Annotated in this window: 49 protein-coding genes, 4 tRNA genes and 1 riboswitch (2 of these 54 running past the window's edge); of the genes, 30 read left to right on the top strand and 23 right to left on the bottom strand. The window is 61.6% G+C overall.

The window, feature by feature from the left end; genetic code table 11:
• The 6 genes from ftsZ to mutT form a co-directional block, all read left to right on the top strand.
• Nucleotides 1-783, top strand: partial view of a cell division protein FtsZ gene (ftsZ, locus tag AACQ43_RS13830; RefSeq protein WP_005305686.1) — the 3' portion only. The gene continues 369 nt to the left of window position 1, outside the view; 783 of the gene's 1,152 nt are visible here — the last part of the coding sequence; its start codon lies off the left edge, out of view; the stop codon is at nt 781-783.
• A gap of 101 nt (nt 784-884) precedes the next feature.
• Nucleotides 885-1,808: a UDP-3-O-acyl-N-acetylglucosamine deacetylase gene (lpxC, locus tag AACQ43_RS13835; protein WP_011707578.1), complete on the top strand. Its 924-nt coding sequence runs from the start codon at nt 885-887 to the stop codon at nt 1,806-1,808.
• Nucleotides 1,809-1,948: 140 nt separating this feature from the next.
• Nucleotides 1,949-2,854, top strand: coding sequence for a M23 family metallopeptidase (locus tag AACQ43_RS13840; RefSeq protein ID WP_016352175.1), 906 nt, complete (start codon nt 1,949-1,951; stop codon nt 2,852-2,854).
• Between the two features lie 59 nt (nt 2,855-2,913).
• Nucleotides 2,914-5,634 (top strand): preprotein translocase subunit SecA, encoded by a 2,721-nt coding sequence (secA, locus tag AACQ43_RS13845; RefSeq protein WP_168967634.1) that lies wholly within the window; start codon nt 2,914-2,916, stop codon nt 5,632-5,634.
• A gap of 74 nt (nt 5,635-5,708) precedes the next feature.
• Nucleotides 5,709-6,893 carry a tetratricopeptide repeat protein gene (locus AACQ43_RS13850; protein ID WP_168967635.1) on the top strand — a complete coding sequence of 395 codons (1,185 nt, stop codon included), beginning with the start codon at nt 5,709-5,711 and terminating at the stop codon, nt 6,891-6,893.
• A gap of 8 nt (nt 6,894-6,901) precedes the next feature.
• Nucleotides 6,902-7,315 (top strand): 8-oxo-dGTP diphosphatase MutT, encoded by a 414-nt coding sequence (gene mutT, locus AACQ43_RS13855; RefSeq protein WP_016352173.1) that lies wholly within the window; start codon nt 6,902-6,904, stop codon nt 7,313-7,315.
• A 59-nt stretch (nt 7,316-7,374) separates the two neighbouring features.
• Here the strand turns inward: mutT and yacG are convergent, their stop codons facing one another.
• The 9 genes from yacG to AACQ43_RS13900 all read right to left on the bottom strand — a co-directional run bounded on the left by yacG (nt 7,375) and on the right by AACQ43_RS13900 (nt 15,018).
• Nucleotides 7,375-7,569, bottom strand: a complete 195-nt coding sequence (gene yacG / locus AACQ43_RS13860; RefSeq protein ID WP_005305661.1) for a DNA gyrase inhibitor YacG — start codon at nt 7,567-7,569, stop codon at nt 7,375-7,377.
• Nucleotides 7,570-7,578: 9 nt separating this feature from the next.
• A complete protein-coding gene (zapD, locus tag AACQ43_RS13865; RefSeq protein ID WP_168967636.1) occupies nt 7,579-8,301 on the bottom strand; it encodes a cell division protein ZapD in 723 nt (240 codons plus the stop codon).
• A 37-nt stretch (nt 8,302-8,338) separates the two neighbouring features.
• Nucleotides 8,339-8,953 (bottom strand): dephospho-CoA kinase, encoded by a 615-nt coding sequence (gene coaE, locus AACQ43_RS13870; RefSeq protein ID WP_168967637.1) that lies wholly within the window; start codon nt 8,951-8,953, stop codon nt 8,339-8,341.
• Nucleotides 8,954-8,971: 18 nt separating this feature from the next.
• Entirely contained in the window at nt 8,972-9,844 is an 873-nt protein-coding gene (locus tag AACQ43_RS13875; protein WP_168967638.1) for a prepilin peptidase, read from the bottom strand.
• Between the two features lie 22 nt (nt 9,845-9,866).
• A complete protein-coding gene (locus AACQ43_RS13880; RefSeq protein WP_168967639.1) occupies nt 9,867-11,108 on the bottom strand; it encodes a type II secretion system F family protein in 1,242 nt (413 codons plus the stop codon).
• Between the two features lie 115 nt (nt 11,109-11,223).
• The gene (tapB, locus tag AACQ43_RS13885; RefSeq protein WP_168967640.1) at nt 11,224-12,930 is read right to left on the bottom strand and encodes a PilB family type IVa pilus assembly ATPase TapB; all 1,707 of its coding nucleotides are present in this window, start codon (nt 12,928-12,930) and stop codon (nt 11,224-11,226) included.
• Nucleotides 12,931-12,933: 3 nt separating this feature from the next.
• Nucleotides 12,934-13,362: a type IVa pilus major pilin TapA gene (tapA, locus tag AACQ43_RS13890; protein ID WP_076361967.1), complete on the bottom strand. Its 429-nt coding sequence runs from the start codon at nt 13,360-13,362 to the stop codon at nt 12,934-12,936.
• A gap of 322 nt (nt 13,363-13,684) precedes the next feature.
• A complete protein-coding gene (nadC, locus tag AACQ43_RS13895; RefSeq protein WP_168967641.1) occupies nt 13,685-14,542 on the bottom strand; it encodes a carboxylating nicotinate-nucleotide diphosphorylase in 858 nt (285 codons plus the stop codon).
• A 5-nt stretch (nt 14,543-14,547) separates the two neighbouring features.
• On the bottom strand, nt 14,548-15,018 hold the full coding sequence (locus AACQ43_RS13900; protein WP_168967642.1) for a retropepsin-like aspartic protease family protein: 471 nt from the start codon (nt 15,016-15,018) through the stop codon (nt 14,548-14,550).
• 146 nt (nt 15,019-15,164) lie between these two features.
• Between AACQ43_RS13900 and ampD the strand changes: the two genes are divergently transcribed.
• From ampD to lpdA, 5 genes are all read left to right on the top strand, one after another.
• Entirely contained in the window at nt 15,165-15,737 is a 573-nt protein-coding gene (gene ampD, locus AACQ43_RS13905) for a 1,6-anhydro-N-acetylmuramyl-L-alanine amidase AmpD (RefSeq protein ID WP_168967643.1), read from the top strand.
• A gap of 275 nt (nt 15,738-16,012) precedes the next feature.
• Nucleotides 16,013-16,777, top strand: a complete 765-nt coding sequence (pdhR, locus tag AACQ43_RS13910) for a pyruvate dehydrogenase complex transcriptional repressor PdhR (protein ID WP_011707564.1) — start codon at nt 16,013-16,015, stop codon at nt 16,775-16,777.
• A gap of 79 nt (nt 16,778-16,856) precedes the next feature.
• Nucleotides 16,857-19,517: a pyruvate dehydrogenase (acetyl-transferring), homodimeric type gene (gene aceE / locus AACQ43_RS13915; protein WP_011707563.1), complete on the top strand. Its 2,661-nt coding sequence runs from the start codon at nt 16,857-16,859 to the stop codon at nt 19,515-19,517.
• A 113-nt stretch (nt 19,518-19,630) separates the two neighbouring features.
• Complete coding sequence (gene aceF, locus AACQ43_RS13920; RefSeq protein WP_168967644.1) at nt 19,631-21,520, top strand: pyruvate dehydrogenase complex dihydrolipoyllysine-residue acetyltransferase; 1,890 nt, start codon at nt 19,631-19,633, stop codon at nt 21,518-21,520.
• Nucleotides 21,521-21,669: 149 nt separating this feature from the next.
• The gene (lpdA, locus tag AACQ43_RS13925; RefSeq protein ID WP_017409445.1) at nt 21,670-23,097 is read left to right on the top strand and encodes a dihydrolipoyl dehydrogenase; all 1,428 of its coding nucleotides are present in this window, start codon (nt 21,670-21,672) and stop codon (nt 23,095-23,097) included.
• Nucleotides 23,098-23,164: 67 nt separating this feature from the next.
• Here lpdA and AACQ43_RS13930 read toward each other — a convergent pair whose 3' ends face one another.
• The 3 genes from AACQ43_RS13930 to AACQ43_RS13940 all read right to left on the bottom strand — a co-directional run bounded on the left by AACQ43_RS13930 (nt 23,165) and on the right by AACQ43_RS13940 (nt 27,178).
• Nucleotides 23,165-23,347, bottom strand: a complete 183-nt coding sequence (locus AACQ43_RS13930; protein WP_076361960.1) for a hypothetical protein — start codon at nt 23,345-23,347, stop codon at nt 23,165-23,167.
• 143 nt (nt 23,348-23,490) lie between these two features.
• Complete coding sequence (locus AACQ43_RS13935) at nt 23,491-25,137, bottom strand: methyl-accepting chemotaxis protein (protein ID WP_168967645.1); 1,647 nt, start codon at nt 25,135-25,137, stop codon at nt 23,491-23,493.
• A gap of 133 nt (nt 25,138-25,270) precedes the next feature.
• On the bottom strand, nt 25,271-27,178 hold the full coding sequence (locus tag AACQ43_RS13940) for a methyl-accepting chemotaxis protein (protein WP_168967646.1): 1,908 nt from the start codon (nt 27,176-27,178) through the stop codon (nt 25,271-25,273).
• Nucleotides 27,179-27,415: 237 nt separating this feature from the next.
• Here AACQ43_RS13940 and AACQ43_RS13945 point away from each other — a divergent pair, with 237 nt between their 5' ends.
• Entirely contained in the window at nt 27,416-29,674 is a 2,259-nt protein-coding gene (locus AACQ43_RS13945; RefSeq protein ID WP_168967647.1) for a patatin-like phospholipase family protein, read from the top strand.
• A 228-nt stretch (nt 29,675-29,902) separates the two neighbouring features.
• Nucleotides 29,903-32,500: a bifunctional aconitate hydratase 2/2-methylisocitrate dehydratase gene (gene acnB / locus AACQ43_RS13950; protein WP_168967648.1), complete on the top strand. Its 2,598-nt coding sequence runs from the start codon at nt 29,903-29,905 to the stop codon at nt 32,498-32,500.
• A gap of 153 nt (nt 32,501-32,653) precedes the next feature.
• Here the strand turns inward: acnB and AACQ43_RS13955 are convergent, their stop codons facing one another.
• Nucleotides 32,654-33,562, bottom strand: a complete 909-nt coding sequence (locus AACQ43_RS13955; protein WP_168967649.1) for a LysR family transcriptional regulator — start codon at nt 33,560-33,562, stop codon at nt 32,654-32,656.
• Between the two features lie 76 nt (nt 33,563-33,638).
• Here AACQ43_RS13955 and AACQ43_RS13960 point away from each other — a divergent pair, with 76 nt between their 5' ends.
• From AACQ43_RS13960 to mdtD, 4 genes are all read left to right on the top strand, one after another.
• Nucleotides 33,639-34,256 carry a LysE family translocator gene (locus tag AACQ43_RS13960; protein WP_017409453.1) on the top strand — a complete coding sequence of 206 codons (618 nt, stop codon included), beginning with the start codon at nt 33,639-33,641 and terminating at the stop codon, nt 34,254-34,256.
• A gap of 123 nt (nt 34,257-34,379) precedes the next feature.
• Nucleotides 34,380-35,774 (top strand): D-arabinono-1,4-lactone oxidase, encoded by a 1,395-nt coding sequence (locus AACQ43_RS13965; protein ID WP_168967650.1) that lies wholly within the window; start codon nt 34,380-34,382, stop codon nt 35,772-35,774.
• 71 nt (nt 35,775-35,845) lie between these two features.
• Nucleotides 35,846-36,973 carry a CobW family GTP-binding protein gene (locus AACQ43_RS13970; protein WP_168967651.1) on the top strand — a complete coding sequence of 376 codons (1,128 nt, stop codon included), beginning with the start codon at nt 35,846-35,848 and terminating at the stop codon, nt 36,971-36,973.
• Nucleotides 36,974-37,034: 61 nt separating this feature from the next.
• The gene (gene mdtD, locus AACQ43_RS13975) at nt 37,035-38,423 is read left to right on the top strand and encodes a multidrug transporter subunit MdtD (protein WP_011707550.1); all 1,389 of its coding nucleotides are present in this window, start codon (nt 37,035-37,037) and stop codon (nt 38,421-38,423) included.
• A gap of 9 nt (nt 38,424-38,432) precedes the next feature.
• Here mdtD and AACQ43_RS13980 read toward each other — a convergent pair whose 3' ends face one another.
• The 3 genes from AACQ43_RS13980 to folB form a co-directional block, all read right to left on the bottom strand.
• Nucleotides 38,433-38,915, bottom strand: coding sequence for a YbaK/EbsC family protein (locus tag AACQ43_RS13980; RefSeq protein ID WP_168967652.1), 483 nt, complete (start codon nt 38,913-38,915; stop codon nt 38,433-38,435).
• Nucleotides 38,916-39,036: 121 nt separating this feature from the next.
• Nucleotides 39,037-39,546 (bottom strand): 2-amino-4-hydroxy-6-hydroxymethyldihydropteridine diphosphokinase, encoded by a 510-nt coding sequence (folK, locus tag AACQ43_RS13985; RefSeq protein WP_168967653.1) that lies wholly within the window; start codon nt 39,544-39,546, stop codon nt 39,037-39,039.
• The gene (folB, locus tag AACQ43_RS13990) at nt 39,546-39,917 is read right to left on the bottom strand and encodes a dihydroneopterin aldolase (RefSeq protein WP_011707547.1); all 372 of its coding nucleotides are present in this window, start codon (nt 39,915-39,917) and stop codon (nt 39,546-39,548) included. The genes folK and folB overlap by 1 nt, the downstream gene beginning before the upstream one ends.
• 176 nt (nt 39,918-40,093) lie before the next feature.
• Between folB and plsY the strand changes: the two genes are divergently transcribed.
• From plsY to AACQ43_RS14020, 6 genes are all read left to right on the top strand, one after another.
• The gene (plsY, locus tag AACQ43_RS13995) at nt 40,094-40,756 is read left to right on the top strand and encodes a glycerol-3-phosphate 1-O-acyltransferase PlsY (RefSeq protein WP_016352149.1); all 663 of its coding nucleotides are present in this window, start codon (nt 40,094-40,096) and stop codon (nt 40,754-40,756) included.
• 47 nt (nt 40,757-40,803) lie between these two features.
• Nucleotides 40,804-40,879: transfer RNA gene (locus AACQ43_RS14000), tRNA-Phe, on the top strand.
• Between the two features lie 52 nt (nt 40,880-40,931).
• Nucleotides 40,932-41,007: transfer RNA gene (locus tag AACQ43_RS14005), tRNA-Thr, on the top strand.
• A 3-nt stretch (nt 41,008-41,010) separates the two neighbouring features.
• A tRNA-Phe gene (locus AACQ43_RS14010) sits at nt 41,011-41,086 on the top strand.
• Nucleotides 41,087-41,131: 45 nt separating this feature from the next.
• A tRNA-Asn gene (locus tag AACQ43_RS14015) sits at nt 41,132-41,207 on the top strand.
• Between the two features lie 259 nt (nt 41,208-41,466).
• Nucleotides 41,467-42,810, top strand: a complete 1,344-nt coding sequence (locus tag AACQ43_RS14020; protein ID WP_168967654.1) for a potassium channel family protein — start codon at nt 41,467-41,469, stop codon at nt 42,808-42,810.
• Between the two features lie 27 nt (nt 42,811-42,837).
• Here AACQ43_RS14020 and AACQ43_RS14025 read toward each other — a convergent pair whose 3' ends face one another.
• Nucleotides 42,838-43,170 carry a hypothetical protein gene (locus AACQ43_RS14025; protein WP_168967655.1) on the bottom strand — a complete coding sequence of 111 codons (333 nt, stop codon included), beginning with the start codon at nt 43,168-43,170 and terminating at the stop codon, nt 42,838-42,840.
• Nucleotides 43,171-43,552: 382 nt separating this feature from the next.
• Between AACQ43_RS14025 and AACQ43_RS14030 the strand changes: the two genes are divergently transcribed.
• Nucleotides 43,553-44,725 (top strand): CD0519/CD1768 family membrane protein, encoded by a 1,173-nt coding sequence (locus AACQ43_RS14030; RefSeq protein ID WP_041216947.1) that lies wholly within the window; start codon nt 43,553-43,555, stop codon nt 44,723-44,725.
• Nucleotides 44,726-44,785: 60 nt separating this feature from the next.
• Here the strand turns inward: AACQ43_RS14030 and AACQ43_RS14035 are convergent, their stop codons facing one another.
• On the bottom strand, nt 44,786-45,799 hold the full coding sequence (locus AACQ43_RS14035) for a chemotaxis protein (protein WP_076361939.1): 1,014 nt from the start codon (nt 45,797-45,799) through the stop codon (nt 44,786-44,788).
• Nucleotides 45,800-46,005: 206 nt separating this feature from the next.
• Here AACQ43_RS14035 and AACQ43_RS14040 point away from each other — a divergent pair, with 206 nt between their 5' ends.
• The gene (locus AACQ43_RS14040; protein WP_168967656.1) at nt 46,006-46,725 is read left to right on the top strand and encodes an SDR family NAD(P)-dependent oxidoreductase; all 720 of its coding nucleotides are present in this window, start codon (nt 46,006-46,008) and stop codon (nt 46,723-46,725) included.
• Here the strand turns inward: AACQ43_RS14040 and AACQ43_RS14045 are convergent.
• Complete coding sequence (locus AACQ43_RS14045) at nt 46,712-48,778, bottom strand: tRNA(Met) cytidine acetyltransferase TmcA (protein ID WP_168967657.1); 2,067 nt, start codon at nt 48,776-48,778, stop codon at nt 46,712-46,714. The genes AACQ43_RS14040 and AACQ43_RS14045 overlap by 14 nt on opposite strands.
• Entirely contained in the window at nt 48,775-49,086 is a 312-nt protein-coding gene (locus tag AACQ43_RS14050) for an HlyU family transcriptional regulator (protein WP_168967658.1), read from the bottom strand. Before AACQ43_RS14050 ends, AACQ43_RS14045 begins: the two co-directional genes overlap by 4 nt.
• 137 nt (nt 49,087-49,223) lie before the next feature.
• Here AACQ43_RS14050 and AACQ43_RS14055 point away from each other — a divergent pair, with 137 nt between their 5' ends.
• The 4 genes from AACQ43_RS14055 to AACQ43_RS14070 all read left to right on the top strand — a co-directional run bounded on the left by AACQ43_RS14055 (nt 49,224) and on the right by AACQ43_RS14070 (nt 52,907).
• Nucleotides 49,224-49,430 (top strand): bacterioferritin-associated ferredoxin, encoded by a 207-nt coding sequence (locus AACQ43_RS14055; protein WP_016352142.1) that lies wholly within the window; start codon nt 49,224-49,226, stop codon nt 49,428-49,430.
• 142 nt (nt 49,431-49,572) lie between these two features.
• Nucleotides 49,573-50,052 carry a bacterioferritin gene (gene bfr / locus AACQ43_RS14060; RefSeq protein WP_011707537.1) on the top strand — a complete coding sequence of 160 codons (480 nt, stop codon included), beginning with the start codon at nt 49,573-49,575 and terminating at the stop codon, nt 50,050-50,052.
• Between the two features lie 202 nt (nt 50,053-50,254).
• The gene (locus AACQ43_RS14065) at nt 50,255-52,360 is read left to right on the top strand and encodes a DUF885 domain-containing protein (RefSeq protein ID WP_168967659.1); all 2,106 of its coding nucleotides are present in this window, start codon (nt 50,255-50,257) and stop codon (nt 52,358-52,360) included.
• An 88-nt stretch (nt 52,361-52,448) separates the two neighbouring features.
• Entirely contained in the window at nt 52,449-52,907 is a 459-nt protein-coding gene (locus AACQ43_RS14070; RefSeq protein ID WP_168967660.1) for a methylglyoxal synthase, read from the top strand.
• Between the two features lie 60 nt (nt 52,908-52,967).
• Here the strand turns inward: AACQ43_RS14070 and AACQ43_RS14075 are convergent, their stop codons facing one another.
• Complete coding sequence (locus AACQ43_RS14075) at nt 52,968-53,555, bottom strand: superinfection exclusion B family protein (RefSeq protein WP_010635988.1); 588 nt, start codon at nt 53,553-53,555, stop codon at nt 52,968-52,970.
• Between the two features lie 195 nt (nt 53,556-53,750).
• Nucleotides 53,751-53,858, top strand: a riboswitch (yybP-ykoY riboswitch).
• 88 nt (nt 53,859-53,946) lie between these two features.
• Between AACQ43_RS14075 and AACQ43_RS14080 the strand changes: the two genes are divergently transcribed.
• A complete protein-coding gene (locus tag AACQ43_RS14080; RefSeq protein WP_168967661.1) occupies nt 53,947-54,933 on the top strand; it encodes a sodium:calcium antiporter in 987 nt (328 codons plus the stop codon).
• A gap of 90 nt (nt 54,934-55,023) precedes the next feature.
• On the opposite strand, the gene ansB is transcribed toward AACQ43_RS14080, so the two are convergent.
• Nucleotides 55,024-56,082 (bottom strand): L-asparaginase 2, encoded by a 1,059-nt coding sequence (gene ansB, locus AACQ43_RS14085; protein ID WP_168967662.1) that lies wholly within the window; start codon nt 56,080-56,082, stop codon nt 55,024-55,026.
• Between the two features lie 132 nt (nt 56,083-56,214).
• A protein-coding gene (locus AACQ43_RS14090; protein ID WP_043160591.1) for a heavy-metal-associated domain-containing protein crosses the window boundary here: on the bottom strand, nt 56,215-56,312 show its 3' portion. It continues 97 nt past the right edge of the window; the window shows 98 of its 195 coding nt (coding positions 98-195); its start codon lies beyond the right edge, outside the window; it ends in the stop codon at nt 56,215-56,217.

Here is a 56,312-nt window from a genome sequence, read left to right on the forward strand (position 1 = left end):
ATGGGTATCCTGACAGTTGCTGTCGTAACCAAGCCGTTCTCCTTCGAAGGGAAGAAGCGGATGGGCTTCGCGGCTCACGGCATCGAAGAGCTGTCCAAGAACGTCGACTCCCTGATCACCATCCCCAACGACAAGTTGCTGAAGGTGCTGGGCCGCGGCATCTCCCTGCTGGACGCCTTCAAGGCTGCCAACGACGTACTGCTTGGCGCGGTACAGGGCATTGCCGAGCTGATCACCCGTCCGGGCTTGATCAACGTCGACTTCGCGGACGTGCGTACCGTGATGCGTGAAATGGGTACCGCCATGATGGGTACCGGTTCCGCCTCCGGTGATGATCGCGCCGAAGAAGCGGCCGAGAAAGCCATCTCCAGCCCACTGCTGGAAGACGTGGATCTGGCCGGTGCCCGTGGCATCCTGGTCAACATCACCGCCGGTATGGACATGACCATCGAAGAGTTCGAAACCGTGGGTAACGCGGTCAAGGCCTTCGCCTCCGAGAACGCCACCGTGGTGGTGGGTACCGTAATCGACCCGGAAATGCACGACGAACTGCGCGTGACCGTGGTTGCCACCGGTATCGGTGCTGAGCGCAAACCCGACATCACCCTGGTGAAGAACAACATGGTACAAGAGCGTCCGGCCCGTCAGCCCCTGATCAGCGAAGCCCTGCAGTCTCGCGTGATGGAAGAGGCCCCGGCCAAGGTGGTCAACGCCGAGCCGCAAGCTCGTCGCGAACCGGATTATCTCGATATTCCTGCGTTCCTGCGCAAGCAAGCTGACTAAGCCTCTAATGACGCTGGTTTGTTTGTTGCTTAAGGAATGTGCTAAGATGGCCCGGCAACGACCATCTGGTCAGGAATTTGAGCTGTTAAGCGGATACGCCCATGATTAGACAAAGAACCTTGAAAACGAGTGTCCAGGCCACCGGTGTCGGCCTGCATTCGGGCCGGAAAGTCACAATGACGTTCCGTCCGGCGCCTGTTAACACAGGGATCGTTTACTTGCGTACCGATCTGAATCCTGTGGTTGAGCTGCCAGCCAATGCCGATCAGGTGCGTGATACCGTGCTTTGTACCGCTCTGGTCAATGAAGCCGGTGTCCGAGTCTCTACCATTGAGCACCTCTCTGCCGCGCTGGCCGGGATGGGTATCGACAACCTCTATGTCGAGGTTGATGCGCCCGAGATCCCGGTGATGGACGGCAGTGCGCACCCCTTTATCTACCTGCTGCAAGAAGTCGGTATCCGTGAACAGAATGCGCCCAAGCAGTTTGTGCGGATCAAGCAGAGCATCCGGGTTGAAGACGGCGACAAGTGGGCGGAATTCCACCCCTATCGCAACGGCTTCAAAATGGATCTCGAGATCGACTTCCAGCATCCGGTATTTGAAGGACGCAATCAGCGTTGCGTGCTGGATTTCTCCGGTGCCTCTTTCGTGAAAGAGATCAGCCGTGCTCGTACGTTTGGTTTCATGCGTGACATCGAGTACCTGCGTTCCCAGAACCTGGCGCTGGGCGGTAGCCTGGAAAACGCCGTGGTGCTGGATGACTACCGGGTACTGAACGAAGATGGTCTGCGCTATGAAGATGAATTCGTCAAACACAAGATGTTGGATGCGATCGGTGACCTTTACATGTGTAACCGCAGCATCATCGGCGAATTCCGTGCCTACAAGACCGGCCATGCCCTGAACAACAAGCTGCTGCGTGCCTTGCTGGCCAAGCAGGAGGCCTGGGAACTGGTGACCTTCGAGGGTGAGGGCGACAAAGCGCCCATCGCTTACTACGATAACGGTCTGGTTCTGGCCTGATAGCTGTGCAACGGAACGTCGGTCCTCTCTCCGCACCGACGTTCCGTCATTTGTTTACTCCATTCTGTAATACCGATTATCTCCCGGTTTTATTTCCCGTGCGGGCCAATGGCCACACCTGACCGAGCAGACTGATTTCTATGAGCATTACCCTGATCCTCAATGGCAAGCAGCGACGCAAGTTGCACTTACCGAAACAACGTCTGGCCTGGGTCGGCGGTATCTTCTTCACTGTATTGGCCCTGAGTGGTGGCTGGCTCTGGCAGAGCTGGCATCAAAAAATGGAGGCGCTGGAAGTCGCGCTGGCCATGGCCGAACAGCAAAAATCCACGCAAGGGGCTGATGAAGCCCGCGAACAGCTTGCCATGCTGGCTGCCCAGGTGGGCACCATGCAGGGGCAGCTGGGTCGTCTCAACGCGCTCGGCGAGCGGCTGACCGAAAAGGCCGACCTCGATCCCGAAGAGTTCAATTTCAAGGAGCTGCCTCCCATGGGCGGCCCCTCCTATGATGCGGATCTGGAAGTCAGCCTCAACGAGCTGCAGGACTCCATGAAGCATCTCAGCCAGCAGCTCAGCAGTCGTGAAGAGCAGCTGTCGGTACTTGAATCTTTCATCATGAATCACCATATAACCGATGCCGGCTTTATTTCCGGAACACCGGTCAAGCAGGAGCGGGTTTGGGTCTCCTCTGGCTTCGGTGGTCGGGTCGATCCGTTCAACGGTCGCGCCAAGATGCACAAAGGGGTGGATTTCCGTGGCAAGCCCGGCACCCCCATTCTGGCGACGGGCCCAGGGGTTGTGAGCTGGGCGGGCCGTCATCCGGAATTTGGCAACATGGTGGAGATCAACCACGGCAATGGTTTGGTGACCCGCTATGCCCACAACTCCAAGTTGCTGGTCGAAGTGGGCACCCTGGTCGATGAGGGCCAGAAAATTGCCTTGATGGGACGCACCGGTCGCGCGACCGGGGTCCATTTGCATTACGAAGTGTTGAAAGATGGTCGTCAGGTGGACCCCGCGCGTTTTCTCAATGCCAGACGGGGTTAGGTTTTTTTCTCCAGGTTCCAGTGACGGAACACTTATATAACCAGAAATAGTTGGTACCCATGATTAGCACACTGCTTACCAAGATTATCGGCAGCCGGAACGACAGAACGCTCAAGGCTCTGCGCAAAATTGTAAAACAGATCAATGCGATGGAGCCTCAGTTCGAAGCTCTGTCCGATGCACAGCTGCAGGCCAAGACGGCCGAGTATCGTCAGCGTCTGGAGCAGGGTGAGACACTGGAGCAGTTGCTGCCGGAGGCCTTTGCCACCGTGCGTGAAGCCTCTCGCCGGGTGTTCGGCATGCGTCACTTCGACGTCCAGCTGATCGGTGGCATGGTGCTGAACTCCAACCGCATCGCCGAGATGAAGACAGGTGAAGGCAAGACCCTCACCGCGACCCTGCCGGCCTACCTGAACGCTCTGAGCGGTCGCGGCGTGCACGTGGTAACCGTGAACGACTATCTGGCCAAGCGTGACGCCGAGGCGAACCGCCCGCTGTTCGCCTTCCTCGGCATGACAGTCGACTGCAACGTGCCTGGCATGGATGCGTCCCAGAAGCGTGACGCCTACGCCGCCGACATCACCTACGGTACCAACAACGAATTCGGTTTCGACTACCTGCGCGACAACATGGCGTTCTCGCCCGAGCAGCGCGTGCAGCGTCCGCTCAACTACGCGCTGGTGGATGAGGTGGACTCGGTGCTCATCGATGAAGCCCGTACCCCGCTCATCATCTCCGGCCCGGCCGAAGACAGCTCCGAGCTCTATATCCGCGTCAACAAGCTGATCCCGCTGCTGGTCAAGCAGGACAAGGAAGACTCTGAAGAGTACACCGGCGACGGCCACTACACGGTGGACGAGAAGAACCGTCAGGCATTGCTGACCGAGAACGGCCAGATCTTCGTGGAAGAGCTGCTCAAGAAAGAGGGGCTGCTGGCCGAGGATGACTCCCTGTTCTCCGCCACCAACATCAGCCTGTTACACCACGTCAACGCCGGCCTGCGCGCTCACACCCTGTTTGAGCGCAACGTCGACTACATCGTCCAGAAGGACGAGATCGTCATCGTCGACGAGCATACCGGCCGTACCATGCCGGGCCGTCGCTGGTCCGATGGTCTGCACCAGGCGGTTGAAGCGAAGGAAGGGGTCAAGATCCAGAACGAGAACCAGACCTTGGCCTCTATCACCTTCCAGAACTACTTCCGTCTGTACGACAAGCTGGCGGGCATGACGGGGACTGCTGATACCGAAGCTTTTGAATTCCAGCAGATTTATGGCCTGGATACCGTGGTTATCCCAACCAACAAGCCAATGGTGCGCAAGGACATGGGCGATCTGGTCTACCTGACCGCCAACGAGAAATATGCCGCCATCATCGAAGACATTCGCGGTTGCGTCGAGCGCGGCCAGCCGGTGCTGGTCGGTACCGTCTCCATCGAGAACTCCGAGCTGCTCTCCGGCATCCTGACCAAGGAAAACATCCCGCACAAGGTGCTGAACGCCAAGTTCCACGCCATGGAAGCGGAGATCGTCGCCCAGGCCGGTCAGACCGGCGCCGTCACCATCGCCACCAACATGGCCGGTCGTGGTACCGACATCGTGCTGGGTGGCAACTGGCAAGCGGAAATCGCCCAGCTGGAGAACCCGACCGAGGCACAAATCGCCGAGCTGAAAGCGGCCTGGCAGGTGCGTCACGATGCGGTATTGGCCGCCGGTGGTCTGCACATTATCGGTACCGAGCGCCACGAATCTCGTCGTATCGACAACCAGCTGCGCGGCCGTTCCGGTCGTCAGGGCGACCCGGGTTCCTCCCGTTTCTACCTCTCCATGGAAGATACCCTGATGCGGATCTTCGCCTCCGATCGCGTCACCGGCATGATGAAGAAGCTGGGGATGGAAGAGGGCGAGGCCATCGAGCATCCGTGGGTGACCAAGGCGATCGAAAACGCCCAGCGCAAGGTGGAAGGTCGTAACTTCGACATCCGCAAGAGCCTGCTGGAATTTGATGACGTGGCCAACGACCAGCGCAAGGTGGTCTATGAGCAGCGCAACGAGCTGCTGGACACCAGCGACATCTCCGAGACCATCCATGTCATCCGTGACGATGTCTATGGCGCCATCATCGACGAGTACATCCCGCCGCAGTCCCTGGAAGAGATGTGGGATGTGCCGGGTCTGGAAGCCCGCCTGAAGTCCGATTTCGCGCTGGATCTGCCGTTGCAGCAGTGGCTGGCGGAAGACGACAAGCTCTATGAAGAGAAGCTGCGCGAGCGCATCCTGGATGAAGCCACCAAGCTCTACGCCCACAAGGAAGAGCTGGTCGGCAAGGAGGTGCTGCGCAACTTCGAGAAGGCGGTGATGCTGCAAACCCTGGACGGCCTGTGGAAAGAGCACCTGGCGGCCATGGATCACCTGCGTCAGGGCATCCATCTGCGTGGTTACGCCCAGAAGAACCCCAAGCAGGAGTACAAGCGCGAATCCTTCGATCTGTTCACCCAGATGCTGGAAACCCTCAAGCGCGACGTGGTCAGCATCCTGAGCCGGGTACAGGTTCAGGAGCGCGATGTGGAGGCGATGGAAGAGCAGCAGCGCCAGCAGGCCGAAGCCGCTCCCCGCACCTACACCCATGCCGCGGCCGACAACCAACTGGCTGACGACGAGTCCCAGGCCGAAGCGGCGCCGGTTACCTTCGTGCGGGACGAGCAGAAGGTGGGACGCAATGACCCCTGCCCATGCGGTTCAGGCAAAAAATACAAGCACTGCCACGGTCAGTTGACCTGATAGCGCAATGACGATGATGCACCGCCTCCGGGCGGTGCATTCATTTCCGGCAGGCAAAGAAGGAGAGCCGTGCGATGAGCAAGATGCCGACAGGATGGGATACTATTGCCCACAACAGCTGGCTGGCGGGCCAGCGCCAGGTTGCCATCCAGCAACTGCTGGCCCGGCTTAACGGCAGCACGGCCAAGCCGGTAGCCTTGCAGCTGCAGTTTGCCTATTACCTCTTTCTGTGCGACGACCCGGCTTCCGCGGCGCAGGTGCTGGAGATGGCTCACAAGGCCGAACCCGGCAATGACGAGGTGCTGCGCAACCTCTGCGCTTGTCTGTCGCGGGCTGGTCAGTACGAGCTGGCAGTGGCACGCTTGCAGACCTTGCTACAGCGCGCCCCCGACGATTTCCACGCGCTGGATGCCCTCTGCGCCTCGCTGGCCAAGCTGGCTCGCTACGATGAGGCTGCCCTAGCGGGAACCCGCTCATTAACCCTCAAGGCCTGGTCGGCGGGCAAGGCGCCACCATCCTGGTCATTGCCTGCGGCAGAACCGGCCGTCTGGCTGGCCGATGGCAGTCGCAAACCGGATGTCATCGCTTTTTCCCTGTGGGGTAGTGCTCCCCGTTATCTGCGGGGGGCCATCGACAATGTGCTGGCGGCGGCCTATCTCTACCCGGGCTGGCGAGTACGTTTCTACGTGGATGAGAGCGTGCCGGCCGAGTTGCTCGCTGCGCTGCGCGAACTGGGGGTCGAGCTCTTGTTGCAACCTGCCGGTCAGCCTTTGCGACAGCGTCTGTGCTGGCGTTTCCAGGTGGCCAATGATCCACTGGTGGGGCGCTTCCTGGTGCGGGATGTGGATTCGGTGCCGGGCGTGCGCGAGCGACTGGCAGTGCAGGAGTGGCTTGCATCGACCCGCTGGTTTCATATCATGCGCGACTGGTGGAGCCATACCGATCTGGTGCTGGCAGGGATGTGGGGCGGGGTGGCTGGCGTATTGCCGCCGTTGTCCCCCCTGCTCGAAGGCTATCAGCCCGACGTGATGGAGACGCCGAACATCGATCAATGGTTTTTGCGCGACCGGCTCTGGGGTTATCTCTCGCAGAGCTGTCTGGTGCACGATCGCTGCTTCACGCCGTCAGGCGCCATACCCTGGCCGCAGCCCGCCCCTGGCGGGAGCGAGCATGTGGGACAGGATATCTTTACGGCACAAAGGGAGCCGCAGGCCCGTCGGCTGGCGCCCTGGATTGCCCGTTTGCCGTGTTTACGTTGAGGACAATGATGGAACAGAAGAAACGGATCTGGGTGGCGGTCGGCGTCATCGAGAACGAACGGGGCGATATCTTTATCGCCAAGCGCTCCGCCGATCGCCATCAGGGGGATCGCTGGGAGTTTCCCGGCGGCAAGGTGGAAGCCGGGGAAGATCTGCTTACCGCGCTGGATCGCGAACTGTGGGAAGAGATCGGGATCCGGGTACAGGATTGCGCCCCCTTCATGGAACTGCATCACGACTACCCGGACAAGCAGGTGCTGCTGGATATCTGGAAGGTGACCCGCTTCAGCGGCGAGCCGTTTGGCAAGGAGGGGCAGGAGTGTCGCTGGGTGCCGTTGGCTTCGCTGCACGAGTACCACTTCCCCGACGCCAATGGCCCGATTGTGACGCGCCTGCAGGCATCGCTGGCCGCACAGGGCTGATGTGAGCCGCAGTGCATACCAAAACAAAAGGGCCGTATCGGCCCTTTTTGTTTGCTGGCTTACTGCCACTGCTCCCCTTCTTCGGGGTAGGGCAGCAGCTCCGGGTCTATTTCCCCCGGGATCCGCTTCTCCTCGTCGGCCCACTCGCCGAGATCGATCAGCTGGCAGCGCTTGCTGCAGAACGGCCGAAACGGGCTTTGCGGGCCCCATTCCAGCTCGGTTTGGCAGGTCGGGCACTTTACTTTGGTCACCATGAATACTCCTTAGCAGCAGGCAAGCTGGAAGGGGACATCACCGATCTGCTGCTCAGTGGTGGGCAGGAAACGCAGGGCGAACCGGTTCTTGTGGCCGCTCAGGGTGGGGTAGCACTGCTGGGTGCCAGTCAGACGAATACGGATCAGCTCGGCGCTCTCGGCGGTATCCTGGAAGAAACCGTTGACGGCAACCTGCTTGCTGAAGTTGCCGGACTCACGCCACAACCGCAGCAGCAGGGAGATGGCGTTCATCAACAGATTGATGTCGCTCAGCCACAGCTGCATCTGCTGATGACGGGCGATGGCAGGGGTAGCGAGCCAGTGGTGCAGTTGCGGCACGTCGAAGGCGCATAACCCGCCCGGAATGGAGAAGCGCTGGCGAATGGAGCCGAGCAGCCGATCCTCTTTCAGGCGGGCACCGGGACGCGGGGCACTCAGCAGGTTGCGGGAGAGCTGGGCGCTCTCCTGCTGCATCTGGCTGATCTGCTCCAGGTCGACATCGGGCAAGCTGGCCCAGTGGCTCAGGCGCTGGCCGAGGCGCTCCAGATCCTTGATCAGATCGGCGCGCAGGTCGCCGCGTTCCAGCAACTCCTGCAGGTCGAACAGCCCCTTGAAAAAGGCGATATGTGCCCAGGACTGGTCGCTCTCCAGATTGTCGCGGATCTGGGAAAACAGGGACTCCAGACGAAGATAGGTCCGGCTTTTTTCATTGAGGGGAAAATCGTAAATCATGCCTAATCCTGGCCAGCCATAAACCGGCCTAGTGTACTCACAGTTGGCTGGCTTGTTGAGAGGCAAATGCCAGATATGTCTCGTGCAGTGCTAAAATTCGGCTCTTTATCGCCTCGGGCGTGCCATTCTGGTTGTCCAGCACATCGTCGGCTGCCGCCAGTCGCTCGGCCCGGCTTGCCTGGGCGGCCAGGATGGCTTGGGCCTGTTCATGGCTCACGCCGTCCCGGCGGCAGGTACGCTCAATCTGGGTCGCTTCGTCCACGTCGATCACCAGTACCCGATTGGCCAGTGCCGTGAGCCGGTTTTCCACCAGCAAGGGCACTACCAGCAAGCAATAGGGGGAGCGAGCGGCGGCACACTGGCGCTGCATTTCGGTGCGAATGAGGGGGTGGAGCAGGGCGTTGAGCCAGCCCTTGGCCTGCGGGTCAGTGAAGACCCGCTCACGCAGCCGACGGCGATCGAGCTGGCCATCGGGGGTGATGAATTCTGGGCCAAAATGGGTAGCGATGGCGGCCAGAGCCGGGGTACCGGGCTCTACGACCTCGCGGGCGATGATGTCCGCATCCACTACTTCGATGCCGAGCTCGGCAAACTGATTGGCAACCGTGGTCTTGCCGCTGCCAATTCCGCCGGTGATTGCGACTACATACATGGGTCAGTGCTGCCTTGGTCAGAGAAACGTCGTGAGGTACCAGCGGGTGATGGTATCGCCCCACAGCAGCGCGATCCAGCCGGCGATGGCCAGATAGGGGCCGAAGGGGATGGGTTTGTTCTGATGATGGTTGCGCAGCAGAATGAGACCAATCCCGATGAAAGCGCCAACCAGCGAAGAGAGCAGCAACACGATGGGCAGTGCCTGCCAGCCGAGCCAGGCGCCCAGCGCCGCCAGCAGCTTGAAGTCGCCATAGCCCATCCCTTCCTTGCCGGTCAGCAGCTTGAAGGCCCAGTAGAGGCTCCAGAGCACCAGATAGCCAGCCATGGCACCGATCACCGCATCGGCCAGCGGTACAAATCCCCCAGTCAGATTGAACAGCAGACCGCCCCACAGCAGTGGCAGGGTCAGCTGGTCCGGCAGCAGCATCTTGTCCAGATCGATGAAAGTGAGTGCCACCAGTACCCAGGTGAGCAGCAGGGCGGCCAGTAAGCCCCAGCCCGGTGGGTATGTTGCGGCGACGACCAGCGAGAGCAGGGCCGTCAGCAGCTCTACCAGGGGATAACGGGCCGAGATGGGGGCCTGGCATTCACGGCAGCGCCCCTTGAGCCAGAGCCAGCTGAGCAGGGGGATGTTCTCCATGGCCGTGATGGCGTGGCCGCAATGGGGACAGGCAGAGCGCGGCACCATCAGGTTGTAGCGTTCTTCCTGCTGCGGCTGTGTTTCCGGATTGAAATAGCCGAGATATTCGGCCTGCCACTCCCGCTCCAGCATGATGGGCAGGCGATGGATCATCACGTTGAGAAAACTGCCGATCATCAGGGAAAAGAGAAATACCAGCGAGAAATAGAGCCAGGGCAGGCTGTGAAAAACGTCAGTGATAATCAACATTGAGTCTCGGATTGATGGGGGATCAGTGGATCACCGATCCCAGTTTGAAGATGGGCAGATACATGGCGACCACCATGCCGCCGACCAGAACCCCCAGCACCACCATGATGAGAGGCTCCAGCAGGCTGGTGAGGCCGTCGACCAAGTCGTCTACCTCCTGTTCGAAGATGGTGGCGACCTTGGAGAGCATATCATCGATGGCGCCAGACTCCTCGCCGATCATCACCATCTGGATCACCATGTCCGGGAACAGATCGACGGTGCGCATAGCCACGTTGATCTGCATGCCGGCCACCACCTCGTTACGAATGGCCATGACGGCAGTGCGGTAGACATAGTTACCAGAGGCGCCTGCCGCAGAGATCAGTGCATCCACCAGTGGGATACCGGCGGAGAAGGTAGTGGAGAGGGTGCGGGCGAAGCGCGCCATGGCGGCCTTGTGCAATATCATGCCGACCACGGGGATGGTCAGTATGAACTTGTCGGTGTTGTCCTTGACCTTCTGGGAGGTGCGCCAGGCGCGCACGTAGAGAAAGATGGCAAGCGCTATGCCGCCAAAGATCACATACCACCAGTTCTGCATGAAACGGGAGATGCTGATGACGAACTGGGTGAAGATGGGCAGCTCGGCGCCGAAACTCTTGAAGATATCCTCGAACTGGGGAATGACAAATAGAAGCAGGATGGAGGTGACGACAATGGCCACCAGGATGACCATGGTGGGGTAGAACATGGCTTTCTTGATCTTGGACTTGAGGGCTTCCGATTTCTCGCGATAGGTGGCGATACGATCGTAGATGGTCTCCAGAGCGCCGGATTGTTCGCCAGCCTCCACCAGATCGCAGTAGAGATCGTCAAAGTGACGGGGATGGCGGCGCAGCGCTTCGGACATGGGGGTGCCGGTCTCCACATCGGCGGCAATCTGGCCCATGAGCTCACGCATGGCCGCCTTCTCGTGGCTGCGAGCGATGATCTGCAGGCTCTGGACCAGAGGTACGCCGGCTGACAGCATGGTGGTGATCTGGCGGGAGACGACGGCGATGTCCATCGGTTTGATCTTGGCGCCGCCCTTGGAGAAGAGCCCCTGGCTCTTCTTGCTCACCTTGGTGACGTTGACACCCTGTTTGCGCAGCTCTGCCTTGACCGTGTTGATGCTGTCGGCCTGCAATTCGCCGGAGACCTTCTGGCCCTTGCGGTTCACCCCGCTCCAGCGAAAGGCGAAGACTTTCTTGGGGGCATTTTGTTTCTGGGTTAGCGTTGCCATCACTGCGTCCTGCAATGGGGCTCGGGTTGCTCGTCATGAGGAGAAGCAGCCTCGGCCTGATGGAAATCGCCAGGGCCGGCGGCACCTGGATGAATCGGCTGAGCGAAAGGTTCTGTCAGTTGGTTGTTACCCGGTTTATCTCCGCCAGACTGGTTACCCCCAGGCGGGCCTTCTCAAGGCCAGAGGTGCGCAAGGTGCGCATGCCCTCCTTCTGGGCGATGGCGGCAATCTGCAGAGAGTTGGCCCCTTGCATGATCAATTTTGCGATGTTTTCAGACATCAGCATGATTTCGTAGATGCCGACCCGGCCCTTGTACCCACCCGAGCACTCTTTGCAGCCAACCGGTTTGAACAGTCGCAAGCCTGCGGCCAGCTGCTGCTGGGTAAAACCCAGCTCAAGCAGTTCAGCCTCTGGCACCACTTCGGGGGCTTTGCAGTGATCGCACAGTTTGCGCGCCAGCCGCTGAGCCATGATCAGGGTGACCGAGGAGGCGATATTGAAGGCGGGCACCCCCATGTTCATCATCCGGGTCAGCGTTTCCGCCGCCGAGTTGGTGTGCAGGGTGGAGAGCACCAGGTGGCCGGTCTGGGCGGCCTTGATGGCAATTTCGGCGGTCTCCAGATCCCGGATTTCACCCACCATGACCACATCGGGATCCTGGCGCAGAAAGGAGCGCAGGGCACTGGCGAAGGTGAGCCCCGCCTTGGGATTGACCTGTACCTGATTGACCCCTGGCAGGTTGATCTCCACCGGGTCTTCGGCGGTCGAAATATTTACTTCTGTGGTGTTGAGAATGTTCAGGCCGGTGTAGAGCGACACCGTCTTGCCAGAACCAGTCGGGCCGGTCACCAGGAGCATGCCCTGAGGCTTCGAGAGAGCACGCAGATATTGCGCCTTTTGCCGATCGTCAAAACCGAGCTGCTCGATATTGAGGCGCGCAGCGGAGGAGTCGAGCAGACGGATAACGATCTTTTCGCCCCACATGGTGGGCAGGGTGTTGACCCGCATATCCATCGATTTGTTGCGCGACAGCTTGAGCTTGATGCGACCATCCTGGGGCAGTCGTCGCTCGGCGATATCGAGCCGTGCCATCACCTTGAGGCGTGCCGAGAAGCGGTTGGCCAGATTGACCGGTGGGGTTGCTATCTCATGCAAGATCCCGTCTATCCGAAAGCGGATGCGGTATTTGGTCTCATAGGGCTCGAAGTGAAGGTCGGAGGCTCCACGCTTGATGGCATCCATCATGATTTTGTTGATGTATTTGACGATGGGGGCGTCATCGTCAGCTGTATTGACGCTCTCGTCGAGCCGCGAGCCCTCATCCGAGACTTCCAGTTCGGAGATCTCGGATTCGTCGATGTCCTCCATGCCGAGGGCATCCTGATCGCTCTCCATCAGCTTGCCGATGGCGGCAGTGAGCTTATTTTCCTCTACCAGCAGTGCCTCGGTATGCAACCCGAAGCTGAAGCCGAAATCCTCCAGTGCAGACACATTGGTGGGATCCGACATGGCGATATAGAGGGTGTGGCCCTGGGTGTAGATGGGCAGGACGTGATGTTTTTCAATCAGCTTCTGATTGAGGTATTTCTGCGGGATCTCGGCCAGGTCGAAGGCGGCAAGATCCAGCAGAGGTACCCCATACTCCAGCTCGCAGAAGTCGGCCAGAGCCTTGCTATCGAGGATTTCGTTTTCGATGAGAAAGGTCACAAAGGGCTTGCGCTGGGCCTTGGCTTGGCTCAGATAGCGTTGTGAGTCGGACTCACTGAGCAGGGAAGAGGCGGCCAGGCTTAATGCCAGGCCGCTATTGGGGCTAGAGGTCATGTATCAGCAGATACCTGCGCCCACACATGTGCCGACGGTTCCGGAAGGGTTAGCAGCCCAAGTGACTTTTCCTGAAGTGAGAGTTGGAACCAATATATACGTATATGCTGTGCCACCGAACGACGCAGCTACGCCTTCTGCTGTTATTGCATTTGTTGTCGTATCCACTTTAACAGATTGGACATTACCATTGGCCCCGGAAACTTCGGCAGGCACGCCATTAGAGCCTGCATCACATCCGCCAAGAGAGCCGACGGTTTGTGCGCATATCTCTATAGCTGTTTTGAATGGACCGGTGGCTGAAATGACCTCGGTAAAACGAGCTTTTTGGGTATAGGTCTGATACGCCGGCAGCGCGATGGCGGCCAGGATGGCGACGATCGCGACCACGATCATCAATTCGATAAGGGTAAAGCCTGATTGTTTCTTCATTTCAAATATCCTTTTTGTCCTTGGTTCCTGGGAAGTGCCGGTGGAAAACTATCCACACGTCAGTATCTTATCCGAGCTGTTTGGCTTGGCAACAGAGGTCGGGGCCTTTGTTAACGATCTTTCTGTCATTTGAGAAAAATTTGATATAAATCATGGGTAAAGAGTCCCTATCGACTCTTTGTTACTGGCGGGGATGGGTCCATCTCACACTCCTTTGCCGAGGGATCCTGCTTTAAAGAAAAGGCGCCCGTGGCGCCTTTTGCAAGTCCTTCATCTTGTTATATGTCCGCGACAAGATGGGGGCATGATGATGCCTCTTCGGCTAGATGAATCGCATCGAGAGATCCAGGGCCCGGACATGCTTGGTCAGGGCACCGACCGAGATAAAATCGACCCCGGTTGCGGCATAGTCAGCCAGGGTATCCAGTGTGACGTTACCTGAAACCTCCAGCTTGGCCCGGCCCTGATTGAGGGCAACCGCCTCGCGCATCATGGGAATGTCGAAGTTATCCAGCATCACTATGTCGGCGCTTGCAGCCAATGCCTGCTCCAGCTCGACCAGGGATTCGACTTCTACCTCTACCGGTTTGCCCGGGTTGAGACGGCGGGCTTCGTTGATTGCTTCAGAGATGCCGCCACAGGCGAGAATGTGGTTCTCCTTGATGAGGTAAGCGTCGAATAGGCCGATCCTGTGATTCTTGCCGCCGCCGCAGGTGACTGCGTACTTCTGGGCGCTGCGCAGTCCTGGCAGGGTCTTGCGGGTATCGAGCAGCCGACAATCGGTATCTGCCAGCTCGGCCACGTAGCGAGCGGTAAGAGAGGCCACTCCGGAGAGGGTCTGCACGAAGTTCAGCGCATTGCGCTCACCGGTCAGCAACACGCGGGCCGGGCCGTGCAGGCGAAACAGCTCCTGATTGGGGGAGAGCACTTCGCCATCTTGTACCAGCCATTCAACTCTGACTTCGCCACCAAGCTGGACAAACACCTCATCGACCCAGGACTGGCCGCAAAATACGCCAGCCTCGCGGGTGATGACCCTGGCGCTGGCGAGGCGATCCGCCGGGATCAGCTGAGCCGTGATGTCGGCGCTGGCATCCGGTTGATCCAACGGGGTGAGGGAATCGCCCAAGTCTTCGAGTAGTGCGGCGCGCACGGCGCGGCGGATGTCCTGTTGTAGCATGCCTTTTATTCCTGCAAAGGTCTGAGCAGCAACTGCCGCTCCTTTTGAACCAGCTCCAGCCGGCCGAGGGCGTTCATGCCTACCAGCACCTCGTCGCCAGCCGCTGCCGGATTGATGAAGATGGCCAGATCGTACAAGGTCAGTGGTCCCATCGCCAGCGTTTCGATGGTGCCGTTGCCGACCCGGATAAAGCCGGCTGCCGTATTCACCCGGCTGCTACCGCGGGCGGTCAGGCCAAGCCGCTCAGCGACCTGTTGCGGTACGGTAATGCGGGTTGCTCCGGTATCGAGCAGCAGTTGCACCGGCTGACCGTTGATGGCACCCTCCAGACGATAGTGGCCGCTGGCATCGGCCTTGAGCAGCAGGTCGCCGCTGGCGGTGACTGATGGTTGTTCGCGGGCATGAAAATAGAGGGTCAGCAATCCCATCAGGGAGAGCCAGGCCAGCAACCAGAAGCGGCGTGCCATCGGGTGCATATTCTTTCCTGAGTCAGCGGAAGATGGCTCAGCCTACCACAGTTGCCCGTTGTCATGAGGCGACTGCGATGAGCCTGAGAGGTGGATCGCCTTGTTGCCCGTCCAGTGTTGCCAGATGCGCTATCCCATTGCAGAGCGAGTAGACAATGACTCAGCCTAAAATAGTTTTTTCCATTGATTCAGACGGTTGGTGTGAGCAAGCCCGCAAGGTGTCGTCACCGCACCACAACGAGCGGACCACCCCGAGCGATATCTCCCTGCTGGTGGTGCATGGCATCAGCCTGCCACCTGGCGAGTTTGGCGGTCCCTTCATCGATGACCTTTTCCTTGGGCGGCTCGATCCCGATGCCCACCCCTATTTTGCCGGTATCCATCAACTGCGGGTCTCGGCGCACTGCCTGATCCGGCGCGACGGTGAGCTGGTGCAATATGTGCCGTTTGGTGCCAGAGCCTGGCATGCGGGGGTATCGAGCTGGCAGGGACGAGAGGGATGCAACGACTTTTCCATCGGGATCGAGCTGGAAGGGACCGATGAGCAGCCCTACACGGATGCACAATATGAGGCATTGATAGGGCTCAGTCGAACCTTGCTCAGCCATTACCCCGCCATTACGGCTGATCGCATCGTCGGCCATTGCGATATAGCGCCGGGGCGCAAGACAGATCCGGGTGACAGTTTCGAATGGCCGCGTTACCGTCAGGCACTCAACTTTAAGTAATTATTCTAAAAATAAGTTTGTGTTTTTAAAACAATGGCTTGCCTTTATGGCAGGCCATTTTTGCTGGCTGTTGATCAAATGTTGCCTGTGAGCGATGTCAAAAATATTGGTCTGACCAATTTCTATGAGCTAAATCATAAATCCCTCTCTTTACCCCTTAAGTGGCAAGGTTGATTCTTGATTCAGATCATCTTTTGGGTGGACTTTTCCCATGCCCTCTGCTAATTTTCGCCCCATTCATGAAATTGGTAATACCAATTTAACAAAGCAGCCTCATGCCCTATCTCAAGATTACTCAACCCAAGTTGGCCGACGCCATTGTCGCCGAGCTGGAACAGATGATTCTGGAAGGCAGTTTGCAGCCGGGCCAGAAGTTGCCGCCCGAGCGGGAACTGGCCATCCAGTTTCAGGTGTCGCGCCCCTCGCTGCGCGAAGCCATCCAGCGCCTCGAGGCAAGAGGACTCTTGTATCGTCGTCAGGGCGGCGGCACTTACGTACAAAACGCCTTGAGCAAAGGGATCGCCGATCCCCTGTTCGAGCTGCTCAGCACCCACCCGGAAGCCCAGTATGACCTGCTGGAGTTTCGCCACGCACTGGAAGGCATCTGCGCCTACTATGCTGCGTTACGGGGTACGGACGCCGATTTCGAGCGCATCCGTCAGGTGCAGTCCGCCATCGAGGAGGCCGGCCAGCAAGGCTCGCTGGTCAGCGAATCCGCTGCCGTCACCCAGTTCTATCTGGCGGTGGCCGAGGCGTCCCACAACGTGGTGCTGCTGCATCTGCTGCGGGCCATGGGCCCCATGCTTGAGCAGAACATTTTACGCAATAACGAAATTCTGAATCGCCGTCCGGGAGTGGTCGCCAAGATCCGTCGCCATCGCGCGCATCTGATCGAGGCTATCCTGTCGGGGGCTCCGGAGCGGGCCAGGGCAGCTTGTCATGAGCACCTGGCCTTTATCGAGGACACCTTGTTGGATATGCAGAGGGAAGACAGCCGGATCCAGCGATCCATGCGTCGGATCCGTCAGCAGGAAAACTAATCCCACAAGGCTTTATTGTCGAATGCTTGCGCCCTTCGCCGTGCAATGCCGTGCAATCACAACAAAATAGGAACCAGCCATGTCTGATATCCTGAAGAACGATGTGGACCCGATAGAAACGCTGGAGTGGCTTGCCTCTCTGGAATCCCTGCTGCGTGAAGAGGGTCCCCAACGCGCTCAGTTCATCCTTGAACAGTTGGCCGAGAAAGCCCGCGCAAGCGGTGTGGACGTGGCTGCCAAGGCAAACCGCGATTACATCAACACCATCCCGTCCAGCGAAGAGCCGGACTACCCGGGCGACCTGGAGATGGAGCGCCGCATTCGCGCCATCATCCGCTGGAACGCCATGATGATCGTGCTGCGCGCTTCCAAGAAAGACCTGGACCTGGGTGGTCACATGTCTTCCTTCGCTTCTTCCGCGACCATCTACGAAGTCTGCTACAACCACTTCTTCCGCGCTCGCAGCGAGAAGGACGGTGGCGACCTGGTCTACTTCCAGGGTCACATCTCCCCGGGCATCTATGCTCGTGCCTTCGCCGAAGGTCGTCTGACCGAAGAGCAGCTGGACAACTTCCGTCAGGAAGTTGATGGCAAGGGTATCCCTTCCTACCCGCACCCGAAACTGATGCCGGACTTCTGGCAGTTCCCGACCGTTTCCATGGGTCTGGGCCCCATCGCCGCCATCTATCAGGCTCGCTTCCTGAAGTACCTGACCGACCGTGGCATCAAGGATTGCTCCGAGCAGACCGTTTATGCCTTCCTGGGTGACGGCGAGATGGACGAGCCGGAAGCCAAGGGCGCCCTGACCGTTGCCGTGCGTGAAAAGCTCGACAACCTGGTGTTCGTGGTCAACTGCAACCTGCAGCGTCTGGATGGTCCGGTTGTCGGCAACGGCAAGGTCATCAACGAGCTGGAAGGCCTGTTCTCCGGCGCCGGCTGGGATGTCACCAAGGTGATCTGGGGTCGCAAGTGGGATGAGCTGCTGAAGAAAGACACTTCCGGCAAGCTGATCCAGCTGATGAACGAGACCGTGGACGGTGACTACCAGACCATGAAGTCCCGCGATGGCGGCTACGTGCGCGAGCACTTCTTCAACCGTTACCCGGAAACCGCCGCGCTGGTCAAAGACATGACCGACGAGGAGATCTTCGCCCTGAACCGCGGTGGTCACGATCCTCGCAAACTGTTCGCCGCCTTCTCCAAGGCTGCAGCGACCAAGGGCAAGCCGACCGTGATCCTGGCCAAGACCATCAAGGGTTACGGCATGGGTGAAGCGGCCGAAGGCAAGAACATCGCTCACCAGGTCAAGAAAATGGATCTGGGCTCCGTGCGTCACCTGCGCGATCGTTTCAACCTGCCGGTCACCGACGAGCAGCTGGAAACCCTGCCGTACCTGAAGATCGAAGAGGGTACCGAAGAGCACAAATACCTGCACGCCCGCCGTGCTGCGCTGAAGGGCTATGTACCGACCCGTCTGCGCGAGAGCACCACCAAGCTGGAAATCCCGGCGCTGGATGCTTTCGGTCCGCTGCTGGGTGAACAGGCGCGCGAAATCTCCACCACCATGGCGTTCGTGCGTTCCCTGAACGTGATGCTGAAAGACAAGTCCATCGGCAAGCGCATCGTCCCGATCCTGGCTGACGAAGCCCGTACCTTCGGTATGGAAGGTCTGTTCCGCCAGATCGGTATCTACAGCCCGCACGGTCAGCAGTACACCCCGCAAGACCGCGACATCGTCTCCTACTACAAGGAAGACAAGCAGGGTCAGGTTCTGCAAGACGGTATCAACGAGCTGGGTGCCATGTCCTCCTGGCTGGCTGCTGCGACCTCTTACAGCACCAACGATTGCCCGATGATCCCGTTCTACATCTACTACTCCATGTTCGGCTTCCAGCGGATCGGCGACATGGCGTGGGCAGCCGGTGACCAGCAAGCCCGTGGCTTCCTGCTGGGTGCAACCTCCGGTCGTACTACCCTGAACGGCGAAGGTCTGCAGCACGAAGATGGTCACAGCCACATCCTGGCCAACACCATCCCGAACTGCGTCTCCTACGACCCGTCCTACGCCTATGAAGTAGCGGTGATCGTACAGGACGGTCTGCGTCGCATGTACGGTGAGAAGCCGGAGAACGTCTTCTACTACATCACCACCCTGAACGAGAACTACGCCATGCCGGCCATGCCGGAAGGCGCCGAGGAAGGTATCCGCAAGGGTATCTACAAGCTGGAAACCGTGGCCGGCACCAAGGCCAAGGTACAGCTGCTGGGTTGTGGTTCCATCCTGGGTCACGTGCGCACCGCCGCCCAGATCCTAGCCAGCGAGTACGGCATCGGCTCCGATGTGTTCAGCGTCACCTCCTTCAACGAGCTGGCTCGTGACGGTCAGGACGCGGATCGCTGGAACATGCTGCACCCGAACGCCGATGCTCGCGTACCGTACATCGCTCAGGTACTGGGTTCTGAAGCCACCATCGCCGCGACCGACTACATGAAGTCCTTCGCCGATCAGGTTCGCGCTTTCGTACCGACCGAGAACTACCGCGTGCTGGGTACCGACGGTTACGGCCGTTCCGACAGCCGTGCCAACCTGCGTCGTCACTTCGAAGTGAACGAATTCTACGTGGTGGTTGCTGCCCTGACCGAACTGGCCAAGCGCGGCGAGGTAGACAAGCAGGTTGTGGCTGATGCCATCGCCAAGTACGGCATCGATGCCGACAAGGTCAACCCGCTGTACGCGTAAGAGGATCAAGTGTCGTGCCGGGACTCGCTGCCCGGCACGGCCTTGCAAAGGTTAACGCGAGAGACGCGTGACAGCAGTCGGTCACGCGGATGCACGCAAGAGGATAAAGCACAATGTCCAAACAGATTATGGTGCCGGATATCGGCGCCGATGAAGTTGAAGTCACCGAGATCATGGTGGCCGTGGGTGACAAGGTCGAGCTCGATCAGTCCATCATCGCGGTAGAAGGCGACAAGGCCTCCATGGAAGTACCGGCCCCGTCCGCCGGTATCGTCAAAGAGATCCTGATCAAGGTGGGTGACAAGGTTGCCACCGGTTCCCAGATCATGATCTTCGAAGCCGAAGGTGCTGCCGTACCTGCGCCGGTTCAGGCCGCTGCACCGGTTGCCGCCGCCCCTGCTGCTGCCGCTCGCAAAGACGTGCACGTGCCGGACATCGGTGACGACGAAGTGGACGTGACCGAGATCATGGTTGCCGTGGGCGACATGGTTGAAGCCGACCAGTCCATCATCGCCGTGGAAGGTGACAAGGCCTCCATGGAAGTGCCGGCACCGTTCGCGGGCCGCGTGGTCGAGATCAAGGTTGCCGCTGGCGCCAAGGTCTCTACCGGTTCCCTGGTGATGGTCTTTGAAGTGGCTGGCGCCGCTCCTGCCGTTGCTGCTGCACCGGCCCAGGCTGCCGCTCCGGTGGCTGCTGCCCCGGTTGCCGCCGCTGCCAAAGAGGTCAATGTACCGGATATCGGTGGCGACGAAGTCGAAGTCACCGAGATCATGGTCGCCGTGGGTGACAAGGTTGAAGCTGATCAGTCTCTGATCGCCGTGGAAGGTGACAAGGCCTCCATGGAAGTGCCTGCACCGTTCGCCGGTGTGGTCAAAGAGATCAAGGTGAAGGCGGGTGACAAGGTCTCCACCGGTTCCCTGATCATGGTATTCGAAGTGGCTGGTGCTGCTCCGGCCGCCGCAGCTGCCCCGGTTGCTCAGGCTGCCGCCCCGGTCGCTGCAGCCCCTGTTGCCGCTGCTCCGGCTCCGGTTGCCCAGGCTGCTGCCGCCTCCGACTTCGTTGCCAACGATGCCTATGTACACGCCTCTCCGGCCGTACGCCGTCTGGCGCGCGAGTTCGGTGTCAATCTGGCCAAGGTGAAAGCCTCCGGTCGCAAGGGCCGCATCGTCAAAGAAGACGTGCAGGCCTACGTGAAGGATGCGGTCAAGCGCGCCGAGTCCGCTCCGGCTGCAGGTCAAGGCACTGGCAACGGTAGCGGCATGAGTGTGCTGGCGTGGCCGAAGGTCGATTTCAGCAAGTTCGGTGATGTGGAAGAGGTCGATCTGACCCGCATCCAGAAGATCTCCGGTCCGAACCTGCACCGCAACTGGGTCATGATCCCCCATGTCACCCAGTTCGACGAAGCCGATACCACCGAGCTGGAAGCGTTCCGCAAAGAGCAGAACGCGATGCTCGAGAAGCAGAAGGCAGATGTGAAGATCACCCCGCTGGTGTTCATCCTGAAAGCCGCCGCCAAGGCGCTGGAAGCCCATCCGCGCTTCTGCAGCTCCCTGTCCGAAGATGGCAGCAAGCTGATCATGAAGAAGTACATCCACATCGGTGTGGCGGTGGATACCCCCAACGGTCTGGTTGTGCCCGTGGTGCGCGACGTCAACAAGAAGGGCATCATGGAGCTGTCTCGCGATCTGGCCGAGATCTCCAAGAAAGCTCGTGCCGGCAAGCTGACCGCTGCCGACATGCAGGGCGGTTGCTTCACCATCTCCAGCCTGGGTGGCATCGGCGGTACCAGCTTTACCCCGATCGTCAACGCGCCGGAAGTGGCCATCCTGGGCGTCTCCAAGTCCGAGATGAAGCCGAAGTGGAACGGCAAAGAGTTCGCGCCGCGCCTGATGCTGCCGCTGGCCCTGAGCTACGACCACCGCGTCATCGATGGTGCCGATGGAGCACGCTTCATCACCACCATGAACGGCGTACTGTCCGACATCCGTCGACTGGTCCTGTAAGTGAGAGGGCGGGCCCAGAGCCTGCCCTTTTTACTTCTCATTTCGTTAACAGGATTGTAAACTTGCCCCGTTTTTTTCACGGCTGCAGCCGCCTCGTTCTGGTTTAAGACTGCGCTGTCCGGGGATATAAGAACGACAAAGAGGTCATGATGAGTAAAGAAATCAAAACCCAGGTCGTAGTACTGGGTGCTGGCCCTGCCGGTTATTCCGCTGCCTTCCGTGCGGCTGACTTGGGTCTGGATACCATTATCGTCGAGCGTTACTCCACCCTGGGTGGCGTCTGCCTGAACGTGGGTTGCATCCCGTCCAAGGCGCTGCTGCACGTCGCCAAAGTCATTGAAGAAGCCAAGGCGCTGGCCGAGCACGGCATCGTCTTTGGTGCCCCGCAGACCGACATCGACAAGATCCGTCTGTGGAAAGAGAAAGTCATCAACCAGCTGACCGGCGGTCTGGCTGGCATGGCCAAGATGCGCAAAGTACAGGTTGTTAACGGCTTCGGTAAATTTACCGGCCCGAACACCCTGGAAGTGGAAGGTGCCGACGGCAAAACCACCGTTACCTTCGACAACGCCATCATCGCTGCCGGTTCCCGTCCGGTGAAGCTGCCGTTCATTCCGCATGACGACCCGCGCGTATGGGACTCTACCGATGCGCTGGAGCTGACGACCGTTCCTGGCAAGCTGCTGGTTATCGGTGGCGGCATCATCGGCCTGGAGATGGGTACCGTATACTCCTCCCTGGGTTCCGAGATCGACGTGGTGGAATTTGCCGACCAGCTGGTACCGGCTGCCGACAAAGACATCGTCAAGATCTACACCAAGCGCGTCGCCAAGAAATTCAACATCATGCTGGAGACCAAGGTCACCGCAGTTGAAGCCCGTGAAGACGGCCTGTACGTCTCCTACGAAGGCAAGCACGCTCCGGCCGAGCCGGTCCGTTACGACAACGTTCTGGTTGCCGTAGGTCGTGTGCCGAACGGCAAGATGCTGGATGCCGAGAAGGCCGGCGTTGCCGTGACCGAGCGCGGTTTCATCGAAGTGGACAAGCAGCTGCGTACCAACGTGGCGCACATCCACGCCATCGGTGACATCGTGGGTCAGCCGATGCTGGCGCACAAAGGTGTTCACGAAGGTCACGTGGCTGCCGAAGTGATCGCTGGCAAGAAGCACTACTTCGACCCGAAAGTGATCCCGTCCATCGCCTACACCGAGCCGGAGATGGCCTGGGTTGGTCTGACCGAGAAAGAGGCCAAGCAACAGGGCCTGAACTTCGAAGTCGCCACCTTCCCGTGGGCGGCTTCCGGTCGTGCAATCGCTTCTGATTGCTCCGACGGCATGACCAAGCTGATCTTCGACAAGGAGAGCGGCCGCGTCATCGGTGGTGCCATCGTGGGTACCAACGGTGGTGAACTGCTGGGTGAAATCGGTCTGGCCATCGAGATGGGTGCCGACGCCGAAGACATCGCGCTGACCATCCACGCTCACCCGACTCTGCACGAGTCCGTGGGTCTGGCTGCCGAAGTGTTCGAAGGCTCCATCACCGACCTGCCGAACGCCAAGGCCAAGAAGAAGAAGTAATTCGCTTCTGCCTGTAAAAAAGCCGCTCAATGGAGCGGCTTTTTGTTTTTCAGCGTCTGCTGGCGGTTTAGCAGCGCCCTTTCTTGGCTTGTCCTGGCGGACAGAAGGTACCGTAGCCCCCCCGATCCCCGTCGCTGACCCGGATCCGGGTATCGTCCACGCTCACGTCGGCGCCGTGCACTCGCACCGGCCCGCTGCTGCAGGCGCTGAGCAGACCGCTCAGCAAGATCATCACCACCCGCTTGCCCATAACTCCTCCTCTCATTTTCTTGATTATGGGGTCTTTTCAGAGGCGGGTGGAGGCGGTGAAAAGCCCCTGCGTCACGGCCTGCCGTGGTGGCGACAGAGGGCGCCGCAGCGCCCTCTGGTCAGTCGTGCCGAGGCAGCCAAAAGCTACAGACGGAAGTGGCCGACCAGCTTGTCCAGCTCTCCGGAGAGCTGCTGCAGGCCGCGACTGGCATCGGTCAGCTGGTGGGCAATGTCGGCGGTCTCCATGGTGAGCTGGTTGATGTCCTCCACGTTGCGGTTGAGTTCGCCCACCACGCTCGATTGCTCTTCGGTGGCGGTGGCGACCTGGATGTTCATGTCGTTGATCTGGGTGATATGGGCGGTGATCTGGCCGAGTGCACCGTTGGCCTCGTCAGCCTGGGTCACGACGGCCAGGCTCTGGCTGCGGCCTTGGGTCATGGCACTGACGGCGCGGGCGCTCTGTTCCTGTAGCCGGTTGATCATGCCCTGGATCTCGGCGGTGGAGGCGGCGGAGCGGTTGGCGAGGTTGCGCACCTCGTCGGCCACCACGGCGAAACCACGACCCTGCTCACCGGCGCGGGCCGCCTCGATGGCGGCGTTGAGTGCCAGCAGGTTGGTCTGCTCCGAGATGCTGCGGATGGTTTCCAGAATGCTGCCGATGGAGTCGGTCTGGGTCGCCAGCGATTCAATCACCCCGGCGACCTGTGCAATCTCGTCAGAGAGGCCGACGATGCCGTGGCGTGCCTGGGCCACCACGCCGGCACCCGCATCCGCCTGCTCGTTGGCCTGTCTCGCCACTTCTGCGGCGAGGGAGGCGTTGCCGGCGATCTCAGTGACGGTAGCGCCCATCTGGTGGATGGCGGTGGCCACCTGCACGGTGCGATCGCGCTGGGCGGTACAGTTCTGCTGGGTCAGCTGGGCCTTGGCGGCCACCTCGTCGGCCGTGGCGGCCAGTTGGTGGGAGTTGCGGGCCACCTGCTCGATGGCGCTGTGGATCTTGCCGACGAAGTGGTTGAAGCTCACGGTGATCTCCGCCAGCTCGTCATTGCCGTTCAGCTGGGCACGGGAATCCAGCGCCAGGTGTTCGGCGGCATAGCCGATGTACTGCTGCAGGAAGCTGACGCGATTGCGCAGGCCGCGCAGCACCAGGAAAGAGACCAGCAGGCAGATGACGAGTGCGCCGCCTATGATGGCGAGCATCTGGCTTTCGCCCCGTGCAAAACTCTGCTGACTGAGGGCGTGACGTTGTTGGGCCAGCTTCATCAGCTCGTCTAGCTGGGTGTTGGCACTCTTGCGCATTGTGCCGTAGGTCACCGCGTAGCGTTCCTTGTAGATGCGCCGAGCACTCTCCATGTCACCCTGCTCCATGGCGGCCAGCATGGGCTGCAACTCACTCTTTTCCATCGCCTCGAATTGTTCGAACAGCTGCTGGGCATTTTGCCGCGCGGCGGGATCAACCTGGGCGCTGACCGCCAGCTGCATGGCCTGGCGCATCTCTGGGATGTCCTCTTCCCGTGTCTCCTTGACCCGGGTCAACACCCCTTTTTCATCCTTGAGCGAGGTTTCTTGCAGCAGCATCATGTCGAGCCCCACCCGCATGCGGGGGATGCGCGACACTACCTCTGCCATGGCCCGCATGGGGGTGGCGGTGTTCTCGTAGAGCTCGGTGGCCTGTCGTTCGATAGCGCCCATGCTGCGAAGGCTGGCGGCGCCCACCAGCAGCAGCGCCAGGCAGGGCACGGCGACAGCCAGTATCAACTGGCTCTTGATTGTCAGTTTACCCTCTAGCATGGGTTCTCCTTGGTGATCATGACGATGTGAATTATCACAGTATAAATCGACGGATTTGGCGCCAACTTGAGTTTTTGTTAACAAACGACCAACAAAAAGGGGCGCCATAGCGCCCCTTATGATGTCAGAAGTCTTAGAGCCGGAAGTTGCCGACCAGTTTGTCCAGCTCGCCGGAGAGGTGCTGCAGGCTGCGGCTCGACTCGGTCAGCTGGTGGGCGATGTCGGCGGTCTCCATGGTGAGCTGGTTGATGTCTTCCACGTTGCGGTTGATCTCGCCCACCACGCTGGACTGCTCCTCGGTGGCGGTGGCGACCTGGATGTTCATGTCGCTGATCTGGGTGATGTGGGCGGTGATCTGGCCGAGGGCGCCGTTGGCCTCGTCAGCCTGGGTCACCACTTCCAGACTCTGGTTGCGGCCCTGGGCCATGGCGCTGACGGCGCGGGCGCTCTGCTCCTGCAGCCGGTTGATCATGCCCTGGATCTCGGCGGTAGAGGCGGCAGAGCGGCTGGCGAGGTTGCGCACCTCGTCGGCCACCACCGCGAAGCCACGGCCCTGTTCACCGGCGCGGGCTGCCTCGATGGCGGCGTTGAGCGCCAGCAGGTTAGTCTGCTCCGAGATGCTGCGGATGGTGTCGAGGATGCTGCCGATGGAGTCGGTCTGGCTGGCCAGCGACTCGATGACCCCGGCCACCTGCTCAATCTCGCCGGAGAGGCCGACGATGCCGTGACGGGCCTGGGCTACCACCAGGGCGCCGGCGTCGGCCTGTTCGTTGGCCTGCTTGGCCACATCGGCCGCCAGCGAGGCATTGCCGGCGATTTCGCTCACGGTGGCGCCCATCTCGTGGATGGCGGTGGCCACCTGCACGGTGCGATCCCGCTGGGCGGTACAGTTGTGCTGGGTCAGCTGGGCCTTGGCGGCCACCTCGTTGGCAGTGGCGGCGAGCTGGCGAGAGTTGCTCGCCACCTGCTCGATGGAGCCGTGGATCTTGGCGACGAAGTTGTTGAAGCCGGTGGCAACCTGGGCCAGTTCATCCCGCCCCTCCACCTTGAGGCGCTGGGTCAGATCGCCGTCGCCGCTGCCGAGTTCGCGGAACAGGCTGGCCAGCTGGTTGAGCGGACGGCTCACCGAGCCGGCCAGCAGCATGCCAAGCAGCCCCATGCCGGCGGCGATGGCCAGGCTCACCAGCAGGATGTGCAGGCGGGCGCGGTCCAGCTCGGCATAGATCTCCGCTTCCGGCACCTGGGCCACCAGATACCAGTCGAGCAGCGGAATGTAGCTGCTGGCCAGCACCACCGGCTGACCGTCGATCTCGGCGTGGGTGGCGGCAAAGGGTTGCTTGTTCAGCAGGTTGCCGCTGCCGCTTGCCAGCTGGGCCAGGCTGTCACGGTCGATGCGGCTGGCGTCGGGGTGCAGTTTGACCTTGCCGCTGCCGTCGGTCATGAACACGAAGCCGCTGTCGCCGATGCGGAAGTTGGCGAGCATGCTGACCATGCTGTCGAGGGACTTGGCGAGGCCGGCGAGGCCGCGGCCATTGAGCTGCTGGAAGTTGACGAACAGCTTCACCTCGCCGTTGCTCTCGCGAAAGATGCTGAGCATCAGGTCTTGCTGGCTCTTGGTGTAGCCGTAGAACCAGGCATCCTGCTCCGGGGTGAGGTTGCGCAGGAAGCCATCCTGGTTGTAGTAGGCGGCGCTCTGGCGATCGGCGAAAGAGGCGGTGACCAGCCCGTACTGGGCTGCCATGTCCTTGAGCTGGTCGATCAGGATCGTCTCCTGCTCCTTGGGCATGCCGCGGGCCACCCAGTCCAGCACGAAGCGATCGTTGGCCAGCTGTCTGGCGGCACCGGCGACCGAGGTGAGATCCTTCTCGATCTCCTTGCCGATGCGCTGGGTCAGGTTGGGCAGCTCCTGCTCGAACATGCGGTTTTCGATCAGCTGCTGCGCCGAGCGCTGGCTGAAGTAGCCAACCAGCAGGCAGGAGAGCACCACGGCCAGGGTGACCGTGGCCAGGATTTTCTGTTTGAGTGTCAGGCTTGCAAGCATAGGAGTGACTCGGGTGTGTGAACACGGAATTGAGGACATATTAGCGGCAGCCCGGCGTCACCCTTGATAGGCCGACCCACTTTATTGACGGATTACGTTTGCGCTCACATCGCCGCATGGGCGGCCAGCGTCGCAATGCGTGCCGATATCCCCTGCGAACTGTTGCGGTTCGCCGGCCGCCCCTTATAGTAGGCTTCACTGCCTAGCTGGCTCGCCCTGGATTCAATGGAAAATCATATGCGCATCTTTCGTCGAGGATGGAACCCCCTGTTCCTGATATTGCTGGCCTGTCTGCCGCTGATGGCGGCGGCCCAGTCCGAGCGGCCCAAAATTGCCCTGGTGCTCAGCGGCGGCGGCGCCAAGGGGGCAGCCCACATCGGCATCCTCAAGGTGCTGGAAGAGAAGCGCATCCCGGTCGACATCATAGTGGGCACCAGCATGGGCTCCTACGTGGCGGGCATGTACGCCATGGGGCTCAGCGCCGAAGAGGTGGAGCGCACCACCCTGGCCATCGACTGGAACAAGGGCTATCAGGACAAGGTGGGGCGCGACGAGCTCTCCCTGCGCAAGAAGCAGCAGAGCGAGCAGTATCAGCTGCGCACCGACATCGGCGTCAATGGCGACTCGGTCCAGTTCCCCGATGGCTTCTTCCAGGGCCAGTCCATGGCCAGCCTGCTGCGCCACGCCACCTCCAACCTGCCGGTGCAGAAGAGCTTCGACGATCTGCCCATTCCCTACCGCGCCATGGCTACCGACATGGAGACGGTGACCCCCTTCGTGCTGGACCACGGCAGCCTCGCCAAGGCGATGCAGGCGTCCATGTCCATTCCCGGCGCCCTCAAGCCGGTGGACTGGGAGGGACACATCCTGGCCGATGGCGGCACCGTCAACAACATGCCAGTGGACGTGGCCAAGGCGATGGGGGCCGATGTGGTGATCGCAGTGGACATCAGCGCCAAGTTGCGCGCCCGTGAGTCCTTGAAGTCGGGGCTGGCCATGATCGATCAGCTCACCACCTACATGACCCAGGTCGGCACCGAAAAGCAGAAGGCGCTGATGGGGCCCAAAGATGTGCTGCTCAGCCCGGAATTCGGCAACATGGGCATCGCCGACTTCGCCCTGATGCCGGAGGGGATCAAGATAGGAGAACAGGTGGCCAGGCGCGCCTCGGCCCAGCTCGATGCGCTCTCTCTCTCGCCCGCCGCCTATGCCACCTATCGCAACCAGAAGCTGAGCCGGCGTGCCGAGCGCAGCGGCCAGCCCGCCTACTACATCGACAAGGTGGAGATCATCAACAAGTCCCGTCTCTCCGACGAGACGGTGCGGGCCATGCTGAAAGTGCGGCCCGACAAGATCCAGACCAACGAGAGCCTGGAGGCGGGCATTCGCCGCCTCTATGCGCTGGAGTCGTTCGATCGCATCACCTACGAGGTGGAGGAGCGGGGCGGCGAGAACGTGCTGGTGGTCAACGCCAGCGAGAAGAACTGGGGACCGGGCTACCTCAACTTCCAGTTCGGTTTCTCCGATGACTTCGAGAGCAGCTCCAACTACAACGTGGGCATGTCCTACACCCTCACCAACGTCAACGACTGGGGGGCCGAGTGGCTGACCGAGGCATCGCTCGGCACTGCCAAGCACTTCAAGACCGACTTCTACACCCCGCTGGAGCCCTCCCAGACCTTTTTCGGTGAGGCGAGCCTGGCTTATGACAAGACCCAGCGCCGCATCTTCATTCCCGAGGAGACGCGGGCGGTGGATGCGGTGAGTTATGTCGACTCCGAGTACAACTTTACCAACATCGATCTGTCGGTGGGCTGGAATCGCCAGCCCTGGAGCCGTCTCTCGCTCGGGCTGGAGGGGAAGGTGGGCGACATCGACGTGCGCAGCGTAGCGAATGCCAAGGTGGATGCCTCCTCCTGGGGCCCCTATGTCCGCTTCGAACACGATACTCTCGATAGCCGCTACTTCCCCTATCAGGGCGCCTACTGGGACATCAAGGGGGGATACTCCGCCGTCCGGCTGGATGACAATGACACGATCAATGACCGCTATGAGGGGGTCAACTACCACCTGGCGATGGTCAAGCCCTGGTCCTGGGACAGGCACAGCCTCAACTTGCTGCTGGAAGGCGGAGGCTCCACTTCGCAGGAAGAGCTGCCGCTGTTCGTGCAGGATCTGGGCGGCTTGTTCCGCATGTCGGGCTTCCAGCGCTATCAGCTGAGCGGTCGTTACAGCCTGTTTGGCGGGCTGCGCTACATCTACCGGGTGGCGGACAACGACTTCGGTGCGCTGCGGGCGCCGCTTTATCTGGGGGGCTCCCTCGAGCAGGGCGGGGTGTGGGACAAGGGCGAAGACATCAGCATGGAGAGCTCCTTCACCGCCGGTTCCGTCTACGTGGGGGTGGAGAGCTTCCTCGGCCCCATCTTCCTCGGCTACGGCATGGCGGAGGGGGGCAACGACATGTTCTATCTGCAATTGGGCAGCACATTCGAATAACGGTCAAATGATGCCTTTTTGTTAACTTATTTTTGGTGTGCCATTTATCTGCTTGTAAAACATCAGCAACTTTAGATGGTTATGTTGTTTTGATGAATATCTGTACAGGCTTTGGATTTTAATTAGTCGTTAAAACTTATATAGTGGGGGGCACCCTACGGGTGTCCCGCAAGGACGATCGCCGCGAGCGTGGGCGAACCCCAAAAAAAGACCAAAGAGGAATTAGTCGTGCTTGAAACATACCGTAAACACGTCGCAGAACGTGCCGCCGAAGGCGTGGTTGCCAAACCTCTGGACGCAGAGCAGGTCGCCGCCCTGGTCGAGCTGCTGAAGAACCCGCCCGCTGGCGAACAAGACTTTCTGAAAGAGCTGTTGTCCTCCCGTATTCCCCCTGGTGTTGATGAAGCGGCCTATGTCAAAGCCGGCTTCCTCACCGCCGTCGCCAAGGGCGAAGCCCACTCTCCCATCCTGAGCGCTGCCGAAGCCGTCGAGCTGCTGGGCACCATGCAGGGTGGTTACAACATTCAGCCGCTGATCGACCTGCTGGACGATGCGACCCTGGCTCCTCTTGCCGCCAAGGGTCTCTCCCACACCCTGCTGATGTTTGACTCCTTCCACGACGTGGAAGAGAAGGCCAAGGCGGGCAATGCCCACGCCAAGCAGGTGATGCAATCCTGGGCCGACGCCGAGTGGTTCCTCTCCCGTCCCGAACTGGCCGAGAAGATCACCGTCACCGTGTTCAAGGTGACCGGCGAAACCAACACCGACGACCTGTCGCCGGCGCCGGACGCCTGGTCCCGCCCCGATATTCCGTTGCACGCGCTGGCCATGCTGAAGAACGCCCGTCCCGGCATCACCCCGGACAAGGATGGCGTCATCGGCCCCATCAAGACCATCGATGCCCTGAAAGAGAAAGGTTTCCCGCTGGCTTACGTGGGTGACGTGGTCGGTACCGGCTCTTCCCGCAAATCCGCCACCAACTCTGTGCTCTGGTTCATGGGCGACGACATTCCGCACGTGCCGAACAAGCGCGCCGGCGGTGTCTGCCTCGGTGGCAAGATTGCCCCGATCTTCTTCAACACCATGGAAGATGCCGGCGCTCTGCCCATCGAAGTGGACGTCTCCAAGCTGGAAATGGGTGATGTGATCGACATCTACCCGTTTGCCGGCAAGATCTGCAAGCACGGCACCGACCAGGTGCTGGCGCAGTTTGAACTGAAAACCGACGTGCTGATCGACGAAGTGCGCGCCGGTGGCCGTATTCCGCTGATCATCGGCCGCGGCCTGACCGACAAGGCCCGCGAAGCGTTGGGTCTGCCGTTCTCTACCGTATTCCGTCGCCCGCAGCCGGTGGCCGATACCGGCAAGGGCTTCACCCTGGCCCAGAAGATGGTGGGCAAGGCGTGCGGCGTGAAGGGCATTCGCCCCGGCACCTACTGCGAGCCCAAGATGACCACGGTCGGCTCCCAGGACACCACGGGCCCGATGACCCGCGACGAGCTCAAAGATCTGGCCTGCCTTGGCTTCTCCGCCGATCTGACCATGCAGTCCTTCTGCCACACCGCAGCCTATCCCAAGCCCATCGACGTGCAGACCCACCACACCCTGCCGGACTTCATCATGAACCGCGGCGGTGTCTCTCTGCGTCCGGGTGACGGTGTCATCCACTCCTGGCTGAACCGCATGCTGCTGCCGGATACCGTGGGTACCGGTGGTGACTCCCACACCCGTTTCCCCATCGGCATCTCCTTCCCGGCGGGCTCCGGTCTGGTGGCCTTCGCCGCCGCCACCGGCGTGATGCCGCTGGACATGCCGGAATCCGTGCTGGTGCGCTTCAAGGGCGAGCTGCAGCCGGGCATCACCCTGCGTGACCTGGTCCATGCCATCCCCTACGCCGCCATTCAGAAAGGGCTGCTGACCGTCGAGAAAGCGGGCAAGAAGAACATCTTCTCCGGCCGCATCCTCGAGATCGAAGGTCTGCCGACCCTGAAGGTGGAGCAGGCGTTCGAGCTGGCCGACGCCAGCGCCGAGCGCTCCGCCGCCGGTTGCACCATCAAGCTGGATAAAGAGCCGATCATCGAGTATCTGAAGTCCAACATCGTGATGCTGAAGTGGATGCTCTCCGAAGGCTACGGCGACGTACGCACCATCACCCGCCGCATCAAGGGGATGGAAGAGTGGCTGGCCAACCCGGTGCTGATGGAAGCGGACAAGGACGCCGAGTACGCCGAGATCATCGAGATCGATCTGGCCACCATCAAGGAGCCGATCCTGTGTGCGCCGAACGATCCGGACGATGCCCGTCTGCTGAGCGACGTGGCTGGCGACAAGATCGACGAGGTGTTCATCGGTTCCTGCATGACCAACATCGGCCACTTCCGCGCCGCCGGCAAACTGCTCGAGAAGTACCAGGGCGAGCTGCCGACCCGCATGTGGATCGCGCCGCCCACCAAGATGGACAAGGATCAGCTGACCGAAGAGGGCTACTACGGCATCTTTGGTCGGGTCGGTGCCCGCATCGAGATTCCGGGCTGCTCCCTGTGCATGGGCAACCAGGCGCGGGTAGCGGAAGGGGCCTCCGTGGTCTCCACCTCCACCCGCAACTTCCCGAACCGCCTGGGCAAGGGTGCCAACGTCTATCTGGCCTCTGCCGAGCTGGCTGCGGTTGCCGCCATCATCGGCAAGATTCCGACCGTGGCCGAGTACCTGCAGTATGCCAAGACCCTGGACGCCACTGCGGCCGACACCTATCGCTACCTCAACTTCAACGAGATCGCCTCCTACACCAAGAAGGCCGATGCGGTGATCCTGCAGCAAGCGGTATAAGGGTCGGCGCCGCCATGGCGCAGACAGTCCACTAAAAAGCCCCGGCTCATGCCGGGGCTTTTGTTTGGCCGTCCGCTGCCGCTGCGCGACTTTCAGGCTGCGTTGGCCCAGCCGCAGGCGACCGCACGGCGCAGCTGGCTTCTGCCTGAGCCATCAGGTGAGGGATTGCAGCCACTCCGCCAGCCTGGCGTGGGCACTGCCGGGAGCGGGCGGGGCGGGGGCGAGCAGATGGTAGCCGGTGCCGTCTGGGCAAAAGCCGAGCGGCGCCACCAGCAGGCCGGCCTCGATGTCGTCGCACACCTGCCGGTAGGGGCCGATGGCGACCCCCAGCCCGGCGACTGCCGCCTGCAGACTGAAGTAGAAGTGCTCGAAGGTCTGCCCCGGCGCCTCCTCGCCGGCAAACTGGCCGGCGTGCTGCAACCACTCCTGCCAGGCTCCCGGCCGGGTCTTGGTGTGCAGGCGGGGGGCTGCAGGGCGCAGGGCTGGGCCGTTGGCCCCCGTTTCGAAGAACTGTGCCACCTTGCCCGGCTGGCAGACCGGCCCGGTCAGCTCCTCGAACAGCGGCTGGCTGTAGAGCTCGGCCGGCCACTGGAAGTCGTTACGCCGGATGGCGAGATCGATGCCGCTGCCGAAGCTGAGGGCGCCGCCACCGGCCATCAGGTGCACGTCCAGCTCGGGATGCAGGGCCTGGAAGGCGGGCCAGCGCGGGATCAGCCAGCGCATCAGCAGGGTCGGCTCGCAGGAGATGACCAGCGACGTCGGCCGCCCCTGCCGGCGCAGCGCTTGCGCCGTCTGGCGGATGCCGCCCAGTCCCTCCCTGACCGCCTGATAGAGCCGCTCCCCCGCCTCGGTCAGAAAGACCCGGCGCTGGCGCCGCTCGAACAGCATGACCCCCAGATCCTCTTCCAGCAGCCGTACCGCCCGGCTGACCGCGCCGTGGGTGAGGTGCAGCTCGTCGGCGGCGCGGCTGAAGTGCTCGGTGCGGGCTGCCACCTCGAAACAGCGCAGGGCGGTCAGAGCCGGCAGCGACAGGCTTTTCTGTGAATCATTCTCACCATTCATGTCAGAAGTTATCGTTCGTTATTGGTGTTATGGCCAAATAAAATAGCCGATATCTCATCTGAACAGGACTATTTTCATGACCGAACTGTTAGCCGTAGTGGCCATTACCTTCTTTGCCGTCATCAGCCCGGGGCCCGACTTCGCCATGGTGTCGCGCAACAGCCTGCTGCTCTCGCGTCGCAGCGGGGTGCTGACGGCGCTCGGCATCGGCGCCGGGGTCTGCGTGCACGTCACCTACACCCTGCTCGGGGTGGGGCTGCTGATCCAGCAGTCGCTCTGGTTGTTCAATCTCATCAAGCTGGCGGGGGCCGCCTACCTCATCTTCCTCGGCATCAAGATGCTGCGGGCCAAGCCGGCGACTGCCGAGGTGCTGGCCGAGCAGCCCGCCCTCTCCAGCCTGGGGGCGCTGCGCACCGGTTTTCTGACCAATGTGCTCAACCCCAAGACCACCATCTTCATCGTCAGCCTGTTCATGCAGGTGGTGCAGCCGCAGACGCCGCTGGCGGTCCAGCTCGGTTACGGCGCCTTCATCGTGCTGGCCCATGCCGTCTGGTTCAGCGCGGTGGCGATCTTCTTCTCCACCGACTCGGTGCGGGGTCGACTGCTGGCGGTGCGCCACTGGATCGATCGGGTGTTCGGTGGGCTGCTGGTGGGATTCGGCATGCTGCTGGCACTGACCCAGCAGACGCGCTGAGGCGAGGGGAGAGGCGCTCTCCCCTATCCACCCCCGACTGTAGGGGCTTGTTTTTCATGCCTTGTGGTCCGCTTTTCGGTAGAATTGGCGCTCATTTTGACGTCAATAAAGATGAGGGGCGGTATGACGGCCAGGTTCCAGGCATTTCACAGCATCAAGGCGATAGGTCAGCGGGAGGTGCTGTTCAACTGGTCCAGGACCAATCCGCTCGGCGCACTGGAGCAGGTGTGGCGTCCGAAGAATCGCGACGAACTGCAGCAACTGCTGCGGGAAAACCCCGAGCGCAAGCTGCGCCTCATCGGCTCCGGCCTCTCTTTTGAACCCATCCACAGCGTCTATGCCGAGGGCAGCCAGGCATTGCTGGTGGACTTGCACCACCTGCGTGGCCAGTTGGCGCAAACCGCCGACACCGTCACCTATCAGGCGGGCACCCCGCTTGACACCGTCTACGCCGATCTCATCGCCATGGAGCGGATGCTGCCGGCTTCCCCCGGCGTCATCGGCATCCAGACTCTGGGCGGCGCCCTCAGCACCGGCACTCACGGCCAGGGGCTGCACCAGTCCGCCCTCTGCGATGCGGTGGCGGCCCTGACCGTGATGCTGGCCAATGGCGACATCATCCGGGTGGATCGCACCGATCCGCGCTTCGGCGCCTTCGTGATGGGGATGGGGATGCTCGGCATCCTGCTCGACGTCACCCTGCAGACCGTGCCGAACCGCATCATGCGCTGTACCAAGTTCACCACCGATTACCCCTTCCTCTTGAAGCACAACGAGCGGCTCAACCGCGAGCACGCCTTCGTGAAGAGCTGGTGGTTTGCCTGGACCGGCGAGAGCCACATCTGGCTGGTGGACCCCGCCTCCGAGGAGGAGGATGCCCGCTACCGCGCCGGTGGCAGCGAGCCGCTGTTGCTGGAGGGCGACATCGACGCCCGCATGAATGCCACCATAGATGCGACTCTGCAGAAGATGGCGAAAGACACCAAGGATGAGGCGCTGGCCGGCGAGCACTTCGAGACGGTGCGCCGCTTCAAGGATGCCTCCGATCTGGTGGGCAACGTCTACCAGATCCTCTGCAAGGGGATCCCGGCGCCCCAGATCAACTGCGAGGTGGCGGTGCCGCTTAATCGCATGAACGAGGCGCTGGAGACCCTGCAGGCGTGGCAGCAGGCCAACCCCGGCGTACTGCATTACCCCTTTATCCTGCGCTGCACCGGCCCCTCCAAGGCCTGGCTCAGCGCCGCCTATGATCAGTCGGTCTGCTGGATCGGATTCCTGGTCTATCTGGCGGCGGACGGCACCTTCGTCAACGGCTCCATGGAGCAGATGCGCGAGCTGCAGCAACTGCTGGTGCCGCTCGGCGGCATCCCGCACTTCGGCAAGCATCTGGCGATGGATCTCTACGACTTCCCGGCGCTGCTGCCGCGCTGGCACGACTTCCTGGCCCTCAAGGGCGAGCTCGACCCCCACGGCCGCTTTGAAAACCGCTGGCTCGCCGACCTGTTTGCCAACCGGTAAGGATCTGACATGACCGATATGCAAGACACTCGCTTACTCATCACTCTGCCGACCAGAGGGGAGTCATCCCTATGACGGACATGCAAGATACGCGTATCCCCGTGACCCTGCTGACCGGCTTCCTCGGCAGCGGCAAGACCACCTTGCTCAACCACTGGGTCAAGCAGCCCGAGCTTGGCGAGTGCGCTGTGCTGATCAACGAGTTCGGCTCGGTGGGGCTGGATCACCACCTGGTGCAGCAGGTGGACGAGCAGGTGGTGCTGCTCGATTCCGGCTGCATCTGCTGCTCGGTGCAGGGCTCTCTGGTGGAGGCGCTGCAGGGGCTTTTTATGAAGGCCATTCAGCGCAAGATCAAACCGTTCAAACGACTCATCATCGAGACCACAGGCCTCGCCGATCCGGCCCCCGTGCTGTTCACGTTGAGGGAGGAGGGCTTTATCGCCCAGCGTTACCGCTTCGACGGCACCGTCACCGTGGTGGATGCCGGTCATATCGAGCAGCAGTTGGCGGCTCAGTATGAAGCGGTGAAACAGGTGGCGCTGGCAGATCTGCTGGTGGTGAGCAAGGGCGACCTGGTGGATGGCGAGCAGTTGGAGCGGGTCGAAGCCCAACTGGCGGCCCTCAACCCAGCGGCCCCGATCGAACGGGTCATCAACGGGGTGCTCTCGCCCGCCGTGCTGGAGAAGCTGGGTGCCTACAACGAAGCGGCCGGGCGCGATGTGCGCCAGCTGCTGGCCTGGCTGCGCACAGAATCCCCGAAACAGGGGCTGGCCTCGCCGATGCAGCCGAAGATGAAGCCGTTCGCCGCCAAGGTGGGTACGGCCGCGCCGACCCACTTCGAGCACGGCAACATAGAGAGTTTCTCCCTGCGCATCGGCGAGCCGCTCAAGCCCTCCCGCCTGCTGGCCGCCATCGACGCGGTGCAGGCGCAATACGGCGATGCTCTGCTGCGGCTCAAGGGCATCTTGCAGCTGGAAGGAGAGAGCCAGCCGGTGGTGATCCACGGCGTCCACGGCCAGCTCTATCCGCTGCAGGCGCTGGGGGAGTGGCCGGAAGGCAAGGCCCAGTCCCGGCTGGTGTTCATCGTGAAAAGTCAGGACAAGGCGGGCATAGAGCGGTTGTTCCTTGATACGCTCAAGGCGCCCGAGCCCAGCCTGGAAGAGCAGCTCAGAGCCATGCTCGGCCAGCCTGATGCCTGATGTAATGAGATGACCCGCGCTTGTGCGGGTCTTTTTTTGTCTGAAGAGGAGGTGGCTGCAGATGCCCGATAGCACACACATGGTGACCCCTGCCCAGCGCAAATGGCTGCCGCCGCTCACGGCGGTCGGTTTCTTCATGCAGACGCTGGATGGCACCATCCTCAACACTGCCCTGCCGAGCATGGCCGAGACCCTGGGTGAGAGCCCGCTGCAGATGCAGTCGGTGATCATCGCCTACATGCTGACGGTGGCGCTGCTCATTCCTGCCTCCGGCTGGCTGGCGGACCGATTCGGCACCCGCCGCATCTATCTGGCTGCCATCCTGCTGTTTACTCTGGGCTCCCTGGCCTGCGCGGCCGCCAACTCCCTGCCGCTGCTGGTGGCGGCGCGGGTGCTGCAGGGGATTGGTGGCGCCCTGCTGATGCCGGTGGGCAGGCTGGCGGTGCTGCGGGTCTACAGCAAGCACGAGCTGCTGCGGGTGATGTCGTTCGTCACCATTCCCGGCCTGGTGGGGCCGCTCATCGGTCCGGCACTGGGTGGCTGGCTGGTGGAAGTGGCGAGCTGGCACTGGGTGTTTCTCATCAACCTGCCGGTGGGGTTGCTTGGCTTTATCGCCAGCTGGTACTTCATGCCGGACTTGCGCCAGAGCACGGCCAAGTTCGACTGGCAGGGATTCGTGATGTTCAGCGCCGGCATGGTGCTGGTGTCGGTGGGCCTGCAGGGGCTGGGGGAGCACAGCATCTCCACCGGCTGGGCGCTGTTTGCCCTGCTGTTCGGGCTGGCCGCCATGGCGAGCTACTGGCTCTATGCCGCCAATGCCGAGGAGCCGCTGTTCGGGTTGGGACTGTTCAAGACCAGCACCTTCGCCATCGGTATCTGGGGCAACCTGTTTGCCCGGCTCGGCAGCGGCGCCATGCCGTTTCTCACCCCGCTGTTTCTGCAACTGGGGCTCGGCTTCTCGCCGAGCAAGGCGGGGATGACCATGATCCCCACCGTGCTGGGGGCCATGCTGACCAAGACGCTGGTGAACAAGCTCATTCCGCGCATCGGTTATCGCCGCATCCTGATCGGCAACACCCTGGCGCTGGGGGTGATGATCGCCAGCTTCTCCCTCATCGACAACCAGCTCCCCTACGGGGTGCTGCTGGGCTGGCTGATGGTGTTCGGCGCCATCAACTCGCTGCAGTTCTCCGCCATGAACACCCTGACCCTGCAGGATCTCAGCCCGGAGTTCGCCAGCAGCGGCAACGGCCTGCTGTCGGTGGTGATGCAGCTCTCCATGAGTTTGGGGGTGGCCATCGCCGCCAGCCTGCTGGGGCTCTTCTCTGCCGGCTCGGCGGCGGCGGATGGCCAGTGGCTGGGAGGTTTTCACCTCACCTATCTCTGCATCGGCCTGATGTCGATGCTGGCGGCGCTGATCTTCGCCCAGCTGGCACGGGACAAGCGCTGAGTCGCAGGCTCAGGGGGCTGGCAGGTAGCTCACCTGGCAGGGCAGCTGGGTCAGCAGCCCGGCCAGGTGGGCGGTTTCCAGCAGGAAGGTCTGCTCGGGGTGGCCCGGGGTCCAGGTAAAGGCGTGGTGGGTCATGAGAGTGGGATCCACCAGCAGCGGGATGTCGGCGCGAGGCAGGAAGGGGCAGACCGCGCCCGGCAGGCAACCAATCTCCGCCTGCATCTCGTCGGCGGTGCAGATGGAGGGCTTGGCGCCGAGCGCCGCCTTGACCGCCTTGTTGTCGAGCCGGCCGTCCCTGTGGGTCAGCAGCAGGGCGAAGCGGCCATCCTTGAACTTGAGAAACAGGGTCTTGCTGAATTCGGCCTGCCAACCGAGGCGTGCTCTCACCTTTTCATCGGTGGCGTAGTCGAGAATGGGTTCGTGCTCGAAGCGCTGGTGGGGCAGCCCGGCCAGCAGCTGGCAGTTGAAGTCGTGAATGGTATCGAGTGGCATGGGGTTCTCCTGTGATGGCGGCCATCCTGCCACTTGCTCCGGCGCAGGCCCAATCACGGTTTCTTATCCGTTATCAGCTCCGTCCATCAACGACAAGGGCACCGTGAGGTGCCCTTGTCGTTCAGTGGTACTGCAATTCTCCCGCTGCCCAGTGAAAGGGGATGGGGCAGAGGCGTTGGGAGGCCTTGTCGTAACGCTCCCACAGCTCACCGAGAGTGCGCCCATCCAGCGGATGGCGCAGGGTGGGGGCCAGTTCGGCCAGCGGCCAGAGCACGAAGGCGTTGCTGAGGATCTCGCCACGCGGCAGCACCAGCGGCGTCTCGCAGACCAGCTCGCCATAGAGCAGCAGATCGAGATCCAGGGTGCGCGGGGCGAACTTCTTGGCATCCGGCTCGCGGCCGTGGGCAAACTCCATGGCGCGCAGTCGTTGGCACAGGGTCGCCAGCGGCAGCTCGGTATCGGCGCCCACCACCAGGTTGTAGAAGGGGCGGCCGTTGAAGCCCACCGCCTCGCTCTCGAACACCCGGGAGACCTGCAGTTCACCAAACTCGGCCTGCAGCGCATCGAGGCCGGCGCGGATATGACGTTCCCGCTCGATGTTGGATCCCAGGCTGATATAGATGCGGGTCATCAGTTGGCGCTCGCGGCCGGGGTGCGGTGACGCAGGATTTCGACGCCGACGCCGGCGGCATTGGGGACGGCGCCCGGTTTGGTCAGGGTGACCTTGACCCACTGTACCCGTTCGTCGGCCAGCACCAGCATGGCGACCTGTTCGGCCATGGTTTCGACCAGCTCCACCACCTTGCTGGAGGCGTGATCACAGATCTTGCGAGAGAGGGTGGCGTAATCCAGTGCCAGCTTGATATCGTCGGTTGCGGCGGCGGGGCGGTTGTCGAACCCCATCTCGAGGTCGAAACAGAGCTTCTGGCGAATGCCTTTCTCCCACTCGTATACACCGATAGTGGTCAAAACCTCGAGTCCGCGAATAAACACCTTGTCCATGACAGTACTTCTTCTTTACTCTTGATGGGCTGTGATGACAGCGCAGGGATGCAGGCCTGGCCAGCGGATGAGTGCCGGCGGCCGGTTTGGGCGACACACGTTGGGCAACCCCACGTCGGCGCCAGAGAATGTGGCCCGCATCATACCCCATTCATATCGTGGTAAAAACGACCAAGATGACGGCCCTGACGATTTTGATGATTATTCTGGCCTACCTGGGCGGCTCGCTGTCCAGTGCGGTGCTGGTTTCCCGCATCACGGGTCTGCCGGATCCCCGTGATCACGGCTCCCACAACCCGGGGGCCACCAATGTGCTGCGCCTCGGTGGTCGGCTAGCGGCCGTGGTGGTGTTGCTGCTCGATGTGCTCAAGGGCACGGCTCCCGTCTACCTCGCCTGGTATCTGCAGATCAAACCCGTCTACCTCGGCTTTATCGGGGTGGCTGCCTGTCTCGGCCACATGTACCCCATCTTCTTCCACTTTCGTGGCGGCAAGGGAGTGGCCACGGCGCTCGGCACCATGATGCCCATCGGCTTCACCATGGGGGGGGCAGTGATCGGCACCTGGCTGCTGGTGCTGCTGGTGAGCGGCTATTCGTCGCTGGCCTCCATCATTACCGTGTTGCTGACCCCGCTCTTTACCTACCTGCTCAAGCCGGAATACACGTTGCCGGTGTCGTTGCTCTCCTGCCTCATTCTGATCCGCCATCACGAGAACATTGCTCGCCTGCTGAAGGGGGAGGAACCCAGAGTCTGGGGCCGCCAGAACCGCGCCGAGCAGGAAGAAGTGCTGGAAATGGATGATCCTGAGCAAAAAAGAGACGAACGAGACAAAAAGTGAAATTTCCCGTTGACCACCTGCCTTAAAATCCGTTTAATAGCGCCCACGCCCAGATAGCTCAGTCGGTAGAGCAGGGGATTGAAAATCCCCGTGTCGGCGGTTCGATTCCGTCTCTGGGCACCAAATTTTGGTGCCATGAAATAAAAACTTGTTCATGCACAATGGTTTAAAGTGTGCCGGCTTAGCTCAGTAGGTAGAGCAACTGACTTGTAATCAGTAGGTCACCAGTTCGATTCCGGTAGCCGGCACCATTTGCCCAGATAGCTCAGTCGGTAGAGCAGGGGATTGAAAATCCCCGTGTCGGCGGTTCGATTCCGTCTCTGGGCACCACAATAAAGGCGATGAGATAGCGATATCTGGTCTCCAAAGTACAATTCCTCCTTAGTTCAGTCGGTAGAACGGCGGACTGTTAATCCGTATGTCACTGGTTCAAGTCCAGTAGGAGGAGCCAATTCAAAAGCCCAGCAGCAATGCTGGGCTTTTTCTTTGCCCGTTCGTCGCTATCCGGCACTCACTGCGGACAATAAATGGGCCAACCGGCGCCAAGTTGTCGCATGGCTCACCCTGTCCCCTCCCCATCAGTGACTTCGTCGGCTCGGCTAGTATGATGGCTTGCTGAGTCCGTCTCCTGCCCGGTTCGGGTCATGCAGACTTATCGGGTACCAGGCCCGGTGCAGGCAAACGGAACCGTTTCTTGAGCGAGGTCATCCATGAATGCAACAGAGCTTTGGCAGCTTTCCCCCGAACAGTTCAACGAGTGGCGCCGGGCCAACGACTATCCCCTGATCTGGGATCTGCTGGTGGCGTCGCTGCCCCATTTCGACGACTGGATGACGGATCAGAAGATCGACAAGCAGGTGATTTTCCAGATCGGCATCGCCCGCTTCATCAGCTCCCGCTGCGTGCTGAGCCTGTGCCTCTACATGAGCGACGACAAGATCAGGCTCTATGAGACTGCCTCGAGCGCGCTGGAGTCCCTGCGCAAGAGCGGGTTGATCCGTGCCGAGACACGCTTTGAACCCTACTGCATGTGGCTGGCCGGCAAGCACGGCAAGGACGAGGTGAAGCAGGTGCAGAGCCTGCTCTCGGTCTCCGAGAACAACAAGGGGGAGGCCCAGGTACTGGGCAAGCACCGGCTGCTCAACATCGGCGGCGTCGAGCTCAAAAGCCCCATCATCTCCGGCCGGCTGCTCGACTTCACCTGCCTGGACGAACTCTCGCTGGATGGCGCCGTCAACAACTCCAAGGTCTATCTGTGGCACTGCTCGGCCAAGGGGGTGAGGGTCAACGGCGGGGTGATCGGGCTCGATCTGTTCGACTCCCTGTTGTGGGATCACAGGGCCTGGGCCAAGAAACGGGAGCTGGCGCTGGAGGACGGAGTGTTTCAGGATTTCACCATCGAGTGCGAGGAGATCCGTTTTCACTCCTCCCGGGCAGTGCTGAAAAACTTCAATGTGCGGGCCAAGAACTTCGACGCCACCATGGAGCACACCAACCTGGACAAGGTGCTGGTGGCCTACAACGAGAATGGCCGGGTCGATCACAGCGAGGCCAGCAAGCTCTATCGCAACGCCAAGCGGCTCTTCTCCAGCGTGGGCGATACCGTCGATGCCGGCGAGTGCTACTACAAGGAGAAGCTGCACGAGATGAAGTCGCTGGCGAGCCCCAGAGAGCTGTTCAAGGAGTGCTGGCTGCGCAGCGGCTGGCTCAAGAAAGGCTGGCTCACCCTGCTGTGCTACCTGAAGTGCGCCGCCAAGTTCATCAGCTTCATCACCTGGGGCTTTGGCGAGCGGCCGATCCGCAGCCTGCTGCTGTCGATGGGGGTGATCCTGCTGGCGACCCTGACCTATTTTCTGGCGCCGGCCTCGGTTACCTACCACCACCTGGGCCGCTCGCTCTACTTCAGCATCGTCACCTTCGTGACCCTGGGCTATGGCGACATCTCCCAGACCTCCTCCCCGCTCCAGCTGCTGTCGGCCATCGAGGCCTTCTGCGGCATGTTTCTGACCGGGCTGTTCCTGGCGGGGTTTGCCTCCAAGACCAAGCAGTATTGATGGGGCGTCGGCGGCCGGTCGAGCGGGTCAGCCGGCTGGCGTGATCTGCTGCATCTTGAGCCAGAAGGCCTCCTGGCAGGGGTTGTGGAACAGCTTGCGCGCAGGTGTGATGGGAATGGGGCTGGCGACCACCCGGTAACTGATCCAGCACTCCGGGCAGAACTGCGGGGAGGACTCTTCGTCCAGCTCCAGCTGGTGGCAGATGACCACGCCGTTGGCGAACCAGTAATGAGTCTGCCGATGATGAGTCAGGGTACCGCTCTCGTCTTGCTCGCTATGTTGTTCACTCTGCTGGCGGACGATTATCGCCGGCCCCGCCTGGCGATGGATGGCCCTGATGTAGGTCACGAGGTCGTTCATGGTGTTGCTGGATGCTGGGTGAGTAGATGGATGGCCGATGGGGCGAGCTTACCCGCGCCGGCCGTAGACGGCAATCCACGCCAGCCTCCCCCTTGTTTCGCTGACAGGCCCCAGTTGTTATACTGCCGCCCCGTTTCGTCGCCGGGCTGGCCGTGGGCCGGCGCGCTGACGCGAGACGGGCAGACTGGACAGGATCGTCCGGCCACCCGTTTTTTCCTCCCTGGTTCAGCCGCTAGCGCGGCGAAGCGTCAATCCGTATGGCACGGGGTCGCGGCCAGCAGGAAGAGTCATTCAAGGAGCCCTTGTCGCAAGACAAGGGCTCCTGCTTTATGGGTGCCATAACAACAATACTCACCACACAGCGACAGATTTCAGGATTGGTATGGAAAATCAAGTAGTTAAAGATTCTCATCAGGGGGCGGCCTCCCTTCGCCGCTGGCTGGAGCCGGTATTGGTGCTGGTTATCCTCGGCAGCCTGTTTGGCTACCTCGGCAGCCAGATGGGGCTCTCCGCTCTGGTCAACACCCTGTTCAACACCGCTCACCAGCTGTTGCTCAACACAGTGCTCTTCATCATGGGCATTACCGTGCTGTCTGGCGCGCTCAGCCAGCTGCTCAGCGAGTTCGGGGTGATCCGCCTGCTGGAGGTGCTGCTGGCACCGCTGATGAAGCCGGTGTTCCGGCTGCCGGGACGCACCGCATTGGCGGCCCTGATGACCTTCTTCTCCGACAACCCGGCGGTGATCAGCCTCGCCAAGGACAGCCGCTTTCGCAAGGGCTTCACCCCCTGGCAGCTGGTGTCGCTCACCAACTTCGGCACTGCCTTCGGCATGGGGCTGATCGTGGTGACCTTCATGGCGACCCTGCAACTGCCGGGTGGCGAGTCCACCGCCAGCGCGGCGCTGATCGGCCTGCTCGGCGCCCTCATCGGCTCAGTGGTGTCGACCCGGCTGATGCAGCGGATGATCCGCCCGCTGGTGGGGGAGACCCCGATCACCGACGAGGTGGCGAGCGTGGGGGCCAAACCGGGTCTTAGCCAGGAAGCCGCCCCGACCTGGCTGCGGGTTCTCAACGCCCTGCTGGACGGTGGCAAGTCTGGAGTAGAGCTGGGGATGGCGGTGATCCCGGGGGTGCTCATCATCAGCACCTTCGTGATGCTGCTGACCTTCGGCCCTGGCGAGCAGGGCTACAGCGGTGAGGCTTTCCAGGGGGTAGCGCTGCTGCCGGTGCTGGCGGCCAAGGTGGGCTGGCTGTTCGAGCTGCTGTTCGGCTTCACCCACGCCGAGCTGGTGGCCTTCCCGGTCACCTCGCTGGGGGCGGTCGGGGCTGCCATGTCGCTGGTGCCCCCCTTCATCGGCAAGGGCTGGATCACCGGCAACGAGGTGGCGGTGTTCACCGCCATGGGCATGTGCTGGAGTGGCTTCTTGAGCACCCACACCGCCATGCTGGATGCGCTCGGCTATCGCCATCTCACCTCTCGCGCCATCGTGGCCCACACCATCGGCGGCCTGTGCGCCGGGGTGGCGGCTCATCAGCTCTATCTCTGGCTGGGCTGAGTCATCAAGCAGCAAAAGGGCGCCTCGGCGCCCTTTTGCTTGCGTGGCCGTCCGGCGGCTTCATAGGTTGCCCGGTTTGGGAATGGGGATGCCGAGCAGGAAGTTGTCCATCATGCCGACCATGCGGCCCAGCTCCGGTTTGGTGATGGTGTCGTTGGCGCCCAGCTGCAGCGCCTTGTGGCGGTTGTCATCGCTCATCAGCGACGAGAACATGACGATGGGGGTGGCCTTGAAGGCGGGGGTATCGCGCAGCCGCTTGAGCAGGTGCATGCCGTCCATGCGGGGCATCTCCACGTCGGTGATGATGCCGCTGACAAACTCGGCCACCGGGATCTTCTCCTCCTGAGACAGGCGATCGAACTCCATCAGCATCTCCAGCCCGTCGCCCCCGTCCTTGGCGGTCACCACGTTGTAGCCAGCGGTGCGCAGGGTGGTCTCGATCATCTTGCGGATGAAGGCGGAATCGTCCACAACCAGGATGGTTTTGGCCTGGCGCATGGCCATCATTCGATCGTCGATGATGACCTTGCGATCCTGGGTCACATCGTACTTCTCCATGCTGAGCTCTGGGTTGATGTCGGCGATGATCTTCTCGAAGTCGAGGATCATGATGAGGTTGCCGTCGCGCCTGACCACGGCCACCACGCAGTCATTCTCGCCCGCCTCCAGGAACTGGCTGGGGGACTCCACATCCTCCCAGGAGACCCGGTGGATCCTGCTGACGCTGTCGATGAGGAAGCCGTTTGCCATCTTGTTGAAGTCGGTGACGATGACCACCTTGTTGCTGTTGTCCGGATTGGTGCGGATGCCGAGCCAGCCGGCCAGATCCACCAGCGGGATCAGCCGCTCGCGCAGGGAGAAGACCCCCACCATGTGGCGCTGGGCATTGGGGTAGTCGGTGGTCTCCGGCACCCGGATCACCTCGCGCACCTTGGCGACGTTGATGCCGTAATAGGCTATTTTCTCGCGGCCATCGGGCAGCTGCTTCTTGAGGTGGAATTCGATGATCTCGAGCTCGTTGGTGCCGCTCTCGGTCAGGATGGATTTACGCTCTTCCCCGTCTTTGGACATCATGGTCACTCTCGTGCTTCTGGTTGCGCTGGCAGCACCCGCTGCGGTTTTCCCTCAGTATAGGAATGGATCCGCCGCTGACGACGGGATCCACACAAGATCGCCTCCATAACCGCTTGATCCCGCAGGTTGGAAGGCGCGTATCAGCCTATCAGGAAAAGCGCGGGGCGATGGAGAAGGCCATCACACTCGCCACAAGGGGGCTTGTCATGGAAGAGAGTGTCGTGGTGATCGGCGCCGGCGGGGGGCTGGGAAGCGCTCTGGTGGCGCACTGGCTGGCGGCGGGTGCCGCGCCCGTCATCGCCGTCAGTCGCCAGCCGCAACCGGCGGGGCTCGACAGCAGCAATCTGCACTGGCTGCGCTGCGATTACAGTGATGAACAGCTGGCGCAGGTGGTGGCCCGCATCGGCGAGCTGGCACCGAGGCCGCGCTGGCTGGTGATCTGCAACGGCCTGCTGCAACAGGGCGGCATCCGGCCTGAGAAGCGGCTCGAGGCGCTCAACCTCGAGGCCATGACCGAGCTCTACCAGACCAACGCCCTGCTGCCGCTGCGCTGGATCAGCCAGCTGCTGCCCCTGCTGGGGTCGAGCCCCTGTACCCTGGCGGTGCTCAGTGCCCGGGTCGGCAGCATCGGCGACAACCGCGCCGGGGGCTGGTATGGCTATCGCGCCGCCAAGGCGGCTCTCAACATGCTGCTCAAGTGTGCCGCCATCGAGCTCGCCAGACGAGCGCCCGGCGTCAAGTTGCTGGCGTTTCATCCGGGCACCGTGGATACCGCATTATCGCGCCCATTTCACGGCAACCTGGCCGCCGGCAGCCTGCACAGCCCGCAGCAGGCTGCCGCGCATCTGGTAACGCTGATGGCGCGGCTGACGCCGGATGGCGAGCTGAGCTACCTCGACTGGCGAGGTGAGCCTATCGAGTGGTAGCGGGCGGCATCAGCCTGGCCAGCAGGCTGCGCAGCGCCTTGATGACTGCTGGCTTGCCTGCCAGTTGCAGCCTGGCCGCCAGCGATCCCCAGTCGGCATATTGCCAGATGGTGGCGATCAGCAGTTGCCGCTCGGCGGGGTCAAGTTGTGCCAGTTTTGTCAGGTTGCCCGCCAGCCAGCGCTGCAGGCTGGGCTGGCACAGCTCGAACGGCTTGTGGTGGTGGGCAAAGCAGGCCAGCTCATCCTGATCAAACTCATCGAGCCCGCTCGAGCTGGCCTCACCATCTTGCAGGCACTGCCACACCAACTCGGATTCAAGATTTTTCAGCTCGCCCGCCAGCAGGGTGGGCAGCTGGCGCACGAAGCGTTGGTGCCAGTCGGCCAGCTCGGCGGCGCAGCTTGGTTGCAGCGCCTTGAGCAGCAGGGCGGCGTGGCTGCCGCTGGCGGCATCCCGCTGCAGGCCGATGCGCAGCACTTTGAGCCCGGCCTTGCACCAGAATGGCAGCAGATCGGCGCTGGCCGAGAAGGCCGAGCCCAGATAGTCGAGCCCTGCCGCCTGATAATGATTTTCTAGGTGGGCCAGCAGGCGCGATCCCAGCCCGTGGCGATGGAGCGCAGGATGGATGGCGATGCGCATCACCCGGGCGTAGCTGCGCACACCTGCAGTTTTGAAGCCGGCGTGCGCCAGCAGCGACTGGGGCAGCAGATGGCCGCGCGGGCGCCGCCGTCCGGCCCAGATCGCCTCGGCCAGCTCAGGAGCTATCTCTCCTTCCCGGGCAACCAGTGCCACCCCGAGCAGATGCGGGCCCTGCTCCAGCAGGTGGATGTCGAGGGCCGGGCTCTCCAGCAGGTAGCGCAGATCGCTCGGCGTGGTCTGGTAGTGGGCCAGCACCAGCAGGCCGAACACCCGATGGAGCAGCCCCTCGCCGGCAGTCAGTGCATCCTGTTCGAGCAGGCGCCAGCCAGGGTGGGTGGGTGCTGGCGGTGTTTCGACCTCGGCGTTGAGGCCGAGCAGCCGGAACACCAGCGGCTCCAGCGGATCCCGGCTACTCCAGCGGATCGGCTCGGCCAGGTGGATCTCCTGCCAGCCGGGTGTCTCGCGATCGAGTACCCGCTTGAAGCGCAGGTGAAAACCGCGACCCGTGCCCTCATAGCCGTGTTCTGTGGTGGCGAAGACGATGCGGCCGTGCCGGGCCAGCATGGCTTCCAGCAACGGGGTCGGAATGGCAGCCGCTTCGTCTACCAGCAACAAGTCGGGTTGCAGCGGTTCGTGCACCAGCCGATCCGGCGAGCAGTAGCTGAGCCCTGTCAGCAGCTGCGGCGCGTCTTCAAGGGCGCGGGCTGCGTGGGCAAACAGGGTGGCGACCGTGGCCTGGGAGGGCGCCGTCACCACGATCTGAAGATCGGGGTGTTGGCGCAGCAGCTCGGCGGCGGCCAGCCCCAGCAGGCTGCTCTTGCCGCGGCCCCGATCCGCACTCAACACCAGCGGGCGGCGGCGGTGACCGTGCAACACCTTGTGGATGGCGGGCAGGGCGCGCGCCTGATCACTGCTCAATGGCCGCGCTGGCCCAACCGGCTGCCACGGGGTCGTCGTGGCTGGGGGCGTCAGCTCGAGGGCGGGGTCACCCGCCAGCAGCCGCACCAGCCGGGCGAGAAAGCCGTGACCCGCCAGCACCATGTCTTCCGGTTGTGCCACCAGCCGTACCCGGTCTGGATCCGGCCAGGCTGGCCATTGAGCTCGCGGCGGGGTCAGCAGCAGCAGCAGGCCGCCTGCCCGCAAGGTGCCTGCCAGCGCCCCGAATGCGTCGGGGTGAAAACCGCTGAACGCATTGAACACCAGGGTGTCGCACTCCTGACCGAGTCGCTGCAACGCCTTGGCCGCCGGTTGCGGGTGGTGTTCGCTCGGGCCATCCCCCAGCCAGTAGCTGACGCCGCTTAGCAGCGCCTCGGCTCGGGTGATGCAATCGGCCTCGTCACCTTCCAGCCAGATCAGCCGCCGTTCGCCGGTGCGGGCCAGCGCCTGGCGCAACTCGTCGAGCGCAGTCGGCATCATGAGGCGGTGCTGTCGGCCGGTTTGCGGGGCTCGAACATGCGATCCCCCATCTGGTCGATGAAGGTGTGTGCCTTCTGCACCATGAAGCGCTCCGCATCGGCGGGGTTGGCAAACAGATCGGAGCGGATGAAGCGGTGGGTCAGTAGTACGCCGTCCAGCTCCTTGGTGATGCGGCCAGCCAGCCGATACTGACCCCCTTCGGCCATGGGCTCGGGATAGATGAGGTAGCCGGCGTATTCGGTGGGAGTGACTTCGGCGACCACAGCGGGTTGGCCGCCAAACAGGGCAGTGAACAGTTTCTTGAGCATGATGTTTCCCTCAGTAACAGGGCATTGTCACCAAGGGGCTGATGGCTGGCAAGCGGGGGATCTTATTACCAATCGTTATTTGCACTACGAACCATTCTCATTTAGATTTTATGGCAATCCAGCATGAGGTAAGCACTATGTACGTCTGTTTGTGCCGCGGCATCACAGATTCCCAGATCCGCAAGGCGGTACAGGCCGGCAAGACCGAGTTTCGCCAGCTCAAGCAGTCGCTCGAAGTGGGTGCCCAGTGTGGCAAATGCGTGCGCATGACCATGGAGATCATCGCCGCCGAACTCGACAAAGCCGAGCTGGAACAGGCGCCGCTCTACTACGAGGTTGCCTGAGCAGGGTCTGTCGCCGGTTAAACCGGCCCGCTTTTTCAATCCCTTCCCGCAGGCGAGCTGGCTCACCTGACCTCTTGTTGTCACTTTTCTGGACTAAGCTCTAAGGATCTCAGCCTCAGGCACGAACCAAGGAGCACTGTCGATGAAAGGAGATCCCAAGATCATTGCCCACCTCAACAAGGTGCTGGCCAATGAGCTGATAGCCATCAACCAATATTTTCTGCATGCCCGCATCTACGATGACTGGGGCCTCAAGGCGCTCGGGCACAAGGAGTATCACGAGTCCATCGACGAGATGAAACACGCCGACGAGCTGGTCAAGCGGGTGCTGTTTCTGGAAGGGCTGCCCAACTTGCAGGATCTGGGCAAGCTTCGCATCGGCGAGACGGTGGAGGAGATGCTGCGCTGCGACCTGTCGCTGGAGATGGATGCCATCCCGGATCTGAAGGTCGCCATCGCCTATGCCGAGTCGGTGCAGGATTACATCAGCCGCGACCTGTTCCAGGAGATCCTGGAAGACGAGGAGGAGCACGTGGACTGGCTGGAAACCCAGCTCGATCTCATCGATCGCATCGGGCTGGAGAACTATCAGCAGTCCCAGCTGCATCACGGCGGATCCTGAATAGTTATGGCATGAAAAAACGATTAAAAAACCCGCTGCGGCGGGTTTTTTAATGTCTGGTTGCATAGCTTTTCATGAGGCTTATCACCATGAAAAGTAAGCTTATTTTTGTTAATCAGGTCGCAAAAAAGTCCGCGGGAGAGATGCACTATTGGAACCCCTTATTGGGGACAAACAATAACAACGGTTAAAGGACTACACCATGCACTTCTTGCCCAACAAGCTGGCGCTGGCTTGCGCCATCGCACTCTCGCTCGCTGCCTGCAACGACAACAGCTCCAACGCCCCGGCGGATCCCGCCGCCACCAAGGCCTCTCTGATGCAAACCATGGACGAGGCCCTGCGCGAAGGCCAGGCGCTCGACCCCTACGGTTTTGCCATCGATGGCGCCAGCATCGCCAAGCGCAAGGCCCTCGACAGTGCCCTGCTCAAACGGCTGGATGCCCTGGACTCGAGCGTGCTGAGCGAACGGGACCGGTTGTTCTACGACATGATCCGCTGGGATCTGCAGATCAACCTGGCGGGTTACGATCTGCCCCAGTCCCAGATCCCGATCCATCACTTCCGCAACCGGGTGGTGGATCTGGCCGATGAGGTGGGGGCTGCGCCCGCCAGCGGCAGGGCCGCCCGCACCGTCGAGCGCGGCTTCGACTACTTCGAGCAGAGTTCGGCCGAGCGGGTCGCGCCGGGGGATGCCGCCTGGCGGCGTGATATCGATCGCCCGGCCGCAGCCCCGGTTCCGGTGAGCAAGGCGAGGGCCGCTACCGCGCCACTGGCCTGGTATCAGGAGCACCTCACCTGGCTCAAGGCCTATGACGGCTACCTTGCCGAGGTGAAGCACCAGTTCGAACTGGGCAGCGCTCAGGGCAACACCCTGCCGGACGAGCTGGTGGACCGGCTGCTGGCCCAGCTCAACAGCAAGCTGGATGGGGAGGCGATCGCCGGCGCCTATCTCGGCTGGCAGCAGCTGCCGGGAGAGGCGGATGAGGCGCTGCGCAGCGAGTACAAGGGAGTGCTGGACAGCATCAACGGCCGTTATCTGGCGCTGCGCGACTATCTGGATTACCAGCACGGCGGCGCCTATGCGGTGCGCCTTGGCAGCGGCGAGTGCGACGACGGTTTCTGCGGCATGACCAATGGGCGCGACTGGTATCGCTGGCTGCTGAAGAAGCACACCACCACCGACATGACGCCGGAGCAGGTGCATGCACTTGGGCTGAGCGAGGTGGAGCGGATCTTCGGCGCCATGGTCAAGGTGTGCCATACCGTTGGCAAGTGTGACAGCGACGATGTGGCCCAGAGCAAGCAGAGTGGCCAGATTTACGCCTTCTTCCGCTATCTGAACGAGCCGGCCTTCTTCTACCAGAATCCGCTGGCGGTCTGGTCCGCCGGCCTCAACCCGGACAATGCAGCCGGTGCGACCCTGAGCGGGCCGCAGCAGCAGGCGCTGGCCGAACATGAGCGGGCACTGCAGGAGTACAATGCCTTCAAGAGCAAGGCGGCGCTGGTGCTGCCTGACTTCTTCGATGCCGAGCGCACCATTCCCAAGCTGGATTACGAGGTGGTGCCCGTCTCCTATGAAGATGCGCCATACGGCGGGGTGGCCTGGTATCAGGACGGCAACCCGCAGACCGGTCGCAAGGGGCAGTTCTTCCTCAACACCTACTACCCCTATGGTCTGCAGAGCTGGAACATCAGCACCCTGCTGGACCACGAGGCGGCGCCGGGTCACCACTTCCAGATCACCATCGCCCAGGAGCTGGCCGCCAAGGATCCCGACTTCCCGCAGTACGTGGCGAACGCCTCCTACACCGCCTATGCGGAGGGCTGGGCGCTCTACACCGAATACCTGGCGGATCACGACATGGGGCTCTATCAGGGGCGCGGTCTCTATGATCCGGCGGTGGGGGACGTGAAGGTCGAGGGCTCGTCCGCCTTCAACAACCAGCTGCAGTACTTCGGCCGCCTCAACGAGGAGATGCTGAGGGCGATGCGGCTGGTGGTGGATACCGGTATCCACTGGTATGGCTGGAGCCACGACCAGGCCGTCAACTACATGAAGGAGAACTCGGCGCTGGGGGCGGGGGACATCAGCTCCGAGGTGCCCCGCTACATGGCCTACACCGGCCAGGCGACCTCCTACAAGGCGGGCCAGCTGGCGCTGATCCGGATGCGGGAGTCGGCCGAGCAGGCGCTGGGCGGAGGTTTTGACCTCAAGGCGTTCCACCACCATGTGCTGGAATACGGCATGCTGCCCATCTCGGTGCTGGAGCAGAAGAACAAGCAGTGGATTGAACAGTCGAAGTGATCACAGTTACGGCGCCCGGCAAGGCAACGGGCGCCGCTTTCGATTAGGATACGGCTCTATTCAAACAACACTGCTACGGATGATGCCCATGGAACAGATCGCCCGTGAGATGGCGGCCCACAAGCGAGTGGCGCTGGTGGCTCACGACAACATGAAGACCCCCCTGCTGAACTGGGTGATGCGGCGCAAGGAGGAGCTCAAGCTCCACCACCTCTACGCCACCGGCACCACCGGCACCATGCTCGGCAAGCAGGCACAACTGCCCATCACTTGTCTCTTCTCCGGCCCCATGGGGGGCGACCAGCAGCTCGGCGCCCTGATCGCCGAGGGCAAGATCGACGTGCTGATCTTCTTCTGGGATCCCCTCAATGCGGTGCCCCATGATCCGGACGTGAAGGCCTTGCTGCGCCTTGCGGCAGTCTGGAACATCCCGGTTGCCACCAACGAGGCGACCGCCGATTTCATCATGGACTGCCCCCACATGCGCCAGGCGTTCAGTGTTCAGATCCCGGACTATGCCGGCTATCTCAAGGCCAGAACCCAGTAACGGGGCAGAAACGACAGAGCCGGCCATGGGGCCGGCTCTTTTTATTGGCGGGAACGAAGATCAGCGCTGGAAGCTTTTCTGCGCGAACTTGGGTCTGGCATTCATGATCTGCTCCACCTGCTCGTCACTCATCTTGCCGCGCGACAGCCCCAATACCTTGTAGGTGAGCAGCGGCCGGGCCGGCAGGGCGATCATCAGGGCGCGGATCTGGTTCTCGTCCTCTTTCTCGCGTACCGGTTTGCCATAGGCATAGGTCAGTACGCCGGCATCCATCAGGTTTTTGACGGCAGGCTCGGTGATCGGCAAGTTTATGACGCTTTTGCGCTGCAGCACGAACTCGCGCAGCACCGCCTTCTCGTTGAAGTCGAGAAAGGAGATCATCTGGGCCAGCTGATCCTGCTGGCGGCGGGACTGCCACTCGTCGCAGGCCCACTCCCAGGCGATCAGGAAGCCCTGACTGCAGAAGTAGGAGATGGCAATCAGCATGCCGACGCCGAGCCAGGCGGCGTGTGTCGCGGCCCACTGGCTGACGGCTCCCTTCATCAAACCGGCCGGAAACAGCAGGATGATGCTGCAGCAGAGCAGCAGCCAGACCATCAGCCAGTTGAGGCGGTTCAGTTGATAGAAATGTTGGATCCACCGTTTCATCGTTCACCCTTCCCAAATCAGTGTGGACAGTAGTCATCTCATAGCAAACTGTGTGCCAAGGCGAAGCGTTCAGCGGCAGGGGAGTGGGTCCGGACGGCAAAACCGGTGGAGGGCACGGTTACATTCCCTTACAACTTGTTGAGCGAATGATCATTAGTTTGCCTTGTGAGGCAGCACTCAACTTGGTAAAAAGCCCGCACTGTCATAGGGGAGTAGCAACCCGCCCGTGATCCGGGCAGGGCCCATGTCAACATTCTTGGATCCTCAGATCCATGGCATGGGCGGCGATGGCATCCATCGCTCTGCAAGACCTTTGGCCTCGATATGCAAGCCAGCCGGGCGAGCCGTATCGGGTCCATTGGTTGTTCTGCTCGCCTGGCGGTTACTCATCATGCTGATCACCCTGCTGTTATTTCTGCTCTCTGCCGTCACCATCTATCTGGCCTGCGAATATTTCGTCAACGGCATCGAATGGACCGGCCACCACTTCAAATTTTCCCAGAGTGCCACCGGTTCCCTGCTGGCTGCCCTCGGCACGGCCCTGCCCGAGTGCATCGTCACCCTGACCGCATTGCTGATGGGGAATGCCCCCGCTCAGCAGCAGATCGGGATAGGCGCTGCCCTCGGCGGTCCGCTGGTACTCTCCACCATTGGCTATGCCGCCGTCGGCGTGACCCTGCTGCTGTGCATGAGCCGCGAGCACAGGGCCATCGATGGCGAGGTGCAGCGCGAGATAGGCCGCGATCAGGCCTGGTTCGTCGGCATCTTCCTGGTGGCGATGGCCCTCGGCATGGTGACCTTCACCGGTAAAACCTGGCTGGCCCCGCTGTTCGTATTGGTGTACCTGGTCTATGTGCGGCGCGAGCTGAAGCAGACCGACAGCCACGAGGTCGAGTTGCCAGAGCCCCTCAAGCTGGATCCGGGCGCCGAGATCCCGGCGCTCGGCAAGGTGCTGCTGCAAACCCTGGTGGCTCTGGTGGTCGTAGCGCTGGCGGCCCAGCTGTTCGTTCACCAGCTGGAGAGCATGGGCGAGCTGTTTGGCCTCTCGCCGGTGCTGGCGGCCCTGTTGTTGAGCCCGGTGGCGACCGAGATGCCCGAGCTGATGAACGTGCTGATCTGGGTGCGGCAGGGCAAGCACCGGCTGGCGCTAGCCAATATCTCGGGGGCCATGATGATCCAGGGCACCATTCCCAAGGCGTTCTGCCTGTTGTTCACCCCCTGGCTGCTGGACAGCACCATGATGGTCTCCTCGCTGGTGACGCTGCTGGCAGTCGCGCTGTTGTGGTGGGGGTTCAGTCGGGAGCGGATGACGGCGGGCAGGCTCGCCTGGGTGGGGCTGATCTATCTTGGCTTCTGCGGTTGGCTGATGGCGAGCTGAGGCACCAGCCAGACCACATGCAAAAGGGCGGGATCTTGTCCCGCCCTTGTTGTTGTCATTACCCCATGCCGGCCGATGCCGGCAAGGGGGTCAGAACTGCTGGAACCAGCGCTGGATCTGGGCCGGATCCTTGCTCTGGGTGAGCGAGAGCATCAACAGGATCCGCGCTTTCTGCGGGTTGAGGGTCTCGGCGGCGACGAAGCCGTACTTGGCGTCATCGATCTCGGCATCCAGAGTGGTGGAGCCGGTCGGTACGCGGGCGGAGCGCACGACCCGGATGCCGTCCTTGCTCGCTTTGGCCAGAGTATCGAACAGGGTGTGGTAGAGGTTGCCGTTACCCACCCCGGCGCTGACGATGCCGTCGAACTTGGCATCCACCATCGCCTTGGCCGGCAGATCGGTGGCGTTGGCGTAGCTGTAGACGATGCCGACCTGCGGCAGCTTGTCGAGCTTGCTCACGTCAAACGGGGTCTTGCTGGTGTGCAGACGGGCCGGGCTGCGCTGATAGTCGATCTTGCCGTTGTGGATGTAGCCGAGCGGGCCGAAGTTGGGGGAGGCGAAGGTCTGCACCCCGGTGGTGTTGGTCTTGGTGACGTCGCGGGCATCGAGCACGGTGTCGTTCATCGCCACCATGACGCCACGTCCCTTGGAGGCGGGGTCAGAGGCGGTCACCACGGCGTTGTAGAGGTTCATCGGGCCGTCGGCACTCATGGCGGTGGAGGGGCGCATGGCACCGACCAGCACCACCGGCTTGTCGCTCTTGACGGTCAGGTTGAGGAAGTAGGCAGTCTCTTCCATGGTGTCGGTGCCGTGGGTGATGACGATGCCATCCACATCATCCTTGGCCAGCAGCTCGTTGACCCGCTTGGCCAGCTTGAGCCACACCTCGTCGTTCATGTCCTGGGAGCCGATCTTCACCACCTGCTCACCCTGCACGTCGGCCACGTTCTTCATCTCGGGCACGGCGGCGATCAGGGTCTCGATGGCCACCTTGCCAGCCTCGTAGTTGGACTGGGTGGCGGACTGTCCCGCCCCGGCAATGGTGCCGCCGGTGGCCAGGATATGGACGTTGGGCAGGGCCATGGCTATCGGGGAGAGGGTCAGGCCGAGGACGGCGGCGAGCAGGGTCTTGCGGATCGGGAGAGTCATGCAGCAAATCCTTCTGAGGTGAGAAAAATTGCAGCAAGTTTGCGCTTTCTATTGCCGGGGTTTGTGATGACTCTCACCAAAAAACAGCTGGGTACAGAATTTTAACCTGTTTTATACCTATATAGAGATAATTTAACTCGCCGAGAAGCCTTTGGCTTCGATCAGGGCGATCAGCTCGGCCTTGCTCAGTTCGCTCTCGATGACGGCCTTGTTGCTGGCAAAGTCGACGC

Origin of the sequence: Aeromonas sp. DNRA1, assembly GCF_963888745.1 — a bacterium.
Taxonomy (GTDB): Bacteria; Pseudomonadota; Gammaproteobacteria; order Enterobacterales; family Aeromonadaceae; genus Aeromonas; species Aeromonas hydrophila.

Coding starts and splice junctions, on each gene's coding strand:
- AACQ43_RS14030 (WP_041216947.1), top strand. CDS start 43,553: ATGGAAAATCAAGTAGTTAAAGATTCTCATCAGGGGGCGGCCTCCCTT.
- folB (WP_011707547.1), bottom strand. CDS start 39,917: ATGGACAAGGTGTTTATTCGCGGACTCGAGGTTTTGACCACTATCGGT.
- AACQ43_RS13930 (WP_076361960.1), bottom strand. CDS start 23,347: ATGGGCAAGCGGGTGGTGATGATCTTGCTGAGCGGTCTGCTCAGCGCC.
- AACQ43_RS14045 (WP_168967657.1), bottom strand. CDS start 48,778: ATGATGCCGACTGCGCTCGACGAGTTGCGCCAGGCGCTGGCCCGCACC.
- AACQ43_RS13900 (WP_168967642.1), bottom strand. CDS start 15,018: ATGCACCCGATGGCACGCCGCTTCTGGTTGCTGGCCTGGCTCTCCCTG.
- AACQ43_RS13960 (WP_017409453.1), top strand. CDS start 33,639: ATGACCGAACTGTTAGCCGTAGTGGCCATTACCTTCTTTGCCGTCATC.
- bfr (WP_011707537.1), top strand. CDS start 49,573: ATGAAAGGAGATCCCAAGATCATTGCCCACCTCAACAAGGTGCTGGCC.
- AACQ43_RS13980 (WP_168967652.1), bottom strand. CDS start 38,915: ATGCCACTCGATACCATTCACGACTTCAACTGCCAGCTGCTGGCCGGG.
- AACQ43_RS13850 (WP_168967635.1), top strand. CDS start 5,709: ATGAGCAAGATGCCGACAGGATGGGATACTATTGCCCACAACAGCTGG.
- pdhR (WP_011707564.1), top strand. CDS start 16,013: ATGCCCTATCTCAAGATTACTCAACCCAAGTTGGCCGACGCCATTGTC.
- mdtD (WP_011707550.1), top strand. CDS start 37,035: ATGCCCGATAGCACACACATGGTGACCCCTGCCCAGCGCAAATGGCTG.
- AACQ43_RS13945 (WP_168967647.1), top strand. CDS start 27,416: ATGCGCATCTTTCGTCGAGGATGGAACCCCCTGTTCCTGATATTGCTG.
- AACQ43_RS14065 (WP_168967659.1), top strand. CDS start 50,255: ATGCACTTCTTGCCCAACAAGCTGGCGCTGGCTTGCGCCATCGCACTC.
- folK (WP_168967653.1), bottom strand. CDS start 39,546: ATGACCCGCATCTATATCAGCCTGGGATCCAACATCGAGCGGGAACGT.
- AACQ43_RS14035 (WP_076361939.1), bottom strand. CDS start 45,799: ATGATGTCCAAAGACGGGGAAGAGCGTAAATCCATCCTGACCGAGAGC.
- aceE (WP_011707563.1), top strand. CDS start 16,857: ATGTCTGATATCCTGAAGAACGATGTGGACCCGATAGAAACGCTGGAG.
- tapB (WP_168967640.1), bottom strand. CDS start 12,930: ATGACCTCTAGCCCCAATAGCGGCCTGGCATTAAGCCTGGCCGCCTCT.
- ampD (WP_168967643.1), top strand. CDS start 15,165: ATGACTCAGCCTAAAATAGTTTTTTCCATTGATTCAGACGGTTGGTGT.
- mutT (WP_016352173.1), top strand. CDS start 6,902: ATGGAACAGAAGAAACGGATCTGGGTGGCGGTCGGCGTCATCGAGAAC.
- AACQ43_RS14075 (WP_010635988.1), bottom strand. CDS start 53,555: ATGAAACGGTGGATCCAACATTTCTATCAACTGAACCGCCTCAACTGG.
- AACQ43_RS13875 (WP_168967638.1), bottom strand. CDS start 9,844: ATGTTGATTATCACTGACGTTTTTCACAGCCTGCCCTGGCTCTATTTC.
- lpdA (WP_017409445.1), top strand. CDS start 21,670: ATGAGTAAAGAAATCAAAACCCAGGTCGTAGTACTGGGTGCTGGCCCT.
- plsY (WP_016352149.1), top strand. CDS start 40,094: ATGACGGCCCTGACGATTTTGATGATTATTCTGGCCTACCTGGGCGGC.
- ansB (WP_168967662.1), bottom strand. CDS start 56,082: ATGACTCTCCCGATCCGCAAGACCCTGCTCGCCGCCGTCCTCGGCCTG.
- secA (WP_168967634.1), top strand. CDS start 2,914: ATGATTAGCACACTGCTTACCAAGATTATCGGCAGCCGGAACGACAGA.
- yacG (WP_005305661.1), bottom strand. CDS start 7,569: ATGGTGACCAAAGTAAAGTGCCCGACCTGCCAAACCGAGCTGGAATGG.
- AACQ43_RS14025 (WP_168967655.1), bottom strand. CDS start 43,170: ATGAACGACCTCGTGACCTACATCAGGGCCATCCATCGCCAGGCGGGG.
- lpxC (WP_011707578.1), top strand. CDS start 885: ATGATTAGACAAAGAACCTTGAAAACGAGTGTCCAGGCCACCGGTGTC.
- AACQ43_RS13935 (WP_168967645.1), bottom strand. CDS start 25,137: ATGCTAGAGGGTAAACTGACAATCAAGAGCCAGTTGATACTGGCTGTC.
- tapA (WP_076361967.1), bottom strand. CDS start 13,362: ATGAAGAAACAATCAGGCTTTACCCTTATCGAATTGATGATCGTGGTC.
- AACQ43_RS14055 (WP_016352142.1), top strand. CDS start 49,224: ATGTACGTCTGTTTGTGCCGCGGCATCACAGATTCCCAGATCCGCAAG.
- AACQ43_RS13955 (WP_168967649.1), bottom strand. CDS start 33,562: ATGAATGGTGAGAATGATTCACAGAAAAGCCTGTCGCTGCCGGCTCTG.
- AACQ43_RS13965 (WP_168967650.1), top strand. CDS start 34,380: ATGACGGCCAGGTTCCAGGCATTTCACAGCATCAAGGCGATAGGTCAG.
- coaE (WP_168967637.1), bottom strand. CDS start 8,953: ATGTATGTAGTCGCAATCACCGGCGGAATTGGCAGCGGCAAGACCACG.
- AACQ43_RS14040 (WP_168967656.1), top strand. CDS start 46,006: ATGGAAGAGAGTGTCGTGGTGATCGGCGCCGGCGGGGGGCTGGGAAGC.
- AACQ43_RS13840 (WP_016352175.1), top strand. CDS start 1,949: ATGAGCATTACCCTGATCCTCAATGGCAAGCAGCGACGCAAGTTGCAC.
- AACQ43_RS14080 (WP_168967661.1), top strand. CDS start 53,947: ATGCTGATCACCCTGCTGTTATTTCTGCTCTCTGCCGTCACCATCTAT.
- zapD (WP_168967636.1), bottom strand. CDS start 8,301: ATGATTTACGATTTTCCCCTCAATGAAAAAAGCCGGACCTATCTTCGT.
- AACQ43_RS14020 (WP_168967654.1), top strand. CDS start 41,467: ATGAATGCAACAGAGCTTTGGCAGCTTTCCCCCGAACAGTTCAACGAG.
- AACQ43_RS14050 (WP_168967658.1), bottom strand. CDS start 49,086: ATGCTCAAGAAACTGTTCACTGCCCTGTTTGGCGGCCAACCCGCTGTG.
- AACQ43_RS14070 (WP_168967660.1), top strand. CDS start 52,449: ATGGAACAGATCGCCCGTGAGATGGCGGCCCACAAGCGAGTGGCGCTG.
- AACQ43_RS13940 (WP_168967646.1), bottom strand. CDS start 27,178: ATGCTTGCAAGCCTGACACTCAAACAGAAAATCCTGGCCACGGTCACC.
- AACQ43_RS13880 (WP_168967639.1), bottom strand. CDS start 11,108: ATGGCAACGCTAACCCAGAAACAAAATGCCCCCAAGAAAGTCTTCGCC.
- aceF (WP_168967644.1), top strand. CDS start 19,631: ATGTCCAAACAGATTATGGTGCCGGATATCGGCGCCGATGAAGTTGAA.
- AACQ43_RS13970 (WP_168967651.1), top strand. CDS start 35,846: ATGACGGACATGCAAGATACGCGTATCCCCGTGACCCTGCTGACCGGC.
- nadC (WP_168967641.1), bottom strand. CDS start 14,542: ATGCTACAACAGGACATCCGCCGCGCCGTGCGCGCCGCACTACTCGAA.